Consider the following 56,088-nt stretch of genomic DNA (forward strand, 5'->3'; position numbering starts at 1 on the left):
CCAAAAGCGAACGATCGAGGACACGTGGCGACACATCGGCTCTCTCGTCACAACAATCCAACCCGGCGAATGCAGTAACTACTTCGTAAACGCCGGATACGCTTCCGTCAAAACATGAACCGCTCTAGTTCGTCGCCTTGGGGGGCGGCACGTCCGAGCTTGGTTTGCAGCCCGTCAGCCAAACGTCATAGATCGGATGCTCGACAGCGTTCAGACCGGGGCTGTCGGCGAACATCCAGCCGGTGAAGATGCGGCGAATCTTGCGGTCGAGCGTGATCTCGTCCACCTCTATAAAGCCGTCGATCTTCTGTGCTTCCGTGTCGTCGCGCGAATAACAAACCTTTGGCGTCACCTGGAGCGCGCCATACTGCACGGTCTCGTCGACATAAACGTCGAAGGTCGTGATGCGGCCCGTAATCTTGTCGATGCCCTTGAATACGGCCACGGGATTGGAGATCCGCGCGGCAAAAGCCCCCTCTCCCGCAAGAACGGAGACTGCCGCCATCACCACCGTGCCGACGATCAGTTTTCGTGAGGAAAGCTTCATCCGTGTCATTCTGTGTCCCGTCTCGACAACATGTCCGGGTCGACGCCTAAAGCCCGATTATGGCCAAAACAGGTGTCAGTTGCCGGGGGTCCAGGCATCATAGTCGCCTGTCACGCGCGGACGTTCGCCGGTCGCAGCAAGCGAGCCTTTGGGACGATATGCGAGCGGCGTGCCGGTCATGTTCGGCTTATGGGCCTTTTGCCACTCACGCGTCTGGTAGTCTTCCTGCGACGGGGCTATGTCGGTGCGATAGTGCATCCAGCCGTGCCAGCCCGGCGGGATGGCAGAGGCTTCGGCATAGTTCTTGTAGATCACCCAGCGCTTGGGAGGGCCCCAAGACGTCAGCGGACCTTCAAAATAGACGTTGCCGAGTTCGTCTTCACCGACCTTCTTGCCGTGGCGCCAGGTGAAAAACCGTGTACCGATCGTCTGTCCGTTCCACCAGGTGAAGATCTGCAGCAGGAGGTTTTTCATGAATGTTCCGTCGGCTTGGCAAACAGGATAGCTACCACATACATGGCTGATCCGCTTATGCCGCTTGATCTGCGGGATGTCCAGTGATTCCCGTTGTCGCAGGCCTCATTTGAGCTTCATCTTGAAGCCGAAATGGCTCCTGGCGAAGCCGAGACGTTCGTAGAAGCGATGCGCATCCGCACGCGTCACGTTGGAGGTGAGCTGGACGAGCCGGCAATCGCGGCGCTTCGCTTCTTCGATCGCATGGCCGATCATCTGCGCGCCGATGCCTTGGCCGCGCATGTCGCCGCGCGTCTGCACCGCCTCAATGATCATGGAGAGCGATCCCCTGCCTGTCAGGGTGCGGTTGAAGAGGATCTGGAACGTACCAACCACTTCTCCGTCGCGTTCAGCAACGAAAAGCTGCTCGTTCTGAGATGCGTCGATCACATGGAAAGCGCGGAGGTAGTCCTCGAAAGCCGCCTCCTCCGTCGTGTCTCCGTGGCCGCCGATCTCGTCCGCGGCAAAGAGGGCAATGAGCGCGGCGAGGTCCGTTTCCCGTGCTCGCCGGATCAGCAGATTATCCGTCACCTGTTTTCCTTTCAGAAAAGAATCGGCAATGATCGGTGCGGGGACCTTAGAGGGATCGGATGATGGGACAAAGGCTTGCGGCGATTTTATTCTCACTCATGGTGGCCGCCTTCACAGTGACAGACGCTCAGGCCCGCAATGCCATCGCCTTTTCCCAGGCACCGGAAATGAGCAGCGGCACCTGCGTCGGCAAGTCGATCCGCAAGGCGCTCGATTGCGCAAAGAAAAAATGCATCGACGGCGGCGGTACGGCGGAGGATTGTCTCGAAACGACCGCTTGTTTTCCGGCCGGCTGGAGCATCGACATCTTTGTGCAGCAAAAGGACGGGCCGCATTGGCATGAAATTCACTGCGGCTTCGACAGCAAGGAAACCGCACTACAGGCCTCCAAATCCGTCTGTGATCCCAGGCGGCGCAAGGACCTCATCGAGTGCAGCGTCGTGACGATCTACAACGAGGACGGAAAGGCACTCGAACCTCCGGCTGAGTGAACCGGTTCTTCAGACGGACAGGCGTTTTTCCAGGATGACCGCCGGCAAGCCCGAATTGGGAGCTCCCCATTCCTCCATGCGGTCGACTTCGGAAAATCCGAGCCTGTTGTAAAAGGAAATCGCCCGGACATTCTGCAGCGCCACTTCGACGCGCATGATCTCGGCATCAGGAAAACAGGTTTCGAGTTCCGCGAAGATATCGCGCCCAATGCCTTCGTTCTGGCAGGACGGCCTGACGTAAAGCTGGTGCAGCATCGCCGTCTTCGCCATCTTCGGATACACGGCGGCATAACCGAGGCCGCCGATGTTCTTGCCGTTGTCGGCAACCAGAAATTCGCCTTCTCGCTTCAGGATGCGCGACCGAATGGCCGCCAACGAATGCCAGCCATCGATCATCTTCCGCACCCGTTCGGACCCGTAAAACGGGTCGTAGGTCGCATGGAACGTTTCCGCCAACAGGCTGCGGATCTGCTCCACATCCCGTTCTCCAGCGGTGCGTACGAAGTAGACCATGGGTCTATTCTTCTATCCCCAGCTTGGCCTTGACGAGGGCTTGGACGGCCTGCGGGTTGGCCTTGCCACCGGTCGCCTTCATGACCTGGCCCACGAACCAGCCGGCAAGAGTCGGCTTTGCCTGCACCTTGGCAACCTGATCGGGGTTGGCGGCAATGATCTCGTCGACAGCTTTTTCGATCGCGCCGGTATCGGTCACCTGCTTCATGCCGCGGGCTTCGACGATCTCGGCCGGATCCCCACCCTCGTTCCAGACGATCTCGAAGAGGTCCTTGGCGATCTTGCCGGAAATAGTCTCGGCCTTGATGAGGTCGATGATGCCGCCGAGCTGGGCGGGCGAAACCGGAGTCTCTTCAATGTCTTTGCCGGCTTTGTTCAAGGCGCCGAGCAGGTCGTTGATGACCCAGTTCGCGGCAATCTTGCCGTCGCGGCCCTCGGCGACAGCCTCGAAATAATCCGCGATCGCCTTCTCCGAGACCAGGACGGAGGCGTCATAGACCGACAGGCCGAGTTCGCGCACGAAGCGGGCCTTCTTGTCGTCCGGCAGTTCCGGGAGATGCTCTTTCAATTCGGCGACAAAGGCGTCGTCGAATTCGAGCGGCAGCAGGTCGGGATCGGGGAAATAACGGTAATCGTGCGCGTCCTCCTTGGACCGCATGGACCGTGTTTCGCCCTTGCCCGGATCGAAGAGGCGAGTTTCCTGGTCGATCGAACCACCATCCTCGAGGATGGCGATCTGGCGGCGGGCTTCGTATTCGATCGCCTGGCCGATGAAGCGGATCGAGTTGACGTTCTTGATCTCGCAACGGGTGCCGAAATCCGAACCCGGACGACGGACCGAGACGTTGACGTCGGCGCGCATCGAACCCTCATCCATGTTGCCGTCGCAGGTGCCGAGATAACGCACGATCGAGCGCAACTTGGTCACGTAGGCCTTGGCTTCGTCGGACGAGCGCATGTCCGGCTTGGAAACGATTTCCATCAACGCCACGCCGGAGCGGTTCAGGTCCACGTAGGACATGGTCGGATGCTGGTCATGCATCGACTTGCCGGCATCCTGCTCCAGGTGCAGGCGCTCGATGCCGATCTCGATATCTTCGAACTGGCCCTGGCGGTCCGGGCCGAGCGAGATGACGATCTTGCCTTCGCCGACGATCGGGTCCTTGTACTGGGAAATCTGATAACCCTGCGGCAGGTCCGGATAGAAATAGTTCTTGCGGTCGAAGACGGAGCGCTTGTTGATCTGCGCCTTGAGACCGAGGCCCGTGCGTACTGCCTGCTTGACGCATTCCTCGTTGATGACCGGCAGCATGCCAGGCATGGCGGCATCGACCAGCGATACGTTGGAATTGGCAGGCTTGCCGAATTCGGTGGAAGCGCCCGAGAAGAGCTTGGAATTGGACAGCACCTGGGCGTGCACCTCCAGGCCGATGATCACCTCCCAGTCACCGGTGGCACCGGGAATGAGGCGTTTCGGATCAGGCGTGCGGACGTCGACAATGGTCATCTGATGCTCGTGAAATGGTCTCGATTATTTTGTCTGGAGGTAGAGCAAATGACGATGAGGCGCAAGCTTTAGAAGCTCGGTCCGTAGGTCTCCGGCTCTTCGACCACGAGACGCTTGGACAATCCGACCGACTGGACATCCCGGTCGATCTTGGGCGAGTAGGCCACGGTTAGCCAGTTGATGGAATAGCCGTGCTTTTCGAAGAAGCCGACGGCCTCGGCATTGCGGGCGTGGGTTTCGACACGCGCGACCTCAAATCCCTGATGGACGATCTGCGCCTCGATCTCTTCGAGCAGCAGCTTACCGAGCCCCTGCCCCTGGAATGCCGGATCGATCCAGAAATCGGAGATCAGCTCGTCCAGCTTCTCGCGGGCGGCCCAGCCGGCCACGCTACCGCCCTGCTCTACAATCGTAATGGTGAGCCAGGAGGAATGGGTGAAATTCCGGAAGGCGGAAAAGGCGCTCTCGCGCATATCGGTCATCTCACCGATCGAGATCATGGCCTTTTCCCAAGCGCGAAACCCGATCTCCGCAAGAGTATCCACTTCATCTTCACGCGCATTGCGAACGCTGACCATGGCACCCCCTGTTGTCGGGCCAGTAGAACACTGAGTCTCCCCTTTTGCCAGAAGAACATCGGCCGGGCTGTGCAATGCAGCTTGACGCCTGGGGAAAACATGCTAGCAGCGATCTCGTACCGATGGAGTTTTGATGTTCTCTTTCGCAGAGACCTTCTGAGGGGCCGGGCAGCGACGTAAGCCGCGCCGGCCCAGACAAAAACGAGAGCCCCGACGCCAACCAAAGCGCCGGCAACGTTTTTGTGCGCTCGCAAGCGAGCGCCTATCCGGACATCAAAACCAATGGATATTTCCCGCGCAGAACAGCGCATCCTTCACCTGCTCGCCCAGGGCGGCAGGATCGAAATCACCCGCGACGAAAACCGCAAGATCGAGACACTGCAACTCTATACCCGCGAAGGCTGGGTCTTCTCGCGCCTCGATCTGATCACTTTCCGCAAGCTCAAGCAGAAGAAGGCGATCAGATCCAAAGCCGGCAAGCCCTACCGTATCACCGAGCGGGGACTCGTGCTGGTGAGAGCCGAGCAGGACAATAGGTAGTCTTGCCAATCAACCGCCGCGCGTCGTCACCGACGCGCGGCGACGGCCTGCCTCAAAGATGCTTTGAAAGTTCTGCCCGCATCACCGGCCACTCTTCCGCGATCGATCCCGTGCGGGTTTTGCCGGCGCGGCGATACCAGTAGTCGGCATTCCAGTCATCGCCTTCGATGCGATGGCACAGGGCATGACCCCAGTCGAAGAATTGCTCGCCTTCATGATCCTGGCAGATTTGGTGCACGGTCTGCCAATCCGCGCCCATCTTGAAACCACCTGCCGAAAGGCTGTCGAACGCCTCCACCATCTGCGCGAAATTGGATTTTGCCATGAAGCCTCCTCCCTACTCGCTATCTGCGAGCAGCTCCTTCTCAAGATGGACCTTCTCAAGGGGGATACCAAGGCTCAAATCCTGCTCCAGGCCCCGCCAGACGATCGAGAAGCCGGAACGCTGGTAGAGGCCGATCGCTCCGAGATTGGTGGCGCGGGTGTTGATCTTTGCCAACCGGAAACCGTCGGCGGCAATACGACCCAGGAAATGATGGAGGAGCGCCGAACCTGCCCCACGGCCCTGGAAAGCCGGATCGATCCAGATATCGGAGATATGATCCGGCTCGCCCTCCCGGGCGGCCCAGCCGACTATTCGACCATTCAGTTCGGCAACGGCGACGTCGCCTTTGGCCGTAGCCGGATAGTCAAGGAAGGCTATGCGGGCGGCCTCGATAACCTTGGGCTCGTCGAACGCCGCCTCGCCCGAGCCGCTGAATTTCCATGCGGCAAAGCCCACGTCGGCGACCGCCTGATGATCGGCGGCCGTCATTGTCCGGATGGTCGGCTGGCTTACCACCACTTGGCCGGCGTGAACCTCCCGGCCGCCTGTTCGATGACATGCGCCGTCCGGAACAGCGTCTCCTCCTCGAAGGGCTTGCCGATAAGCTGCAGACCGAGCGGCAGCCCCTTGTGGTCCAGACCGGCGGGAACCGCGATGCCCGGCAGACCAGCCATATTCACGGTAACGGTGAAGATGTCGTTGAGGTACATCTTCACCGGATCGGAGGCCAAATCCTCGTCGGCGACGCCGAAGGCGGAGGACGGGGTGGCCGGCGTCAGGATCGCATCGACACCGGCGTCGAAAACGAGTTCGAAGTCGCGCTTGATCAGCGTCCGAACCTTCTGCGCCTGCAGGTAATAGGCATCGTAATAACCGGCGGACAGAACGTAGGTGCCGATCATGATGCGGCGTTTGACTTCCGTGCCGAAGCCGGCGGCGCGGGTCTTCTCGTACATGTCGACGATGTCCTTGCCGTCGACGCGCAGGCCGTAGCGCACGCCGTCGTAACGGGCGAGGTTCGAAGACGCTTCGGCGGGCGCCACGATGTAGTAGGCCGGAAGGGCGTATTTGGTGTGCGGCAGGGTGATATCGACAATCTCGGCACCGGCATCCTTCAACCAGGCGATGCCCTTCTGCCAGAGCGCTTCGATTTCCTCCGGCATGCCGTCGACGCGATATTCCTTCGGTATGCCGATCTTCATGCCCTTCAGGGACTGCCCGAGCGCGGCCTCGTAATCCGGCACCGGCAGATCGACGGAGGTCGTATCCTTGGCGTCGACCGATGCCATCGACTTCAGCATGATCGCCGCATCGCGTACGTCGCGGGCGATCGGACCTGCCTGGTCGAGCGACGAGGCGAAGGCAACGGTGCCCCAACGCGAGCAGCGGCCATAGGTAGGCTTGATGCCGACGGTGCCCGTGAAGGCGGCCGGCTGGCGGATCGAGCCGCCGGTGTCCGTAGCGGTCGCGCCGGCGCAAAGATGCGCAGCAACGGCGGCGGCCGAACCGCCGGAGGAACCGCCCGGCACGAGCTGCTGATTGGAGCCGGCAGCCTTCCATGGGTTGATCACCGCACCGTAGTGCGAGGTCTCGTTGGACGAGCCCATGGCGAATTCGTCCATGTTGAGCTTGCCCAGCATGACGGCGCCATCGTCCCAGAGGTTCTGGGAGACGGTCGATTCATATTTCGGCTTGAAACCGTCGAGGATATGCGAGCAGGCCTGGGTATGGACATCGCGGGTGGCGAAAAGATCCTTGATGCCGAGCGGGATGCCCTCCAGCGCACCGACCTCGCCAGTGGCGCGACGGGCGTCGGAGGCCTTCGCCATTTCAAGCGCTTTTTCCGGGGTCACGGCGACATAGGCATTGAACACCTGGTTGGCGGCATCGATCGCCTTCAGATAGCTTTCGGTCAGCTCGACGGACGTAAATTCCTTGGCCTTCAGCTTTTCGCGGGCTTCGGCAATGGTGAGGCTGGTGAGTTCGGTCATGGTCTCATCAAAATGTTCGAATGCGTGAAAAGGAGAGAAGCGGCGCTATCTGGCGCTCACTCGACGACCTTCGGCACCAGGAAGAAATTGTAGTCGGTGGACGGAGCATTGGCCACGATATCCGCGGCCTTGTCGCCATCGGTGACATTGTCGGTGCGCTTGCGCATGTCCATCGGGGTCACGGAGGTCATCGGCTCGACGCCGGCGACGTCGACTTCGCCAAGCTGTTCGACAAAGCCGAGGATGCCGTTCAGCTCGCCCACCATGCGATTGGCATCTTCCTCGGTGACCGCAATGCGGGCAAGGCGCGCGACGCGCTTCACAGTGGCGAGATCGACGGACATGGCATACTCCGGGCAAGAAAAATCCTCCCCGCTATAATGGCCATGCCCGCCCTTCGCAACAGGATAACGCGTCTCAATTCAACGCGCGGCCTTCCCCGGTGGGCCAAGCATCAGTAGCTGAGGCTGCCGCCCACGGACGGCGTTTCCACGCGGGTACGGGTGCCTTCCATGCCTTTCACGAACTTTTCCGGCGTCTGGTCGATAATCGGAAAGCTGGCGTAGTGGCAGGGAATGGCGTGCTTGAAATCGAAGAAGCGCTGGCAGGCAAGCGCGGCAACGGCTCCGCCCATGGTGAACCGGTCTCCGATCGGCACGATGCCGATATCCGGCTGGTGCAGTTCGTTGATCAGCCCCATATCGGTGAATATGTCGGTATCGCCCATATGCAGTACGGACGGCTCGTCGTCGAAATGCAGCATCAGTCCGTTTGCATTGCCGAGACTATGGGAAACGCCGTCTTCGGTGATCTGCGCAGACGAATGATGCGCCTGGGTGAAGGTCGCGGTAAAGCCGTCAAAGGCTACCGTCCCACCGGTATTGCCCATTTCCAGCTTCTCGACGCCCTTGCTGCCGAGCCATGCGGCAAGGTCGGCATTGGCCAGAACCGTCGCGCCGGTTTCCTTGGCAATCCGGATGGCGTCGCCGACGTGATCGCCATGACCGTGGGTCAGCAGGATATGGGTCACCCCCTCGGCTGCGGCCTTTGCATCCTGCCCGCTGAAGGCAGGGTTCCCGGTGAAGAACGGGTCGATCAATATCTTTGCCTTCGCAGTTTCGAGGCGAAAGGCGGAATGGCCGAGCCAGGTCAGCTTCATGAAATTACTCCTGCTATAGGGGTCAACATGGTAACGACAGATAGCCGATATGGAGCTAAAGGAAAGGGGCGGCGGCAGGAACCGGCCGCAGCTCCACCACGAGGAACGGACAGCAGATGGCAGTGATGACGATCGAGGAATTGGCCGAAGCCCTCCAGCCCGCACAGGCTATCGCCGGCATCGACCTCGGCACGAAGACGATCGGGCTTGCCATGTCGGATATCGGTCGGCGCTTTGCCTCTCCCCGTCCTGTTATCAAGCGGGTGAAATTCACCAAGGACGCCGAGCTGATGCTGAACTTTGCGGCGAAGGAAAAGGTGGCGGCTTTCATTATCGGCCTGCCGGTGAACATGGATGGCTCGTCCGGCCCGCGCGTTCAGGCAACCCGGGCTTTCGTGCGCTCCATGAGCGAGAAGACCCCTATTCCCTTTATCTTCTGGGACGAACGGCTTTCCACGGTCGCGGCCGAACGGGCGCTTCTGGAAATGGATGTTTCCCGGGCAAAACGGGCCGAGCGGATCGACTCCGCCGCGGCAAGCTTCATTCTTCAGGGAGCCCTCGACAGGCTTTCGTCGCTCGCGAGAGAAACCTCGTCAAACCTGGAAAGCTGACGCTTGCGCCACCAGGCGGCAATCTGACGGCGTTTGCGGAATGCGACAATGGCGAGCACGATCAGGCTGTCGAAGGCGATCGCCCGGGCTACCAGCGGCGGAATGGTTTCCGGCGGAATACCCAGGACATTGCCGTAGATCTGGAAGACCAGATCATGCGTATGGCGCGTCAGCATGAAAAAGCCGAAGCTCATGTCGTAGTAGGAGAGCCCGTACCAGCTGGTCAGCAGCAGGACAGGCCCCGCCCACAAAATCAGGAACCACTTCATGCGGTTTTCCCCCTCGGCTCTACCGGATACATCTCCGGCACCATGAGCCATCTCGTTAGAGCCATGACACTCAGAACGACGGCCGGAACGGCAATATTCAGTGCCAGCATGGCGAAGATCGCGGTCATGGCGACCAGCAATGCCTTACCCCTGACTGCAGTTCCCATGTCGTCCGCGTCCAGATCATTCTTGGTTAATGATGCGTTAACGTCAAACTTAAAGGGCCAGAGATTTACCGCAACGGAAACCGCGCCGCATGGTTAATTCGGAAGGCGGGACTGTGGAAAAGTCGATTAGCCGTAGATGGCGCGGACCAGGCGGCAGATGGCGCTGGCAACCTTGTCCCAGTCCTTGTTGGTGCGCAGCGCGACGCCGGCGAACTGCCCGCTCACTGCAGCTGAAATCACAAGATGCTGGATTGCCGCGAACAGGATTGCGTTTGTCGTCGCCGCGTCGACGCCTTTCGGCGGCGTCAGCGAACCCCGCATCCGATCAAGCCATTTGCCGAGCGCCTTGGTGCGGGCCTCGGAGAGACGGCGGACCTGAGGCGTGTCCTGCGAGACCTCCCAGGCGACAATCTTGCAGACGAGCGGATCGTCGCGCAGCGCTTCCATGAAGTAGATCGCAAGCTTCTCCATCAGGTCGCCATAGGTCAGCAGGAACATGCCGCCCGTGTCTTCCGGGATGCGATCCTTGACCCATGTGCCGAGATCGGCCCCGATTGCCTCGATGAGTCCATCGAGGCCGCCGTAGTAGCGATAAATAAGCTGCTTGTCGCAGCCAGCACGGCGGGCCACCGCGTTAATGCCGAAGCGCTGGAACCCCTCTTCCGCCAGAAGGCCACGCGCTGCAAGGAAAATGGCCCGCTCGGTACTGGCGCGGTTGCGCACCTTCGCAATCGAACCTTCTTGCGCCGTGACTTCGGGGATCTGGAGCATTTTGTCTGTACCGGTTGGTCTTGTTACCGCGATAATGCGCGGCTCCAAGCACTGCAAGCCGTGTGGAGGGCCAATGCACAAGATAGCGGGGGCGCCTGAAATGTCTCTGCGCATCTGTGTGATTGCACAAGGGCCTGCAAGAGACTAACGAGAGGAAAATCTCCTCGATTCATTTGCTGGCAAATGCTCCTGATCTTTGAAAGTATCCTGCCGATCTTCCTTTTGGTACTACTCGGTGCGGCCCTAAAGCGAAGCTCCTTCATCAATGCGACGCTTTGGGACGGCCTTGAGCAACTAGGCTATTACGTCCTGTTTCCGGCCCTGCTTTTCTACACGCTCGCAACGGCAGACTTCATGAAAATCGACATAGGATTGATCGGCGCGGTATCGAACGGCGCCGTGATACTGATGGGCGTTTTCGTTCTGGCGCTCTGGCCCGGCCTTCGGCGCGCCGGTGTCGGCGCATCGGCCTTCAGTTCACTCTTCCAGTGCTCGACCCGCTGGAATGCCTTCGTCGCTCTCGCAATCGGCCAAAAAGCTTTCGGAGCAGATGGCATCGCGATAATCGCCATCATAATGGCGGCCATCATCGTGCCGATCAACCTGCTCAACGTCTCGGTGCTGCTCTGGTTTTCCGGTCGATGGCAGGGATATCGGATATTTGCCGTTCGCATCATGACCAATCCTTTGATTTTCAGCAGCGTTGCCGGCATCGTCGTCAATCTTCTGCACGTCCCGATCTATCAGCCCCTGATGGTGACGGTCGGACTCGTCTCACAGGCTTCGCTAAGCCTTGGTCTGATCGCTGTCGGCGCTGGTCTGCGGATCGCCGATGCGCTCAGGCCAAGTGCCATGGTGGTGCTCGGCACCGTATTGAAGCTTCTAGTGTTCCCGATGGTTATGGTCGGCCTGGCGATCGTGTTTGGTATTCGCGGCCAGACGCTCGTGCTACTCGCCTTGAGTGCCAGCGTACCGACCGCTATGAACGGATATCTGCTCGCCAAGAAGATGGGAGGCGACGCGGATCTTTATGCCGCAACCGCGACTGTCCAGACGGTCGCCTCATTCTTCATCATTCCGCTGGTGATGATCGTCGCCGATCAGCTGGCCGCGGGGTAAAGAAGGTCGATGATATAGCGCGCGTCGAATCTCGCATCGAGCATGCCGTAGGTCGAACGCCAGCCGCCTGCCAAACGGGTTTCAAGGAAAGCATCGGCGATCTTGCCAGCGCCGAGGCGGACGAGTTCGGATGCACCGGCTGCGAGCGCCAACTGCTCGACCAGAAGGCGTGCGGCGCCCTCGTCGGTTTCGCAGAGCGCCATGGCGGCGCGGAGCACCTCCACCGTCTTTCTGCCGGACGCACCGAGATCGCGTTCGAAACCGGCAAGCACCGTATCGAACAGATCCTTTCCGCGCGACAACACACGCAACACGTCGAGCGCCATCACGTTGCCGGAACCTTCCCAGATCGCATTGACCGGGGCCTCGCGGTAGTGCCGAGCGATCGGCCGCTCCTCGACATAGCCGTTGCCACCCAGGCACTCCATGGCCTCGTAGATGAGCGAAGGCGCTATCTTGCAATTCCAGTATTTGACCACCGGGGTCATGACACGGGCAAAGGCGGCGTCCGCCGGATCGGAGGCGGCACGGTCGAAGGCATCGGCCAGCCTGAAGCCAAGCGCCGTCGCCGCCGCGACATCCAGGGCCATGTCGGCCAATACGCGCGTCATCAAGGGCTGATCGATCAGCTTCTTGCCAAAGACGTTACGGCCCCGGCAATGATGCACCGCCTCGGACAGCGAAGCGCGCATGATCCCGGCGGATGCCAGCGCACAATCGAGTCGCGTCAGCGTCACCATGTCGAGGATGGTGCGGATGCCGGCACCCGGGTCGCCGAGGAGATAACCGAAAGCATCGGTGAACTCGACTTCCGACGATGCGTTCGAGCGGTTGCCGAGCTTGTCTTTGAGCCGCTGGAACTGCAGGCCGTTGGCCGATCCGTCCTCCAGAAGACGCGGGACAAGGAAGCAGCCGATGCCCTCGTTCGTCTTGGCCAGCATGATGAAACCGTCGCTCATCGGCGCGGACATGAACCACTTGTGGCCGGAAAGACGGTAGATGCCCTCGCCTACCCGCTCGGCGGTCGAACGATTGGCGCGCACATCCGTGCCGCCCTGTTTTTCCGTCATGCCCATGCCAAGCGTGACGGCCGTCTTCTGCAGCGCAGGGCGATTCGTCGAATCGTATTTGCGCGACAGGATCTTCGGCGCCCATTCCTTCTGGACGCGTGGAGAAGCCATCAGCGCGGCGATGGAGGCGCTCGTCATCGTCAGCGGGCAAAGATGGCCACATTCGAGCTGCGCCGTCAGGTAGAACCGGGTCGCGCGAGCCTTGTGCTCATGGCCCTTGGCTTCCGCTATGCTTTCCCAGACGGAGGAATGCAGCCCCGTCTGCATCGACCGGCGCATCAGCGCGTGCCAGGCCGGATGGAACTCCACCGTATCGAGCCGCTCGCCACGCGGACCGTGGCTTCTGAGCTTCGGTGGGTTTTCGTTCGCCATGCGCGCAAGTTCCTGCGCCTCCGGCGAGGTCACGTAACGGCCCAGCTGGTCGTATTCCTCGCGAACCGTGCGATGCAGGCCACTCGTCAGATCGACCACCAACGGATCGGATCGATATGCATTGATTCCCGACCAGGGTTTCGGCTGGTTCAGTTCGGCAAATTTTTCTTCGGCGCGCGATGTCTGGTTCATGAGGCGGTTCTAGCGGAAGTTACAGGGTCTGGAAACGGCAGCCTTTAACGATTTCAGCCGTTCTGCACAAATGGCCGCCGCGCCGGTAACGGGAGACTTGCCGCGGCGGCTCGAACAAGCAGCAAGATAACCCTTTCTTCCGCTTGCGACCTTCACCGTCAGACCTTATAGACCGCCGAACGCAAGCGGAGACATGATCTTATGGTCTTCTTCCCCCATCGCCATCTCCTTGGCATCAAGGGCCTCACCGAACAGGACATCACCTTTCTTCTCGACAAGGCCGACGAGGCCGTGAAGATTTCCCGCCAGCGGGAAAAGAAGACGTCCACCTTACGCGGCCTTACCCAGATCAACCTCTTCTTCGAGGCTTCTACCCGCACCCAGTCCTCCTTCGAACTCGCCGGCAAGCGGCTGGGCGCCGATGTGATGAATATGTCGGTGGGCAATTCGTCGGTGAAAAAAGGCGAGACCCTGATCGACACGGCGATGACGCTCAACGCGATGCGTCCTGACGTACTGGTGCTGCGCCATTCCTCGGCGGGCGCAGCCGCGCTGCTTGCCCAGAAGGTGGCTTGCTCGGTCGTCAACGCAGGTGACGGCCAGCACGAGCACCCGACCCAGGCGCTGCTCGACGCGCTGACGATTCGTCGCGCCAAAGGAAAGCTGTCACGCATCATCGTGGCGATCTGCGGCGACGTGTTGCACTCGCGTGTCGCCCGCTCGAATATCCTTTTGCTCAACGCGATGGGCGCTCGGGTTCGGGTGGTCGCACCGTCCACGCTATTGCCCTCCGGCATCCGGGAGATGGGTGTGGAGGTCTTCCACTCGATGGAGGAAGGTCTGAAGGATGCGGATGTGGTGATGATGCTGCGCCTGCAGCGCGAACGCATGGCCGGCGCATTCGTGCCTTCCGTGCGCGAGTATTTCCGCTTCTACGGTCTCGATGCGGAAAAACTCAAAGCGGCCAAAGAGGACGCACTCGTCATGCATCCGGGCCCGATGAACCGCGGCGTGGAGATTGCCTCCGAGGTTGCCGATGGGCCGCAAAGCGTCATCGAGCAACAGGTGGAAATGGGGGTCGCGGTCCGCATGGCTGTGATGGAGGCTCTGCTCGTCTCTCATAACCAGGGAGAGCGCGCATGACCGCGACAGTTCTGAAGAACCTCCGCCTCATCGACCCCTCGCGCAATCTTGATGAGACCGGCACGATCATCATCGGCGACGACGGCCGTATCCTCGCCGCCGGCAAGGGTGCCCAGAACCAGGGCGCGCCTGACGGCGCAACGATCAAGGACTGCACGGGTCTCGTCGCGACGCCGGGCTTGGTGGACGCCCGCGTCTATGTGGGCGAACCCGGCGCCGAACACACCGAGACGATCGAATCAGCAAGCCGGGCGGCAGCCGCCGGAGGCGTCACCTCCTTCATCATGATGCCGGACACGGATCCGGTGCTGGATGATATTGCGCTGATCGAGTTCGTGCAGAAGACGGCGCGAGACAAGGCACTGGTCAACGTTCATCCGGCCGCGGCGCTGACCAAGGGCCTCGCCGGCCAAGAGATGACAGAGATCGGCCTATTGCAGCAATCCGGTGCCGTCGCCTTCACCAACGGTCGCCACGGTCTTTCCGACAGCCTGCTTCTTCGCCGCGCCATGACCTATGCGCGCGAGTTCGATGCGGTCATAGCGCTCGAATTACGCGAGAGATATCTCGGCAACGGGGTCATGAACGAGGGCCTCTTCGCGAGCTGGCTCGGTCTGTCGGGTGTTCCGAAGGAAGCGGAGATCATCCCGCTCGAACGGGATTTGCGGATCGCCGGTCTGACCGGTGCCAAGTATCACGCGGCCAAGATCTCGGTAGCGGAATCGGCCGAGGCGGTTCGTGTCGCCCGCTCGCGCGGCGCGAACGTCACCTGCGGCGTATCGATCAATCATCTGTCGCTCAACGAGAACGACATCGGCGAGTACCGTACGTTCTTCAAACTTTCGCCGCCACTGCGCTCCGAAGACGATCGTGTCGCAATGGCCGATGCGATTGCCGACGGCACGATCGACATCATCGTTTCGTCGCACGATCCGCAGGACGTCGACACCAAGCGCCTTCCCTTTGCCGACGCCGCCGACGGCGCGATCGGGCTAGAGACGATGCTCGCCGCAGCACTCCGCCTGCATCACGACGGCCGCGTGCCCTTGATGCGCCTGATCGACGCCATGTCGACCCGACCCGCGCAGATTTTCGGTCTCGACGCCGGTACGCTGAAACCGGGGGCCAAGGCGGATATCACGCTGATCGACCTCGACGAGCCTTGGATCGTGTCGAAGGATATGCTTTTGTCCCGTTCGAAGAATACGCCTTTCGAGGACGCGCGGTTCTCAGGTCGCGCTGTGACAACTTATATTAACGGTAGAGCGGTGTTTAGTCTCTGAGGAGAATACTTTGGCAGTAGACGATCTTGGCGTGATCGATATTGAGGTACCCTATGAAAACGGCGATCTCAGGATGGTTATCATCGATGGGCTCGCGTGGACGAATGATGAAGTGATAACGGATCACCTCAATGCTCTTCTCCGAAAGATAAAATTCTACCTCGATATCGCCGAAAGCGATACATTCCGGCAGAAATACCCAAACACGACTTTAGAAAATATCACAATCGAGATCGTTCTACGCTACCCGCCTCCCCTGGGAGTGGAAGATTTTCTGAAACAATACGCCGGCACGCTGGCCCCCGACGGCATTACTCTTGTTTACAATGTTCATGCCGGTTAGACCTTAACAATGTGAGGGATCTTGGATACGCTTCTTAACTGGCAGATCACCATGCCCATAGCGCTGGCCGCTCTGGTCTGCGGCTACCTGCTCGGTTCCATTCCTTTCGGCCTCATTCTCACCCGGGCGGCGGGTCTTGGCGATATTCGTTCGATCGGTTCCGGCAATATCGGCGCGACGAACGTCCTGCGCACCGGCAACAAGAAGCTCGCGGCTGCAACCCTTCTGCTCGATGCGCTGAAAGCCACTGCCGCGGCGTTGATCGGCTGGTACTTCTTTGGTGACGAAGCGGGATTGCTGGCAGGCTTTGCAGCTTTCCTGGGACATCTCTTCCCCGTCTGGCTCGGCTTCAAGGGCGGTAAGGGCGTCGCGACCTATATCGGCACGCTGCTCGGCGTTGCGCCGTTGATGGTTCTCGTCTTCGCTGGGATCTGGCTCGCAACCGCCAAACTCAGCAAATATTCCTCGCTGTCCGCTCTGGTTGCAACTCTTGTCATACCGGTTGTGCTGTGGTTCATAGGTGAGCCAAAGATTGCACTGATCATGGCGATCATGACCGTCATCTCCTGGTGGAAGCACGAAACCAATATCAAGCGGCTAATCGCCGGCACCGAAAGCAAGATCGGCCAAAAGGGATAGGCGAATGGACGGCAGCGCGAGGCGGATTGGGATTGCGCTGACGGAAAGACAGAGAATCGCCTGGCTCAGGCTGATCCGCTCCGACAATGTCGGCCCCGCGACCTTTCGCGACCTCATCAACCATTGCGGCTCGGCTGAAAACGCCCTCGCCATGCTGCCGGAACTTTCCCGACGCGGCGGCGCGGCGAGAGCGATCCGCATTGCCACGGTCGCAGAAGCAGAAAGCGAGCTCGAAGCCGCCCGTCGCCACGGCGCACGCTTTGTCGGCATCGGCGAGCCGGACTACCCGCCGGCGCTTCGCCAGATCGATGGCGCCCCACCGCTACTGGCAGTCAAGGGCCATCTCTCGGCAGCAACGCGCCCTTCGGTCGGCATCGTGGGATCGCGCAATGCCTCGATTGCCGGCTCCAAGTTCGCGGCAATGATTGCCCGTGATTGCGGCCGTGCCGGCTATACGGTGACGTCCGGCCTTGCGCGCGGGATCGATACGGCGGCCCATCGTGCGAGCCTGGATACCGGGACGATCGCCGTGCTTGCCGGGGGGCTCGATCACCCTTACCCGCCGGAAAACATTCCGCTTCTCGAGGAGATCACCGACGGCGCTGGGCTGGCGGTCAGCGAAATGCCCTTCGGCTGGGAGCCTCGTGCCCGGGATTTTCCCCGCCGCAATCGATTGATCGCCGGCATCTCGCTCGGTGTCGTCGTGGTGGAAGCGGCGGAGCGCTCCGGCTCACTCATTACTGCGCGAATTGCCACCGATTTCGGCCGACTGGTCTTTGCCGTTCCCGGCTCTCCGCTCGACCCCAGGTGCCACGGCACCAATGGCCTGCTCAAACAGGGCGCCACGGTGACCACCGGCTCGGCCGACGTCATCGAGGCACTGGCGCCACTTTCGCAGCTTGACCTTTTCGGCGGATCGGTCGTGGAAGAACCGGAAAAGACGAGCGGCAACATGCTGCCGCCCGATGACGACGATCGCGCAAGGATCGTTTCTGCGCTCGGGCCGACGCCGGTTGAGGTGGACGACATCATCCGGCATACAGGGCTGCCTGCCTCATCCGTATATCTGATCCTGCTGGAACTCGATCTGGCCGGCCGCCTACACAGACATGTTGGGGGACTTGTCTCGCTCGCGATGGAGGAGTGACCGGGGACGGCGTCCCGCCTGAACATCACCGGCTTCGACATAAGCCATCTCGATCAGGTAGCAGAGCATATCCGCCCCCTCCCCCAGAGCAACCTGCCTCAGTTCTCCAAGCATCTGCCGGATATAGGCAATGTTCTCTCTGGTATTCTCGTCACGCCGGCCGTTCATCTCATTTTGAGGGACCATCTTCCATTCCTGTCGAACAACGCGGCGGGTTGGATGCCACGCATAGCAGCATATGCAACCGACCATATAGGATTTATTTAAGATTGCAACTAATTGAAAATCTTCTTCAGGTTGCATTCCGTTGTATCCCGATTTTGACGATCGCCTCTTGACCGCGGGGCAAACGCCCTCCATGTCGGGAGGTCAAGATTTCCGCCTGGCCGCGAACGCTGCCGGGTGAAGCCTCTATTCAGAGAAAAAAGATGAATGTTGTTGTTGTAGAATCTCCAGCCAAAGCCAAGACGATCAATAAGTATCTCGGTTCAGGCTACAAGGTTCTCGCCTCTTTCGGCCACGTGCGCGATCTTCCAGCCAAGGACGGTTCGGTGCTTCCCGACCAGGATTTCGAAATGTCCTGGGAAGTCGATAGCGCGTCTCAGAAGCGCATGAAGGATATCGCAGACGCAGTGAAGGGTTCGGACGGACTGTTCCTGGCGACCGACCCGGATCGCGAGGGTGAAGCCATCTCCTGGCATGTGCTCGATCTTCTGACGAAAAAACGGGTGATCGGCGACAAGCCGGTCAAGCGGGTGGTCTTCAACGCCATCACCAAGAAGGCCGTGCTCGACGCCATGGCCAATCCGCGCGATATCGACGTGCCTCTGGTCGACGCTTATCTCGCCCGCCGTGCGCTCGATTATCTGGTAGGCTTCAATCTTTCGCCGGTTCTCTGGCGCAAGCTGCCCGGCGCGCGCTCGGCAGGCCGTGTTCAGTCGGTCGCGCTGCGGCTCGTCTGCGATCGCGAATCGGAAATCGAACGGTTCGTTTCGGAAGAGTACTGGAACCTGTCCGCCCTGCTGCGCACCCCGCGCGGCGACGAATTCGAGGCGCGCCTCGTTTCTGCCGACGGGAAACGCCTGCAGAACCGCTCCATCAAGAATGGCGAGGACGCCAATCGACTGAAGGCGCTTCTCGATGGCGCTGCCTATACCGTTGACACGGTCGAGGCAAAGCCCGTCAAACGCAATCCTGGCCCGCCCTTCACCACCTCGACCCTGCAACAGGCTGCGTCCTCCAATCTCGGCTTCAATGCCTCGCGCACCATGCAGGTTGCGCAGAAGCTCTATGAAGGCGTCGACATAGGTGGTGAAACAGTCGGTCTCATCACCTATATGCGTACTGACGGCGTGCAGATGGCTCCGGAAGCGATCGAGGGCGCCCGTCTCGCCATCGCTGACCAATTCGGAAACCGGTATCTGCCTGAAAAGCCACGCTTCTATTCCACCAAGGCGAAGAACGCGCAGGAAGCCCACGAAGCCATTCGTCCGACCGATTTCAACCGCTCGCCGGACACGGTGCGCCGCTACCTCGATGCCGATCAGGCCCGGCTCTACGAATTGATCTGGAAGCGCGGGATCGCGAGCCAGATGGCATCCGCCGAAATCGAGCGCACCACAGTCGAGATCCTTGCGGATAACAACGGCCAGCGGGCCGGTCTCAGAGCGGTAGGCTCCGTCATCCGGTTCGACGGCTTCCTTGGCGCCTATATGGATCAGCGCGAAGACGGTGAAAAAGGCGACGACGATGAAGACGACGGCCGGCTCCCCGAAATCAATGCACGCGAAAAGCTCGACAAGAGCAAGGTGAATGCCAGCCAACACTTCACCGAGCCGCCGCCGCGTTATTCGGAAGCATCGCTGATCAAGAAGATGGAAGAGCTCGGCATCGGCCGGCCCTCCACCTATGCGGCAACGCTGAAGACCCTGAGCGACCGCGAATATGTCACGATCGACAAACGCAAGCTCGTACCCGAGGCGAAGGGCCGTCTCGTAACCGCCTTCCTCGAGAGCTTCTTCACCAAATACGTGGAATATGACTTTACCGCCGACCTTGAAGAGAAGCTCGACAAGATTTCGGCCGGTGAACTCGATTGGAAACAGGTCCTGCGCGAATTCTGGCAGGATTTCTTCGCCCAGATCGAGGACACCAAGGAGCTGCGTGTCACCAACGTGCTGGATGCGCTGAACGAGGCTTTGGCCCCGCTCGTCTTCCCGAAACGGGAGGACGGCAGCGACCCGCGCGTCTGTCAGGTCTGCGGCACCGGCCAGCTATCGCTGAAACTCGGCAAATACGGCGCCTTCGTCGGCTGCTCGAATTACCCCGAATGCAACTATACGCGCCAGCTTTCCTCGGAAGGCGGCGCTGAGGCGGAAGCGAACGGGCTGAACGAACCCAAGGCGCTGGGCGCCGACCCTCATACCGGCGAGCAGCTGACGCTGCGTTCCGGTCGGTTCGGCCCCTATATCCAACGCGGCGAAGGCAAGGATGCCAAACGGTCCTCCCTGCCCAAGGGCTGGAAGCCGGAGGAGATCGATCACGAGAAGGCGCTCGCTCTGATCGGCTTGCCGCGCGACGTGGGCAAACATCCCGAATCCGGCAAGATGATCTCGACGGGCATCGGCCGCTACGGCCCGTTCGTGCTGCATGATGGCACCTACGCGAACCTGGAATCGGTCGAGGACGTCTTCACCATCGGGCTGAACCGAGCTGTGACCGTGCTTGCGGACAAGCAGAGCAAGGGTGCCGCGGGTGGACGAACCCGAGGCACGCCTGCGGCTCTGAAGGAACTCGGAGACCATCCCGATGGCGGACCGATCACCGTACGTGATGGCCGCTACGGTCCTTACGTGAACTGGAGCAAGGTGAATGCCACACTGCCGAAGGGTATGGACCCGCAAGGAGTAACCCTGGAGCAGGCGATCGCGCTGATTGTTGAAAAGGGTGGCAAGGCGCCTTCGGGCAAGGCCAAGCCCAAGAAGGCAGCCGCCAAGGCGGGCGCTGACACCAAGAAGGCTGCGCCGAAAGCAAAGGCAAAAGCGCCAGCCAAAAAGGCGGCGCCCAAGGCGAAGAAGACGGGCACGTGAGAGAACCGCGCGACAGATCGAGACACCACGGCAAGCGGCAGGACAGAGCTGCCGGCGGTGCAACCTCTTCTGCCGGCGACAAGCCCGTGATCATTCATGGCGCGGTGCCTCCCAGGGAGGCCCTGCTCGAATTCATCGCCGAAAACCCCGACAAGGCCTCGAAGCGAGAGATTGCCAAAGCCTTCGGCCTCAAGGGGGAAACGCGTGTCGAGCTGAAGGATCTTCTGCGGACGCTGGAGGAGGAAGGTCTTCTCACCAAGAACCGCAAGTCGCTGACGCGTCCCGGCGCATTGCCGCCGGTGACGGTGCTCGACATCACCACCCGCGACAAGGATGGCGAATTGATCGGCCGTCCCGCCGAATGGCCGGAAGAACAGGGCGCGGCGCCCGCTGTCCTCATCCGGCAATCTTCGGAAAACCGTGGCAAGGGCAAGACGCCGGCCGCAGGCCTCAACGACCGGGTGCTGGCAAAAATCTTCCCGAACAAGGATCGTTCCGGCCCAGCCTATACCGCCCGCGTTATCAAGATTATCGACAAGCGCCGCGGTGCCTCGCTCGGCGTCGTCAAAAAACTCGCCGATGGCGAACTGCGCCTGCTGCCGACCGACCGGCGGGGCGAGGAAATGGTAATCGAGAGCGCCGATATTGGCGAAGCCAAGGACGGAGACCTGGTCGAGACCGAAGTCGTCCGTTCAGGCCGTTTCGGCCTTCCCCGCGCCCGCGTGCTTTCCGTGATCGGCTCCGTCGGGTCGGAAAAGGCGATCTCGATGATCGCCATTTACTCTCATGGCATTCCGCATATTTTTCCCCAGGCGGTTCTCAATGAAGCCGAGGCCGCCAAGCCTGCAACCATGTCCCGCCGGGAAGACTGGCGCGATCTTCCGCTCATCACCATCGACCCGGCCGATGCCAAGGACCACGACGACGCGGTCTATGCCGAACCGGACCCCTCTCCGGACAATCCGGACGGCGTGATCGTCACGGTCGCGATTGCCGATGTTTCCTGGTATGTCCGCACCGGTTCGCCGCTGGACCGGGAAGCGCTGAAGCGCGGCAATTCCGTTTATTTTCCGGACCGCGTCGTGCCGATGCTGCCGGAGCGCATCTCGAACGACCTCTGCTCGCTGCGCGAAGGCGAGGATCGGCCCGCACTTGCCGTGCGCATGGTTTTCTCCAAGGAAGGCCGCAAGGCCGGCCACACGTTCCACCGCGTGATGATGAAGAGCGCCGCCAAGCTCTCATATCAACAGGCGCAAGCGGCGATTGACGGCAAGCCCGACGACAAGGCGGGGCCGCTGCTGGAGCCGGTCCTCAAGCCTCTCTGGCACGCCTACCGCATCCTGAAACGCGGCCGGGACCGCCGTCAGCCTCTCGAACTGGACATGCCGGAACGCAAGATCATCCTGAAACCCGACGGCACGGTCGATCGGGTTCATGTGCCGGAACGCCTCGACGCGCACAAGCTGATCGAAGAGATGATGATCCAGGCAAACGTCGCCGCTGCCGAGACCCTCGAAAAGAAGCGTCAGCCGCTGGTCTACCGCGTTCACGACACGCCGGCGCTCTCCAAACAGGAGGCCCTGAGGGAGTTTCTGGCGACGATCGGCATTTCGATGGCCCAAGGCGGTCAATTGCGGGCCAATTCCTTCAACGGCATCCTCGCACGCGCGCTCGATACGCCGCATCAGACCATGGTCAACGAGATGGTGCTGCGCTCCCAGAGCCAGGCGATCTACAGTCCCGAGAATATCGGCCATTTCGGCCTCAACCTGATGAAATACGCGCATTTCACCTCCCCGATCCGCCGTTATGCGGATCTGATCGTGCATCGCGCGCTCGTTGGCTCCCTGGGGCTCGGCGAAGGGGGAATCACGCCGGACGAAGAGGCGCAGCTCGACGATATCGCCGCCGAAATTTCGACCTTCGAGCGCCGTGCCATGGCGGCCGAACGTGACACGATCAACCGGCTGATTGCTCATCATCTCAGCGAACGGATCGGCGAGGAATTCGAAGGTCGCGTTTCCGGCGTCACGAAGGCGGGACTATTTGTCTCGCTTCCGACCTATGGCGCCGACGGTTTCATCCCTATATCCACCCTCGGCAACGACTACTTCATCTACGACGAGGCGCATCAGGCGCTGTCTGGCGAGAAGACGGGAGTAGGTTATCAGCTCGGCGATACTGTCGACGTGAAACTTGTGCAAGCAATCCCGCTTGCCGGTTCGCTACAGTTCGAAATGCTGAGCGAAGGCAAAAAGCTGCCGACAGCGACCCGCTCCTTCCACAAGTCGGGGCGGCGCGACCGATCCACCGGCCGGGCCAAGCCCGGTACGCGGCCGCCACGCAGCGGCCGGAGGAGATAGAATGGAAAGACTGGACGAGCAGACGGTCCGATACGGAAGCGCCGGAGAGGCCGGAAGGCCCCTGGGACGCTCGGTAAAACGGGGTATGCTGAACCGCTGTCCCAATTGCGGGACCGGCCGTCTTTTCCGGGCCTTCCTGAAACCGGTGGATGCCTGCGCCGTCTGTGGCGAAGACATTTCCCACCACCGCGCCGACGATCTGCCGGCTTATCTGGTCATCGTCGTTGTCGGGCACGTTCTGCTTACGGGTTATATGCTGACCGACATGGTCTTCCTCGTTTCCCCGTGGGTGCACCTGGCGATCTGGGTGCCGCTTGCCGTTCTCGCCGCGCTGGTGACCATCCAGCCGATCAAAGGCGGCGTCATCGGGCTGCAATGGGCGCTGAAGATGCACGGCTTCGGCGGTGAGGACAACGAGGTGGCCGATCCCGGCCGCGGCGGGCCGATCGCATGATTTCCTCTGCCGAGGAACAGATGCCGTCGGCAATGGACGCACTGAAGCATGCGCACGTTGCCGGGGTGAGGCCGAAAGATGCAGCGTCGCTCATCCTGATTGATCGCTCCGCAGGCGGTGCCCGAGTGCTGGTGGGCCGGCGTGGCAGCGGCCATGTCTTCATGCCGGATGTTTACGTCTTTCCCGGCGGGCGGCGGGACGCCCGGGATCATGCACTCCCCTTCAGTGCCGATCTCGATACCCTCGTTCTCGAAAAGCTCCTCGTTGGCGCATCGTCCGGCCTCACCCGAAATCGCGCACGGGCGCTCGCGCTTGCCGCCCTGCGGGAACTCCATGAGGAGACGGGAATCGCCAGCAGAACGGCACCAGACCTTTCGCGTCTGCGTTATGTCGCACGCGCGATAACTCCCCCCGGTAACCTGCGGCGCTACGACACGCGCTTCTTCCTCGCCTTTTCCGACGAGACTCCCTTCGACATGAGCCGTTTGGGAGATTCAAGCGAACTTCAGGACGTGCGCTGGCTTGACATCGCCGACCTTTCCGGTCTGAAACTCCCGGCCATTACGAAGTCGGTCTTGGAGGACGTGAAAAATCTCATGACAGCCGATCCCTCTTTGTCGTTCGGAAATCCGGTGTCCTTCTACTTCATGCGTCATGGACGATTCGTCCGCAGCCGACTGTAAGGAATATCGAATGCCCCAGCCGACGACCGACGCCAACGGCCATGTCGAGCGAATCCACTGGCCTTCGCTTGTAGCTGCGATTGCCGCCATCAGTGCAGTCGGAATTGCAATCGGGCTGGGTCTGCCTCTTCTCAGCATCATTCTGGAAAAACGGGGAATTCCCTCGACGCTGATCGGCCTCAATGCGGCCATGGCCGGCGTCGCTTCAATGCTTGCCGCGCCCGTCACGACCAAACTCGCGCATGACTACGGTGTCGCCAGGACCATGATATTCGCCGTCGTGGTGGCGGCACTGAGCGCTATCGGCTTCTATTACGCTGACGCCTTCTGGATGTGGTTCCCGCTCCGGTTCACGTTCCACGGCGCGACGACCACGCTCTTCATCCTGTCGGAATTCTGGATCAACGAGGCCGCACCTCCGCGGCGACGCGGGCTGGTGCTGGGGATCTACGCAACCGTTCTGGCCATAGGCTTTGCGAGCGGCCCCCTGCTCTTCTCGGCACTCGGCAGCGATGGCATCCTGCCCTTCCTGGTGGGTGCCGGCATCATCATGCTCGCTGTGATCCCGATCTTCATCGCCCGGCACGAAAGTCCGGTGCTCGACACCAAACCGGACCGGCATTTCTTCCACTATATTTTTCTGGTGCCAACGGCGACCGCAGCCGTCTTCGCATTCGGAGCCGTTTCGGCAGGCGGCTTGTCTCTTTTCCCGATCTACGCGCTTCGTGAGCAATTGAGCGAGCAGCAGGCCGCGGTGCTTCTGACCGTGATGGGAATCGGCAACATGGCGTTCCAGATCCCACTCGGCCTGATTTCCGACAAATTGCGCGACCGGCGCCCCCTTCTGACAGCCATGGCAGCGTTGGGAGTCGCCGGCTCGCTCGTGCTGCCCTTGTTGATCGAGAACTGGATCCTGATGGCCGTGGTCCTGTTTTTCTGGGGCGGCTGTGTGTCCGGGCTCTATACGGTGGGTCTGGCGCATCTCGGGGCAAGGCTAAGCGGTCCGGATCTTGCAGCCGCCAATGCCGCATTTATCTTCTGCTATGCGGTCGGTACAGTCGCTGGACCACAGAGCATCGGGGCCGCGATGGACATCGGTGGTAACGACGGTTTTGCCTGGGCACTTGCCGCTTTCTTCGGCTTCTATGTGGTGGTTTCGGGCTTCCGCTTACTTTTCCGGTCAAAACGAGGTTGACTTTTCGGGCGCGATTTGTAATTTCGCGCCAGATTTTGCCGTGGAGCTCACCCGCGTCCACGGCTTCATTTTTTTAGAGGCAGAACGACCATGGCGAAAGCTACGACCATCAAGATCAAGCTGCTGTCGACGGCTGACACCGGATTCTTCTACGTCACGACGAAGAACAGCCGTACGATGACGGACAAGATGACAAAGACCAAGTACGACCCGGTTGCCAAGAAGCACGTTGAATTCAAGGAAACCAAGATCAAGTAAGACTTGATCCAAGGGTTGCCAGGAGGCGCCGACCGCCAGGTCAGGCGCCTTTTATTTTGGCCTGTGCTCAGCCTTCTCGGCTCAAATCAATGTGACAAACAACGCGCAAAAGAAAAGCGCCGCCTCCCATGACATTGGAAGCGGCGCTTTTAAATGGGGGTCGACCAGCTTGCAATCACGGCACGAGGAACCGCTTTGGTATGCCTGCCAGTCGACCGACCCCACGACCCAGGAGATGCGGCGGACCTGAGCATCATGGGGTATGACGATCCCCTTAGGGAAGCCATAGTTTCGGTTGCGGCCAAAATTGCTCAAAACGAAAAGAAAATCAACAGAATCTTAACTCGTCGTGCAATCCAGATGTGTTGTTGGTTAAAATTCGCGGCGAGACATCTCCGCACCACCTAATTCCTTAAAGAAAACCGATAGTTATTGCCGAAAATCAGTATTTTCTACTTTAATAGTTTTCAACAACCCATCCACCTTTTCCAAGAATAGACCTTGGCAATCGACCGATTTCCTCAACCATACGGAAATCTTGAGGCGAGGTGAGCCTGTTATTTTGGCTCAACTCGGCAAATGGGATTTGCCGATACAGCTTAAGACTTCTGGAAGCCCTCTAACCAGAAGATTTCTGGCCGCTGCCCGCTGGATCTTTCTATATTAAATTCCACCCGTAAAAACCTTGTGCGAATGAGAAATAATGGGGGATGAACAGCGGCGATTGCCGGATTTCCGAAATCCGTAGCAGTCCGCACACGTATTTTAGAATCAGGTGATTCTCTTAAGCGGCCGCGGCAACCACTCGATTGCGCCCGCCATTCTTGGCCTCGTAGAGCGCCCGATCGGCCTGCTTCAACAGTTGCTCGGGGGTTTCGGCCCCGTATGTGTTGCACGCAATCCCGAGCGACGCGGTGACGTTAAGGACAGCGCCCGCACCCTGCAGCGTGAATGGCTGGCTTTCGATGATGCTGCGCAGGCGTTCGGCTATGGCGGTGGCGGCCACGGCGTCGGTATCGGGCATGACGACCACGAATTCCTCGCCGCCGTAACGGCAGGCAAGATCGGCTCCCCTGACGGTGGAGCGTATGCGCGCTGCAAACTCTCTCAGCACCTCGTCCCCGGCATCATGCCCATAGGTATCGTTGACCGACTTGAAGCGATCGATATCGGTGATGCAGACAGAGAGCGGCCGGCCCCGCGCCGCGGCGCGGTTGAACAGCACCTTCAGATGGTTGTCGAGATAGCGGCGATTGTTGAGGCCGGTCAGCCCGTCGGTTACAGCAAGCTCGATGGTCTGGCGGACGCTCATCCTCAGGCGGTCGTTGTAGCGCTTGCGCTTGATCTGCGTGAGGACCCGGGCGATGAGCTCGTTCGGGTCGAGCGGCCGGACGATATAATCATTGACGCCGAGATCCAGCGCCCGAACGATCAGGTCGTCGGCCCCCATCTCCGTCACCAGCAGCAGCGGGAGGAAGCGGGTACGCTCCAGCGAACGGAGCTGCGAGCAGAGACGCAATGGGTCGTATTCGTCGAAATTGGCGTTGACGATGACCAAGTCGACCGGATTTTCCGCGGCCTCGAAGAGCGCGGCCTGCGGATCGGACATGGCAATGACGTCGGCGACCGGCTTCAATGCCCTGACGATCCGTTCCTGCGAGCTTGCGCGGCTGTCGACCAGCAGAACCTGGGCGGCCTCCTCGCGACCGTCCACGCCCTTCAATACGTCTTCGAGCACAATGTTGTGGGCCGTGTCCGCGCGGATGCGCAACTCGTCCGTCAGCGCTTTCAACCTTACAAGGCTCTTTACGCGGGAAACGAGCTGCAAGTCATTGACCGGCTTGGTGAGGAAGTCATCGGCGCCGGCTTTGAGGCCGCGGACCCTGTCGGAAGGTTGGTCGAGTGCGGTGACCATGACGACCGGAATATGGGCAGTGCGCGGATTGGCCTTCAGCCGCTCGCAGACCTCGAAACCATCGATGCCGGGCATCATGATGTCGAGCAAGATCAGGTCGACATGGGTGCTTTCACAGATCGCGAGCGCCTTGTATCCGTCATCGGCGGTCAGCACATCGAAATACTCGGCGAGCAGCCGAGCTTCGAGCAGCTTCACATTTGCCGGAATATCGTCGACTACCAACAGGCGTGCGGTCATGCCATCCGATCCGATTTCACGCGTCACCCAGATAGGTTTTGATCGTCTCTATGAATTTCGGGACCGAAATAGGCTTCGAGACATAGGCTTCGCAACCACCCTGACGAATCCGTTCCTCGTCTCCCTTCATGGCAAAGGCGGTCACGGCGATCACCGGGATGATGTGAAGCTCGTCATCTTCCTTGAGCCATTTGGTGACTTCCAGGCCCGAGACTTCCGGCAGCTGAATATCCATGAGAATGAGGTCAGGCCGATGCTTGCGGGCGAGGTCGAGCGCCTCCATGCCGTTGCGGGTCTGGATGGTATCGTATCCCGATGCTTCGATCAGGTCGCGGAAGAGCTTCATGTTCAGCTCGTTGTCCTCGACGATCATGACCCGTTTGGGCATAGCGATCCGTTCCTTAAGCGTGCCTTCTGTATATAAGCTCTGCCGACGGTCGATTCCACAGGCCTTATTCTAGGCATGGTATGACGATTTGGTTGAAGAAAAGGTAACCTTGAAACGATGCGGCGCGAACCGACAAAAACCAATACCAGCGCGGCCAACGCGGAGGAAACGGCTGCGGCCGTGCTCGGCTGGCTCGCCAACGAGCCGGAGATGCTCGGGCGCTTTCTGGCTCTATCAGGCCTGCAAGCCAATCAAATGCGTAACGCCGTCAACGATCCAGGCTTTCTCGCGGGCATGATCGACTTCCTGATGGGTCACGAGCCCACATTGCTCGCGTTCTGCGAGGCGACGGATATCAAGCCGGAAACCGTGGCGGCGGCCTGGCAATACTATGCCGGACCTCAGCCCGGTTCCGGCGATTACTAGATGACCGAGGTCCTCGACATCTTCCCTGACCTATCGCATGTGCGCCTCGGCGACAGACCGCTTGTCGTCTGCGATGTGGACGACGTGGTGCTGCATTTCGCGGCTCCTTTCCAGGACTTTCTACGAGGGGAAGGCCATGAACTCCTCCCTCGCTCCTTTCGACTTACCGGCAACATCGTCACCGTCGAATCACAAGTCACCCTCGAACACGCGGATGTCCGCCGGCTGATCGAGGCCTTTTTCGAGGCGCAGGAAAGCTGGCAATTCCCCTTGGACCTCGTCGTCCAGACGCTTGAAGCGCTCTCCAAGGATGCCGACGTCGTTTTTCTGACCGCGATGCCGCCGCGCTACCGAGAACAGCGCCGCCGCCTTCTCGACCGGCTGGGATTGCTCTTCCCGTTGATCGCCACCGAGGAACCAAAAGGCCCGCTCATGCAGCGGCTGCATGCGCAACGCCCTCTCCCATCGGTCTTCATCGACGACATGCCGCACAACCTCCATTCCGTGCGGGATCACGTTCCCGCATGCCTCCTCCTTCATATGATGCCCGACTCACCGCTACATCTCCTCGCTCCGAAACCCGCTGAAGGTATCGTGCGGGCGATCGACTGGCCTCATGCAGCAGAACTCATCCAGGCGCATATCCGTTCCGAGGTCACCTGATATCAGAGCTCAAGCCGCATCAGAGGGCGGCCATCCTTGCGGCGGGCAACTTCCGAAAACCCAGCGGCCGCAAAAACCGTCATCGAGCCGACATAGAGACCGGGCGATTTCGATGTTTTCGCCTGTTCCATGGGACAGGCTTCGAGGATGCGCGCTCCGCTCTCCCGGGCAAAGCGGATCGCGACATCCACCATCCGATGACTGTTGCCCTTGCCGCGATGGCGGTTGCCGATGAAGAAACAGCTCACCGCCCAGACCGACAGGTCTTGCGCCTCCGCAGCCTCCAGCGGCCGTGACACGGTGCGAGGCGAGTTCCATTGCGGAACGTCGGCACGCGGTCCCACCTGTACCCAGGCGGCGGGCTGGCCGCCGACATACCCGAGCATGCCGGGTGGCGGTCCGGTCTCGATCCGGCGGCGGCTGAATTCCTTCTTGGCCGCACCGTCAAGCAGTTTTCGTTCCGCTGCCGGCATTCGAAAATAGGTACACCAGCAACCATAACAGGCGCCGCTCGGCCCGAAGAGCGCCACGAAATCGTCCCATCGCTCAGGCGTCAGTGGATAGGCTGCGAAGAGTTCCATGCCGTCTCGCATATCCCTTGAGACTCATAAGCGTAAGGCTTATGGTCGCAATGTTCAATCTTTGTTCCAGCCATGACATCTGCACCAGACACGACACCCGGCTTTTGTCGCGACTGCCTTGCGGAGCAGAAGGGGGAAGCACGCCGGTGCCGCGGTTGCGGCAGTCCCCGCCTCGTCTATCACAAGGAACTCTATGGGCTGACGCTGGCGCATATCGATTGCGACGCCTTCTACGCCACTGTCGAAAAACGCGACAATCCGGATCTTGCGGACAAGCCGGTGATCATCGGCGGCGGCAAGCGGGGCGTTGTTTCGACTGCCTGCTATATTGCGCGCATCAACGGCGTTCGCTCCGCCATGCCGATGTTCAAGGCGCTCGAACTCTGCCCGGACGCGGTCGTCATCCGGCCGAACATGGAGAAATATGTACAGGTGGGGCGTCAGGTGCGGCAGATGATGATGGATCTGACGCCATTGGTTCAGCCACTTTCCATCGATGAAGCCTTTCTCGAGCTGGCCGGAACGCAGCGGCTGCATAACGACCCGCCGGCGCGCACGCTTGCCAGGCTCGCTGCGCGGGTGCAGAGCGAACTCGGCATTACGATCTCGATCGGCCTTTCCTACTGCAAGTTCCTCGCCAAGGTTGCTTCCGATCTCAACAAGCCACGCGGGTTTTCCGTCATTGGCCGCGAGGAGGCCCTGGAATTCCTCAAAACCCGTCCGGTGACGACCATTTGGGGAGTGGGCAAGGCCTTCAACGCCACGCTCGAAGCTGACGGCATCCGCACCATCGGTCAGCTTCAGACGATGGAGGAGAGCGACTTGATGCGCCGCTACGGGAGCATGGGTCAGCGCCTTTATCGCCTGGCGCGAGGCATGGACGACCGTGAGGTACATCCGAACGAGGCGGCAAAGAGCGTCTCTGCCGAGACGACGTTCTTCGACGATATTTCGAGCCACGATGAACTGGTGCCGATTCTGCGCCGGCTTTCCGAAAAGGTCTCTGCTCGACTGAAGAAACATGGGATCGCCGGGCAAACCGTCGTCCTTAAGATGAAGACCGCAGACTTCAAAAGCCGGACACGCAACCGGCGGCTCGAGGATCCGACGCAGCTTGCAGACCGGATCTTCCGCACCGGCCTCTCCTTGATGGAACGGGAAACCGACGGCACCAAATTTCGCCTGATCGGAATCGGCGTCACCGATCTTAGCGATCCGGCCCTTGCCGATCCGCCGGACCTTGTCGACCGCCAGTCCGGCCGTCGCGCCGCGGCGGAAGCGGCGATGGACAAGCTGCGCAACAAGTTTGGCAAGGCGGCGGTGGAGACCGGCTATACCTTCGGGGACCGCCGTCGGGATCAATGAAATGTGATCCGTTTTCAACCATCACATTCGAACTTTTCGCCCCACGGAAAATCTTCGTTAAACCTCGTTAGCTAATATGCCGCCTGTGTATTGCGTATAGGGTCGGGACATGCTGCGTCGTATTGCGTTCGGAATTGGGCTCTTGTCGGCGACCGTGCTGTCGCATCCGGCTTTGGCGGAAGGCGCCCGCACACTTCAGATCATCGTTTCCAAGGACAAGCAGCAGCTGGTCGTCTATGACGGAGACGAGGTCGTGACCACCTCGAAAGTGTCGACAGGCAAGGCCGGCCACGCGACACCGAGCGGCATCTTTTCGATCCTCGAAAAGCGCAAATACCACGAATCGAATATCTATTCGAATGCGCCGATGCCCTGGATGCAGCGGCTGACATGGTCGGGTATAGCGCTCCACGAATCCAACAGCGTACCCAACTATCCGGCGTCGCACGGCTGCGTTCGCATGCCCGGCGCATTTGCAAAATCCCTCTTCCAGATGACCGAGCAAGGCGCGCATGTGATCATTACCGACGCGCCGGTCGAGCCCGAGCGGATCGACCATGCCGGTCTGTTTCGCCCCCGCAAACCGCTTCCGACCGGGCCTTTGATGTCCGACGTCGAGTTGCGAGCCTCCGCAATCCGCGCGGGCGACAAGCCCATCGAAGTAGCCATGAATGTCGTGCCGGGCAATCCTGCTGCCGTGCATCCGGTCCCCGCCCCCGCAATAGCCGCAGCAGACCCTGACGCTGCCCCGCTACGGATCCTGATCACCCGTCGAGGTGAACGGGAGACACTGATGGATGCCCAGTTGCTGCTTCAGGATTTGGGTTTCGAGACCGGCGGATCGGACGGATATTCAGGGCCGCTCACCCGACAAGCCATTGCCGGCTTCAAGCGCTGGAAAGGGCTTTCCCAAAAGGGGCCGCTGCTGACACCCGAATTTCTGGCGTCACTTTACGAAACAGCCGGCAAACCCCAGCCCCCTGCAGGGCAGATCATGGTGCGGCGGAGTTTCGAGCCGCTGTTCGAAGCACCGATCGGCATCAAGAATCCGGAAATCGCGCTCGGCACCCATTTCTTTACCGTGGACAAGGTGGAGCGTAACGCCGAAACCGCCGAATGGATCGCTCTGACGCTGCCGAATCAACTCGGCGAAGCAACCGAGCAGCGGCTTGGCATCACCGCCACCGAAGATCGCTCCGCGCCGGCAACCGCTGCCAGCGCTCTCGACCGGATCGAGATCCCAGCCGATATCCGCGACCGGATCGAGACGCTCATGACCGACGGCACATCGGTGACGATCAACGACCAGGGTATCGGGCCTGAGACCGGCAAGGGGACGGATTTCGTCACTGTCACCCATCCGCAGCGCCAAGCGGCGGTCCAGGCATCCGTTGCAAAGGTCCGCCCGGTGCGTCAAACGTCCGCCGCTTCGAAACTCCGCGGAATCGGGCTGTATTGAAGGCCTAAACCAGTTCCACGTCGAGAACGCCCGGTGCAGTCCTGAGTGCTGCGGCTATCTCTGGGGAAATGCGGTATTTCTCCGTCAACTCCACCTCGATCTCCCGCTTGCCGTCATCCTTGATGACGACGAAGGAGACGAGCCCGTCGCCCCTTGCGTTGAGATGCCGTGCAACCGCCTTCAACGGTCCGGAATCCCGAACGTAGACGCGCAGCGCCTTCTGCATCTGCACCGATTTCTCTTCCAGCGACTGGGCGGTCTGAATCCGCAGACCAATGCCTTCCGGCCGCTCTTCTGCCTGCACGGTAATCACCAGCGATTTGCCCGGCTCGAGGAGATCGCGATACTGCGCCAATCCCTCCGAAAACAGCACCGCTTCGAACTGACCGGACGAATCTGAAAACGCGACAATGCCCATCTTGTTGCCGGTGCGGGTTTTGCGTTCCTGCTTGCTCGTTACCGTTCCAGCCAGGCGGCCGGCCGTCGCGCCCTGCTTCACGGCAGCGGAGAAATCCGCAAACGTCTGAACGCGCATCTTGGCGAGCACGGCGGCATAGGAATCGAGAGGATGGGCCGATAGATAGAAGCCCAGGACCTGATACTCGCGCATCAGCTTTTCCGATGGAGTCCAGGGATTGAACTGCGGCAGGACAAGCTTTTCCGGACCGGCACTTGCTGAGGATCCGAAGAAATTCGACTGGCCGCTGACCTTCTCTTCCTGAGCGCGCTGCGCATAACCGATGATGCGGTCGAGGCCCCCGATGAGCTCTGCGCGGTCTATTCCGAAGCAGTCGAACGCGCCGGCCGAAATCAGGCTTTCCATCACGCGACGATTGATCTGCTTGGGGTCGATACGAAGGCAGAAGTCCTCAATGCTCTTGAAAGGCCGCTCGCCGCGCACCTGGGTGATGTGCTCAACGGCCGATTCACCCACGCCCTTGAGAGCCGCGAGCGCGTAGTAGATCTTGTTTTCACCCGTCTCGAAATGCCGGAAGGAGGTCTGGACGGACGGCGGAATGACGGCAATACCGAGACGACCAGCATCCTGGCGGAAGTCGTTCAGCTTTTCGCTGTTTGCCATATCGTAGGTCATGGATGCGGCAAGGAATTCGACCGGGTAGTGCGCCTTCATATAGGCCGTCTGGTAAGAGACGATCGCGTAAGCGGCGGCGTGCGATTTGTTGAAACCGTAGTTGGCGAACTTGGCAAGCAGTTCGAAGATGTTGTTGGCCTGCGGCTTGGAGACGCCGTTCTTGATGGCGCCATCGACAAAGCGTTCGCTCTGCTGGTCCATCTCCGCCTTGATCTTCTTGCCCATGGCGCGGCGCAGCAGGTCGGCCTCGCCGAGCGAATAGCCCGACAGGACCTGGGCGATCTGCATGACCTGCTCCTGGTAGACGATGACCCCTTGGGTCTCCTTCAAGAGATGGTCGATCATCGGATGGATCGACTCGATCTCCTCCTCGCCGTGCTTGCGGGCGTTGTAGGTCGGGATGTTTTCCATCGGGCCCGGACGGTAAAGGGCCACCAGCGCGATAATGTCCTCGATGCAGTCCGGCCGCATGCCGATCAGCGCCTTGCGCATGCCGGCACTTTCCACCTGGAACACGCCGACCGTCTCGCCGCGCGAGAGCATCTCGTAGGTCTTGGTATCGTCCAGCGGGATCTTGGCCAGATCGACCTCGATGCCACGCTTGCGGCAGAAATCGACCGCGGTCTTCAGGACCGTCAGCGTCTTCAGACCGAGGAAGTCGAACTTCACCAGGCCCGCCTGCTCCACCCATTTCATGTTGAACTGGGTGACCGGCATGTCGGAACGCGGGTCCCGGTACATCGGCACGAGCTTCGACAGTGGCCGGTCGCCGATGACGATACCGGCAGCGTGGGTCGAGGCGTGACGGTAAAGACCTTCGATCTTCTGGGCGATATCGAGGAGGCGGGCGACGACGGGCTCCTTGTCGGCCTCCTCCTGCAGCTTCGGCTCTTCCTCGATCGCCTTTGAAAGCGGCGTCGGGTTCGCCGGGTTGTTCGGCACCAGTTTGCAGATCTTGTCGACCTGACCATACGGCATTTCCAGCACGCGACCGACGTCGCGAAGCGCGGCGCGCGCCTGCAACGAACCAAAGGTAATGATCTGCGCAACCTGCTCGCGGCCGTATTTCTGCTGCACGTAGCGGATCACCTCTTCGCGGCGATCCTGGCAGAAGTCGATGTCGAAGTCCGGCATCGAGACGCGGTCCGGATTGAGGAAGCGCTCGAACAGAAGCGAGAAGCGCAGCGGATCGACGTCGGTAATGGTCAGCGCATAAGCGACCAGCGAGCCCGCCCCCGAACCACGGCCCGGACCGACCGGAATGCCCTGCTGCTTGGCCCATTTGATGAAGTCGGCAACGATCAGGAAGTAGCCCGGGAATTTCATCTTCTCGATGACGCTGAGCTCGAAATCCAGCCGTTCGCGATAATCCTCTTCGGTATAGCCGCGCGTCATGCCGAGGGTAGCGATGCGCTCTTCCAGACCCTCGATCGATTGGCGACGAAGTTCGTCCGCCTCGGCGCGCTCGGCTTCGGCCGGATCGTCCGTCGCGCCGGTGAACCTCGGCAAAATCGGATTGCGGGTCTTCAGGATGAAGGAGCAGCGCCTGGCGATCTCGACGGTGTTTTCCAGCGCCTCCGGCAGATCGGCGAAGAGGGCGGCCATTTCGGCCCGGCTTTTCAGATAGTGGTCCGGCGTCAGACGAAAGCGGCTGTCGTCGGAAACGATAGCATTGTGGGCAACTGCCATCAGCGCGTCATGGGCGTCGTAGTCAGCCTTGGACGGAAAGAAAGCCTCGTTGGTGGCGACCAGCGGTAGATCATGGTCGTAGGCGAGCGTCACCATCTTGTGCTCGTGGCGCCGGTCGTAGGAGCCGTGGCGCTGCAGTTCGACATACAGCCGATCGCCGAACATCTCCTTCAGCTTGAGCAGTCTTGCCTCGGCAAGCGTGGCATTGCCTTCCTTGAGGACCACGTCGACCGGACCGGTGCCGGCGCCGGTCAGCGCGATCAGGCCCTCGGTGCCGCCCTCTTCCAGCCAGGAGCGGCAGATATGGGTGGAGTGATGTCCCTCGCCGCCAAGATAGGCGCGGCTGATGAGGTCAACGAGCCGCTCGTAGCCGACGGCATTGGCCGCCAGCACGACGATCGCCGGCAGCTTGGCGAGCTGCTGGTGGCTGTTGCGCCGTTCGTCCGACTGGTCTTCCATGTCGATCGACAGCTGGCAGCCGATGATCGGTTGCAAGCCATCGCCGATCGCCTTCTGGGCGAATTCCAGTGCGACGAAGAGATTGTTGGTATCGGTGATGGCGATCGCGGGCTGATTGTCCGCCACCGCCTTGGAAAGAATCTTCTTGAGAGGCAGCGCCCCTTCAAGCAGCGAATAGGCAGAATGAACCCGGAGATGGACGAATTGCGGGGAAGCCGCCTGCTCTTCGGCTCCCGTGCTTGTCTGCGTCAAATCTGCCATGTCCGCGCCATACCCATTTCATGAATCGGGTCATTTTCCAGTGCGGCGTCCAGAGAGTCCAGTTCGGATTTCCTTGCTCAACGTCTTTCGGAGATGCGCTCCGAAATCACATTGCCATGACGATCATGGAAAGGCTGGCCACGAAGGTGGCGATGGAAGCAAATGCGGCAATGTCACGAAGAAGGTCAGTCATCGTCGTCTCCCTTGTTCCTTTATGTTTTCAATTTGTTCTCATTTTGTTTGAGAGTCAACAGCGGAACAAAACAGGAATTGGAGATTCTGCATTATGGTTAAGGTGGGCTCCTTTTCCTCCAGCATGAAACGCTTGATCAGGCGTCTGTAGATGGTTTCGCCGAGATGAAGCGGCGAGCGATCATCCAGCAACCGACGGCCCATGTAGCGCCGCCGCACCAGCCGCCCAAGACATCCGTGGGATAATGGACACCTAGATAAATCCGGCTGAATCCGATCAAGAGCGTGAGGAATATTGCGGCCGCGATCAGGAAAATACGCGTGGACCGATATGGCTGTGCTCGCGACAAAAGTGCGCCAAGCGTCAGATAGGTGACGGCAGAAAGCATCGCGTGTCCGCTTGGAAAACTGAGATCGTAGACCTCGATCAGATGCGGCACGATATCCGGCCTCGGCCTGGCGACGCCGAGCTTCAAGGCATTGCTGACCAGCCACCCGCCGAGGATCGATAGGAACATAAAGATGGCTATCGCCCTCTGCCGAGCCAAGAGAAGATAAATGGTTCCCATGACAGTCATCAGCGACAGGACGGTGGTGCCGCCGAGAGCCGTAATGTCATCGAGAGCGTGGCTAAGCCAATAGGGTCCCACCGGTGTCGACAGGTCAGCCGTCGTTCTCAGAGCAAGCAGAACGCGCTCGTCAAACGCACGTGTATCGCCTTCAACGACCTCACTTGTCAGGTTGAAGAAGAGGAACAGGCCTCCCGCCAGAAATGCGAACATCATCAGACCGATCGGCTCGAAGGTCATGAACCTTTCGACGATCCTCTGCCTCATCCGAGAGTGGAAGACCATGTTCTCCTTCCTGTCGTTCTTTGCTGGTCTCAGACCGTTAGCGCGTGCCGCGCCTCAGAAAGCGTCGGCGGGGCGATATTCCTGAAGCGCGCCTCGATCAGGCCATAGGCACCAAAGGCAAAAAGGCCAAGAGCAACCAGAGCATATAGAATGGAACCGAACGGCAGCTGGCGTATCCAGGCGAGCGCCTCCGCCGAACTCCCTGCTTGCGACGGATCGACCGCGACCGCCGCATAAATGAAGAAACCGCCGAAGATCAGAAAGACCGCGCCGCGCGCCACCAGCCCGTACATGCAAATGCCGTTCAGGACAGATCTCCGTTTCCAGTCGGGGTTAAAATATTTCAGGTAGCTTTTCTTCATTCCCTTGACGATCTGCGCCACTCCGGCTGCGATGATGGCAATGCCCACCACCCCCACCAGATAGGGACCGAAGGGCTGTTGCATCAACCATGCCGCCCAACTTTTTTCACCGCCCGCCTGGCTGCCGCCAAGCCCCACATCCAGTGCCTGCTCCATGGCATAAAGCGCCAGACCGGCATAAGTGGCGGCACTGACGAAAAGTGCAGCCCTTACCGCGTAGCCTTTGGCGTCGGGGGCGTGCCTGTCGGTGTTGAAGATTGCCTGCACCACCCGCCACAGGACAAAACCGATCAGCCCGACGCCGATCAGCCCCAGCCAGGTCGCTCCAAGCGGCTGCTCCAGGACGAGCTGCAGGGCCGATTTGGTGTCAGGTTCTCCGCCACCAAAACTGGTCAACAGCGCCATGCCTCCAATGAGGATATAAACGACACCGCGCGCAGCATAACCAAAGCGCGCCAGCCGTTCGAACTTCGCTTCCTTCAGCATCCGGCTCCTCCCATGAGGCAGGTGCAACGCATGTCTGCGGTCCCTGTTCCACCGGACGTTCAGGAGCGATCCGGAGAGGGTCTGGCGAGGCGAGCGAACTAAAGCCTCATGCCTTTGGCCTTGCCAGAGGCTCGTTACATCTCGACGACCTTGCCGCCTTCGATCGTTACGCGGCGGTCCATGCGCTGGGCAAGGTCATGATTGTGGGTGGCGATGAGGGCGGCAAGGCCCGATTGGCGAACCAGGGCTTCCAGGGCTTCGAAGACATAAGATGCCGTCTTCGGATCGAGATTGCCAGTCGGCTCGTCGGCCAGAAGCACGCGCGGCGCGTTCGCGACGGCTCGGGCGATCGCCACGCGCTGCTGCTCGCCGCCGGAAAGCTCCGCCGGGCGGTGATCGGCCCGGTGGCCGATGCGCATGTAGTCGAGGAGCTGGCTTGCGCGTTCCTTGGCTTCGGTCTTTGGAAGACCCGCGATGAGTTGCGGCATCATGATGTTTTCCAACGCCGAGAACTCAGGCAGGAGATGATGGAACTGGTAGACAAAGCCAATCTGGCTGCGCCGGATGGCCGTGCGCTCGTCGTCGCTCAGGTCGTTGCAGGGCTGACCGCCGATAAAAACTTCGCCGCCATCCGGATGTTCAAGCAAACCAGCCAGATGCAGCAGCGTCGACTTGCCGGTACCGGACGGGGCGACCAGTGCGACCGTCTCTCCACTTCTGAGTTCGAAGTCGGCTCCCTTGAGGATTGAAAGCGTGGTCTCGCCCTGGCCGTAAATGCGTTCGACACCAGAGAGTTGCAGGACGGATTTACGTGACAAGGATGCGGGTCCTATTCGTACCGAAGGGCCTGGACGGGATCGAGCTTCGAAGCCCGCCATGCAGGAAAGATCGTCGCGATGAACGAAAGCGCCAGCGCCATGATTACCACCGACAACGTTTCACTCAAGGTCATCTCGGCCGGCAATTGGCTCAGGAAATAAAGTTCCGGATCGAAGAGCACGGTGCCCGACAACCAGGAAAAGAACTGCCGGATGGACTCGATGTTGAGGCACACGAGGACACCCAACACCACGCCCGCGATCGTGCCGACAATGCCGATCGCCGCCCCGGTCATGAAGAAAATCCGCATGATCGCGCCGGCGCCTGCACCCATGGTGCGCAGGATCGCGATGTCGCTGCCCTTGTCTTTCACGAGCATGATGAGACCGGAAATGATATTGAGCGCTGCCACGAGCACGATCAGCGTCAGGATCATGAACATCACGTTCCGCTCCACCTGAAGCGCAGAGAAGAAGGTCTGATTGCGCTGGCGCCAGTCGGTGATGAATATCTGCCGCCCGGCGGCGGCTTCCACGAGCGGGCGTAAGGCATCGACATTGTCGGGGTTGTCGATAAAGAGCTCGATCGACTGCACGATGCCATCGGCATTGAAATAGAGCTGCGATTCCTCGAGTGGCATATAGATGATCGTCGCATCGTATTCCGACATTCCAATCTCGAAGATGCCGGATACCGGATAGGATTTCACACGCGGATTGACGCCCATCGGCGTCACGTCGCCCTCAGGGGAAATGAGTGTGATCTGATCCCCCGCACTCAGGCCCAGCTGCGCGGCAAGCCTTGAGCCGACAAGCACGCCCTGCCCCGAGGCAAAACCCACCATGTCGCCGGATTTCACATTTCCGGCGACCTCGGTCAGCTTTTCGAGATCTTCCGGACGGACGCCGCGGACCAGTGCTCCCGACCCCGCACCGCCGCGACCCGAAGCCAGCGTCTGACCTTCCACCAAGGGCAAAGCCATCTTTACCCCCGGGACGGCAGCGAATTTTCGCGTCAGTTCGGCGTAATCGTTGAAAGGACCGTCGATCGGCTGGACGATCATATGGCCATTGATGCCAAGGATGCGGGAAATGAGTTCGGTGCGGAAGCCGTTCATCACGGCCATGACGATGATGAGCGTCGCAACACCGAGCATGATGCCGACGAAGGAGAACCCAGCAATTACGGATATGAACGCTTCGCGCCGCCGAGAGCGGAGGTAACGCCAGGCGACCATGCGCTCGAAGGCCGAAAAAGGACCCGCCGAGGCGGAGCGGCCCGCCTTTTCCGTTTCACCATTCGTCGCGACGCTCGCCATTCAGTCTCCTCAACCTGCCCAGTCTCTGTCTTTCGCAGCTCCAGAGACAAGATCTGGAACTGCTCCGGCAAATCGCCGTATCAGGCTCCGGCGAGCTTGTTCATGGCCGCTTCGAGAGTGAGCACTTCGCGCTCGCCCGTCTTGCGGTCCTTGAGCTCCACCTCGCCGTTGGCGGCGGAGCGCGGGCCGACAATCACCTGGAACGGCACACCGATCAGATCGGCCGTGGCGAACTTGGTTCCGGCGCGCTCATCCGTATCGTCATAGAGCACGTCCTTGCCAATCGTCGTGAGCCCGCTATGGACGGTCTCGGAAAGGCGGTCGCAGGCTTCGTCGCCGGGCTTCATGTTGATCACCACGACGTCGAAAGGCGCCACCGATGCCGGCCAGATGATTCCGTTCTCGTCATGCGATGCTTCGATGATGGCGGGAACAAGGCGGGTTGGTCCGATACCATAGGACCCCATGTGGACAAGATGTTCCTTGCCATCCGGGCCTTGCACCTTGGCGCCCATGGGCTCGGAATATTTGGTGCCGAAATAGAAGATATGGCCAACCTCGATGCCCCGGGCAGAAAGCCGGTCCCCTTCCGGGATGGCGTCAAACGCGGCCTCGTCATGCATTTCTGATGTCGCCGCATAAACGGACGTCCACTTGTCGAAGATGGCCTGGAGGCCTGCAACATCATCAAAATCGGTTTCTGCGCTCGGAATTTCGAAATTCACGAAATCCTTGTGGGAAAATACTTCCGACTCGCCGGTATCGGCCAGGATGATGAACTCATGGGAAAGGTTGCCGCCGATCGGGCCGGTATCGGCGCGCATGGGGATGGCGCGCAGCCCCAGCCGCGCGAAGGTGCGCAGGTAAGCGGCGAACATCTTGCGATAGGAATGTTCGGCAGCTTCCTTCGTCAGGTCGAAGGAATAGGCATCCTTCATCAGGAATTCACGGGACCGCATGGTGCCGAAGCGCGGACGGATCTCGTCGCGGAACTTCAACTGGATGTGGTAGAGATTGAGCGGCAGGTTCTTGTAGGATTTGACGTAGGACCGGAAGATGTCCGTGATCATTTCCTCGTTGGTGGGACCATAAAGCATCGGACGGTCCTGGCGGTCCTTGATGCGCAGCATTTCCTTGCCGTAGGCATCGTACCGACCGCTTTCCTGCCAGAGCTCGGCGGACTGCAGCGTCGGCATCAAAAGCTCGGTCGCGCCGGCGCGGTTCTGCTCCTCGCGAATAATGGCGTTGACCTTGTCCAGAACCCTCTTGCCGAGCGGCAGCCATGAATAGATGCCCTGGCTCTGCTGGCGGATCATGCCCGCACGCAGCATCAGCCGGTGGGACACGATTTCCGCTTCCTTGGGGTTTTCCTTCAGAATGGGCATGAAATAGCGGGAAAGGCGCATCGAGATTTCCGAGGTTGCCGGGCCTACTTCTCGGTCGAGGATTCGGCCATTTTTTGAGGATATTCGCGCCGGTACATAGCGGTTTCAGGGGACGATGGGAACCCGCCCCTGCGGGAATCGCGTGAAAGCCAGCGATTCGGCGCTGGGACTGAAGATCGCGAAAAAGCGGAGATTTCGTGGCAAGTCAGGGACATTTGTGTCAACGGAAAAATTTTATTGGAGTGTGTCAAAAATACAAAAAAATCGAGTGACAAAGCCCAACCGTTGGGCTAGGTTCAGCTCACAAAAGAGGCAAGGAGTTCAAATTCTTGCCAATTCGCGGTCAAGTCTTGGGAGGATCAGATCTTAGGCGCGCTTGTTCGCTGCCCCGGCAACGGTTAAGGATCACGCGAAACTAGAAACAAGGCTTAACCGCCTTGTTTTTTTTTGCCTTGAAATCAGAGCTGCTTGCCTGATTGGACGTGCCCGCTATGCATCGGAAGCGTAACAAGAATATGACACGCTCCGCGAGCTGATCGTCTATTCGAAGTTTGGCACGATGTTCGGAATGTCGGTAATCCCGAAGCCGAACCAGGTCGAAGCAAGATGATAGGCAGCGTAAAGCGCAGCCGAGATCAGGGTCGTGAGTATCACGACACGGCCGCCACGGAATTTCGTAGGAGCGCTCTCGACCGTTCCGAGTGTCACCTCGCCGTCTTCCTGCTGGCTGCGATAGCCGAGCGGCAGGACCATGAAGAGCACGGTCCACCAAAGAATGAAATAGATGGCCGCGACCGTCAGCAGGGACATGATCTCTTTTCCGGGTTGAAGAAACAGGCGGCGTTATAGGACGAAAGCCGCTGAAGCTCAAACGGCGACGTCGGACGGGATGTCGCAGCCTGCCATCGTGAATCCGGCTCGGCACCGAACGCGCGGAAACCATTGTGTTTTCCGCAGTCTTCGGACTGGTTCAGACCTCTTCGAGCTCGACCAGCGTACCGTTAAAATCCTTGGGATGCAGGAAGATGACCGGTTTTCCGTGGGCGCCGGTTTTCGGGTTGCCGTCACCCAGCACGCGCGCGCCGCCGGCCTTCAGCCGGTCGCGCGCAGCCAGGATATCCTCCACTTCGTAACAGATGTGGTGCATGCCACCTGCCGGGTTCTTCTCCAGGAAAGCTGCGATGGGCGAGCCCGCGCCAAGCGGCTCGAGAAGCTCGACCTTGGTATTTTCAAGCTCCACGAAGACCACCGTGACGCCGTGTTCCGGAAGAGCCTGGGCTTGGGAGACGCGCGCACCCAAAGCGTCGCGATAGGTCGCGGTGGCAGCGGACAGGTCCGGCACCGCGATGGCTATGTGATTGACGCGTCCGAGCATGACCTCTTCCTTCCGGTCTCTCCGTTCACAGTCGCGTCACGAATACCGTCACGACCGGTTTCTTGCCCCATGTCTCGTTGGCGGCGGCGCGCACCGCCCGGCGGACCGCCTCGCGCAGCAGGTCGAGATCCTTGCGGCGCGCGCGAGGAATGCTTTCGATGGCCCCGAGCACGGCATCGTAGAGAGCATCCTCCATGTCCTCCCCCTCGTCATCGAATTCCGGCAAGCCAAACGATACCAGATCGGGATCCGTCAGGAACTCGTAGCGGTTGTCGAGAAGCACATTCACCGCGACATGACCGACATAGGAGAGCTTGCGCCGATCGCCGATGCCCATTTCTTCAAAATCGCCGATGAGCTTGCCGTCCTTGAATATACGGCCATGCGGTGCCTCGTCGACGACTTCAGCCGGTCCTGGCGCAAGGCGGAGTATATCGCCATTGCGCACCCGCGGTATGGTCTTGATGCCGGCCGATGCGGCAAGTTCGGCTTGCGCCGTCAGGTGTGCCGCCTCGCCATGCACGGGCACCAGGATCTGCGGTCGCGTCCATTCGTACATCTTGAGGAGTTCGTTGCGGCGCGGATGACCCGAGACATGCACCAGCGCGTCTGAATCGGTGACAACCTTGACGCCCTGTTCGATGAGACCGTTCTTGATTTCTATGATGGCCTTTTCGTTGCCCGGAATGGTACGCGAGGAGAAGACCACCGTGTCTCCGGCCGACAAAGCGACGTTGCGCATCTCGTCGCGCGCGAGCTTGGCAAGCGCTGCGCGCGGCTCGCCCTGGCTGCCGGTGAGGATCACGACGATCTTGTCGCGCGGAATATAGCCGTACTCGTCTTCGGCTATGAATGGCTTCAGGCCTTCCATTATGCCGATGTCGCGGGCGACATCGACGACACGCTTCAAGGAACTTCCGAGCAGCAGCACCTCCCGGCCTGCGGCTTCAGCGGCCTGCGCGATCGAGCGGATGCGGCCGACATTCGATGAAAAGGTGGTGATTGCGACGCGGCCTTCCGCCCCTTCGATCACCTTGCGCAGGCCCTCGGAGACCTCCTCTTCCGAAGGCGACACACCTTCGCGCATCGCATTGGTCGAGTCGCACATCAGAGCCAGTACGCCCTCGTCACCAAGTTGGCGGAACCGCTGCTCATCGGTCAGGGGTCCGAGCGTCGGCGCTGCGTCGATTTTCCAGTCGCCGGTATGTATGACATTGCCGAGCGGCGTGCGGATGACGAGCGACATCGGTTCAGGGATCGAATGATTGACCCCTACCGCTTCGATTTCGAAGGGGCCGATGCTGATGCGGTCACCCGCATTGAAGATCGTGACCGGAATATCGGCGCGGGAGCCCTCATAGTTTCGCTTCGCTTCCAGCATGCCCGCCGTGAACGGCGAGGCATAGACCGGCACGTTGAGACCCGGCCACAGATCGTTCATCGCACCATAGTGGTCCTCGTGGGCATGTGTGATGATCATGGCCTTGAGGTTATTGCGCTGTCCGGCGAGATAGCGGATGTCGGGGAGAACCAGATCGACACCCGGCAGGTCGAGTCCCGGGAAGGTGACCCCGCAATCGACCATGATCCACTGGCGCTTCTCCGGCGAACCATAGCCGTAGAGGGCGAGGTTCATGCCGATCTCGCCCACGCCGCCGAGCGGCAGAAACACCAGTTCTTCCTGTTTTGCCATTTCTCTCTTATTCCGTTTTGTCGAAAAATACATCACCCGCAGCAATCGGCAAAATCTTGCCGTGCCCGGTTTCAAGCATCAGAAAACCCTTGTCATCGATACCTGCGAATGTGCCCACAAGCGAGCGGTCGGACAGGTTTACGGTGATTTTTTCGCCGATGCCGCAGGCGACGGCACGCCAGCGACTGCTGATCTCTGCCATCCCACGCCCCTCATCCCAAACCTTCAGAACTTCAGCCATCTCTCTGAAGAGATGTGCAAAAACCTCCTCCGGAGAAGCACCGAATCCATGATCGGCAAGCCGCGTGACACCATAGGGCACTTCCTGAGGCATATGGCGGATATTGATGCCGATACCGATGACGAGCGCGCGGCGGCCATCCGGCAACCCCTCGCCTTCCAGAAGAATACCGCAGGTCTTCTTGCGGCCGATCAGGATATCATTCGGCCATTTGACTTCGATCGGCTCGCGGCCCGGCGGCAACACGGCGCGGATCGCCGCATGGGCGGCGACAGCGACGGCCAAAGGCAGCGAGGCCAGACGCTCCGGAGGAGCCGGGTCGATCAACAGCAAGGAGGCGTAGAGGTTACCCGGTTCAGAAGTCCAGGCACGCCCGCGCCTGCCACGCCCGGCAAGCTGACGGCCGGCGGTGATCCACAACAAACCGAAATCGCCCGCGCGAGCGCGGGCGAGACATTCGCTGTTTGTGGAACCGACTTCGCTCAGAGCTTCGTGGCGAAACTCATCAAGGGAAAACCGGTTGCCCCGAGCTGTCATCCTCAGAAGAAGGACTTGGCTGCTGCATTTGCAGCAATGCCGATCGGGCCACCGAAGAGTACGTAGGCCGTGACGAAGAGCCCGGAGAGACCGAAGACCAGGCGCAGTTCTCCGGAAATGCGGGCGAACTCACCCTGGGCTTCATCGAACCACATCAGCTTGACGATGCGCAGGTAATAGTAGGCACCCACGACCGAAGAAAGCACGCCGATGATCGACAACGCATAGAGCTTGGCTTCGATCGCTGCCACAAACACGAAATACTTGGCGAAGAAGCCGGCCAGCGGCGGAATACCCGCCATCGAGAACATCAGCGCCGTCAGCACGATCGCCATGAACGGCTTGGTGGACGAAAGCCCGGCGAGATCATCCACGTTTTCGACATTGCCGCCTTCCTTGCGGCGCATCGCCATGATGCAGGCGAAGGTTCCAAGCGTCATGACCATATAGATCGTCATGTAGAGCACGACGCCGGAGACGCCGGTTTCGGAACCTGCAGCGAGGCCTACCAGGGCGTAACCCATGTGGCCGATCGACGAATAGGCCATCAGCCGCTTGATGTTGCGCTGGCCGATCGCGGCGAAGGAGCCGAGCAGCATCGAGGCGATCGATACGAAGACGATGATCTGGCGCCAGTCTGTCAGGATCGGCAGGAAGGCCTCCGACACGATGCGGACGAGGATCGCCATCGCGGCGACCTTCGGACCGGCGGCAAAGAAGGCGGTGACCGGGGTCGGCGCGCCTTCATAAACGTCCGGCGTCCACATGTGGAACGGCACAGCCGAGATCTTGAAGCAAGCACCGGCGAGTATGAAGACCATGCCGAAGATGAGGCCCATGTGCCGGGGCTCGGAGCTCAGTATCCCGGCAATTTCGTCAAAACCGGTATTGCCGGTGAAGCCGTAGACCAGCGACATGCCGTAGAGCATCATGCCGGAGGACAGGGCGCCAAGGACGAAGTACTTGAGGCCCGCCTCAGTCGAACGGATGCTGTCGCGGTTAAAGGCGGCGATCACATAGAGCGCCAGCGACATCAGTTCGAGGCCGAGATAAAGCGCAATAAGGTCATTCGCAGAGATCAGCAGCATCATGCCGAGCGTCGAGAGGACCAGCAGAACCGGAAATTCGAACCGGTCGAGTTGATCCGACTGGGCGCGGCCGACGGACATGACCATGGCGACGATCGAGCCCATCAGAGCGAGGACCTTCATGAACCGGGCGAACGGATCGAGCATGAACGCGCCGCCATAGGCTTCGCCCTCGCCGGGCATGAAGATCAGCCAAAGTCCGGCCACCAGAAGCAGCGCCACCGCAAGACCGGTGACCGTTGGCGTCGACTTGTCGCCGGAGAAAACGCCGATCATCAGGAGAGCCAGCGCGCCCACGGCCAGAATGATCTCCGGCATTGAGAGCTGCAGGCTTAGGGAGAGTATTTCAGCGGTCATGTCCTGTCGTGTCCCGTCTCAGTGCACATTGAGTGCAAGGTCTTTCGCCGCCTGCAGGGCTGCGGAATAATTGTTCACCAGCTGATCTACCGAGGCCGCCGTCGCATCGAAGATCGGAGCCGGATAGAAGCCATAGAAGATGGTGAGCGCGACCAGCGGATAGAGAATGACCTTCTCACGCGCCGAAAGGTCGAGCAGACCTTTGAGGCTTTCCTTCTCCAGCGCGCCGAAGATCACCCGGCGGTAGAGCCAGAGTGCATAGGAGGCCGAGAGAATGACACCCGTGGCAGCGAAAAGCGCAACCCAGGTATTGACCCGGAAGACGCCGATGATCGTCAGGAATTCCCCGACGAAACCAGAGGTGCCCGGCAAGCCGACATTCGCCATCGTGAAGACCATGAAGGCGACGGCGTATTTCGGCATGTTGTTGACAAGCCCGCCATAGGCCGCAATTTCGCGGGTGTGGAGGCGATCATAAACGACGCCGACGCAAAGGAAGAGCGCGCCGGAGACGATGCCGTGCGACAGCATCTGGAAGAGCGCTCCCTGCAGGCCCTGCACGTTGGCCGCAAAGATACCCATCGTGACGTAGCCCATATGAGCCACGGAGGAATAGGCGATCAGCTTCTTGATGTCGTCCTGCATCATCGCGACCAGCGAGGTGTAGATGATCGCAAGCACCGAGAGTGTGAAGACGAAGGGCGCGAAATAATCGGACGCCAAGGGGAACATGGCGAGCGAGAAGCGCACGAAACCATAGCCTCCGAGCTTCAGCATGACGCCGGCCAGGATGACCGAGCCAGCGGTCGGAGCCTGGACGTGCGCGTCCGGAAGCCAGGTATGGACCGGCCACATCGGCATCTTGACCGAGAAGGCCGCGAAACAGGCGAGCCAGAGCCAGGTCTGCATGCCGCCCGGGAAGCCGTACTTCAACAGTTCGGTAATGTCGGTCGTGCCGGTCTGCCAATACATGGCCATGACGGCGAGCATCATCAGCACCGAACCGGTAAGCGTGTAGAGGAAGAACTTGTAGGATGCGTAGACCCGGTCCTTGCCGCCCCAAACCCCGATGATAACGAACATCGGAATAAGCGTCGCTTCGAAGAAGACGTAGAAAAGTACGATGTCCAGCGAAACGAAGACGCCGACCATGACCACTTCCAGGAGGAGGAAGGCGATCATGTATTCCTTCAGGCGCTTGCCCACGGAGTCCCAGCTGGCAAGCACGCAGAAGGGCATCAGGAAGGTTGTGAGGATGACGAACAGCATGGATATGCCGTCGACGCCCAGATGATAGGAGATGCCGGTGCCGAGCCAAGCATGCTTCTCGACCATCTGGAAGCCGGGATTGGAATTGTCGAAACCGATCCAGATGAACAACGATACCACGAAGGTGAAGGTCGTCGTGAACAGGGAGACATTCAGGATGTTGCGGCGACCGTAGGTGCCCTCCTCCCGCGTGAGCAGCAGAAGCAGGACGCCGACCAGCGGCAGGAAGGTGACCGTCGAGAGAATTGGCCAGTCGGTCATTAGATTGAGCTCCCGAGCATCATCCAGGTGACGAGGGCGGCGATGCCGATCAGCATCGCGAACGCATAGTGATAAAGGTAACCGGACTGCAGCTTGACCACCCGGTTGGTGACGTCGACGACACGGGCGGCAACGCCGTTCGGGCCGTAGGTATCGATGACACCGATGTCACCCTTCTTCCACAGGAACCGGCCAAGCGCCTTGGCGGAACGGACGAAGAGGAAGTCGTAGAGTTCGTCGAAGTACCATTTGTTCAGCAGGAACTCGTAGAGAACCTTTTGCGACTGCGCCAGACGACGCGGCATCGAAGGCGACTTGATATACATGTACCAGGCCGTCACGAAGCCGAGCGCCATCGCTATGAACGGGCTCCACTTCACGAGCCCCGGCACGTGATGGAATTCTTCAAGAATTTCGTTTTCCGGCAGCGTGAACAGGGCGCCTTTCCAGAACTGCGCATATTCGTGGCCGAAGAAATGACCTTCGAAGAGAACACCGGCCAGAACGGCACCTATTGCGAGAAGGTAGAGCGGCACGAGCATGACCATCGGCGATTCATGCACATGGTGCATCACGTCGGCGGAGGCGCGTGGCTTGCCGAAGAAGGTCAGGAAGGCCAGGCGCCAGGAATAGAAGCTGGTGAAAAGCGCTGCGATCACCAGGAGCGTGAAAGCGATACCGGATACTGCCGAATGGGAAGCATAGGCGGACTCGATGATCACGTCCTTGGAGAAGAAACCGGCGAAGCCGAACATCGTGCCGGGGATGCCGACGCCGGTGAGCGCAAGCGTGCCGATCGTCATCATCCAGAAGGTGATCGGGATATGCTTCCTCAAGCCACCCATGTAGCGCATGTCCTGCTCGCCATCGACGGCATGGATGACCGAGCCGGCACCTAGGAACAGCAGAGCCTTGAAGAACGCGTGCGTGAAGAGGTGGAAGATCGCCGCGCCATAGGCACCGACCCCCAACGCCACGAACATATAACCGAGCTGCGAGCAGGTCGAATAGGCGATGACGCGCTTGATGTCGTTCTGCACCAGGCCGACTGTCGCTGCGAAGAATGCGGTGATCGCCCCGATAAACGTCACGACGGTGAGCGCGTCATGCGACAGTTCGAAGATCGGCGACATACGGGCGACAAGGAAAACCCCGGCCGTGACCATGGTTGCGGCATGGATGAGCGCCGACACCGGTGTCGGGCCTTCCATGGCATCCGGCAGCCAGGTGTGCAGCAGGAACTGCGCCGACTTGCCCATGGCGCCCATGAAGAGCAGCAGGCAGACAACGGTTATCGCGTTGGCCTTGTCGAGCGTCATGCCGAAGATGTTGATGATCGCCTGTCCAGCCTCCGGCGAGCCTTCGGCCGGCAGGTAGCTGGCGGCTGCAGCAAAGATCGTCTCGAAGCTGATCGAGCCAAATAGGACGAACACACCGGCGATGCCGAGTACGAATCCGAAGTCGCCGACGCGGTTGACGATGAAGGCTTTCATGGCCGCGGCCGAAGCCGACGGCTTCTTGTACCAGAAGCCGATCAACAGATAGGACGCGAGACCGACGCCTTCCCAACCGAAGAACATCTGGGCGAGGTTGTCGGCGGTCACCAGCATCAACATGGCGAAGGTGAAGAGCGACAGATAGGCGAAGAAACGCGGCCGATGCGGATCGTGGTGCATGTAGCCGATCGAATAGATGTGCACCAGCGACGACACGGTATTGACGACGACGAACATGACTGCCGTCAGCGTATCGACGCGGAAAGCCCATTCGACGTCGATGCCGCCGGACTGGATCCAGCGCATCACTTCGACCTTGATGACCTCATGGCCGTCGCCATGGGCAAGTGCGATATTGAAGAAGACGATCCAGGACAGGATTGCCGCGATCACCATGAAGCCGCTGGTGACGTATTCGGACGCCTTGGCACCGATCGAGCGGCCGAACAGGCCGGCGATCAGGAAGCCGATCAGGGGAAGGAAGACGATTGCCTTGTAGATCATGACCTGATCAGCCCTTCATCATATTGACGTCTTCGACGGCGATCGAACCACGGTTGCGATAGAAGACGACGAGAATTGCAAGACCGATGGCCGCTTCCGCAGCAGCAACGGTCAGAATGAACAATGCGAAGACCTGGCCGACGATGTCGTTCAGGAAGGAGGAGAAGGCCACCATGTTGAGGTTGACCGAAAGCAGGATCAGTTCGACCGACATCAGGATGATGATGACGTTCTTGCGGTTCAGGAAGATGCCGAACACGCCGAGAATGAACAGGATGGCGCTGACCGTGAGATAATGGGAAAGTCCGATTTCCATTTCTTTTTCCTTTTTCCGCCTCAGACGCCCTGACCCGGCTTGACCTTGACCACCTCGACGGCGGTCGCGGGCGTACGGGCCACCTGCTTGGAAATATCCTGGCGCTTGATGTTGGTGCGGTGACGCAGCGTCAGCACGATCGCGCCGATCATCGCCACCAGCAGAACAAGGCCGGCGATCTGGAAGAAATACACATAATTCGTATAGAGCACGTCGCCGAGGGCGGCAGTGTTGGTGCGCTCCGCCGGGTTAGGGATCGGCATGGTTATCGACCGAGCCGCATCAGGGGTCAGGACGCTGCCGCCGATGACGACGATCAATTCCGCCGCGACGATCAACCCGATGAGTATCCCGACCGGCGCGTATTGCAAAACGCCCGAGCGCAGTTCTGCGAAGTCGATATCGAGCATCATGACCACGAAGAGGAAGAGAACCGCGACCGCGCCGATATAGACGACCAGCAGGATCATCGCCAGGAACTCGGCACCCGTCAGCAGGAAGAGCCCGGCCGCGTTGAAAAAGACGAGGATGAGGAAGAGCACCGAGTGAACGGGGTTTTTGGCCGAAATGACCATAAACGCCGACGCCACCGCGATGAACGCGAAGAGATAGAAGAAGATAGCCTGCAGACCCATCGTGGTGCCTTTTCGTCCCTCACCGGGACCGGAGCGAATGCTCCTTCCCGTCGAAACCCGGTCGCGTCCTACGCACCGGGCACTTTATCCAGAAATCATCGGCGCACTGCCCGCAAATGCGGCGGCACCGACAGATGCGTCCCGCTCTTAGCGATAGGGCGCATCCAGAGCGATATTGCGGGCGATCTCCCGCTCCCAGCGGTCGCCGTTCTCGAGAAGCCGCGCCTTGTCGAAGTAAAGTTCTTCGCGGGTCTCGGTCGAGAATTCGAAGTTCGGTCCCTCGACGATCGCGTCGACCGGGCATGCCTCCTGGCAGAAACCGCAATAGATGCACTTCACCATATCGATGTCGTAGCGCACGGTGCGGCGGGTGCCATCGTTGCGGCGCGGACCTGCTTCGATGGTGATGGCTTGAGCAGGACAGATCGCCTCGCAGAGCTTGCAGGCGATGCAGCGCTCTTCACCGTTCGGATAACGACGAAGCGCGTGCTCGCCGCGGAAGCGTGGCGAATAATACATCTTTTCGAACGGGTAGTTGATCGTTGCCTTCTGCTTGAAGAAGTAGCGCATCGATAGGAAGAACGCGCCTACAAACTCCTTGAGGAACAACGAATTAATGGCTTGGCCGAGACTTGCCATCCTTATTCTCCAATGATGCCGGAAGCCAACATGGCCATGGTCATGCCCATCCTGTCAGCTTCAGCACGAATGCGGTGATGATGACCATTGCAAGCGACAGCGGCAGGAACACCTTCCAGCCAAGGCGCATGAGTTGGTCGTAGCGGTAGCGAGGCACGAAAGCCTTCACCATTGCAAAGAGGAAGAAGACGAACGATCCCTTCAGCACGAACCAGATAATGCCGGGGACCCAGTTGAGCACGGCGATATCGAGCGGCGGCAGCCAGCCACCCAGGAAAAGGATCGTCGTCAGCGAGCAGATGAGCAGGATGGCGGCATATTCGCCGAGCATCAGCATCATGTACGGAGCGGAGGAATATTCCACCATGTAGCCCGCAACCAGTTCCGATTCCGCTTCCGGAAGATCGAATGGCGGGCGATTGGTTTCCGCCAATCCCGAGATGAAGAAGATCACGAACATCGGGAACAGCGACAGCCAGTGCCAGTCGAGGAAGGAATTCGGCAGGCCCACCATGGTGCCGAGACCGTCCTTCTGGGCATAAACGATGTCTGAGAGGTTCAGCGAACCCACGCAGAGAAGAACCGTCACGATCACAAAGCCGATCGATACTTCGTAAGACACCATCTGTGCCGCAGAACGCAAAGCGCCGAGGAATGGATACTTCGAGTTCGAGGCCCAGCCCGACATGATGATGCCGTAGACTTCAAGCGAGGAGATCGCGAAGACATAGAGGATGCCGACGTTGATGTTGGCAATCACCCAGTTCTCATTGAGCGGGATGACCGCCCAGGTCGCAAGCGCCAGTGTCACGGACACGAGCGGAGCCAGAAGGAAGACGCTCTTGTTGGCGCCAGCCGGAATGATCGGCTCCTTGAAGACGAACTTCAAAAGATCGGCGAAGGACTGGAACAGGCCGAAGGGGCCGACGACGTTCGGACCGCGGCGCAACTGGACGGCAGCCCAGATCTTGCGGTCGGCAAGCAGGATATAGGCGATAAAGACGAGCAGGCAGACCAGCAGCAGCAGCGACTGTGCGACCATAATCAGGCCCGGCCAGACATAGATGGAAAAGAACGAGTCCATGTTCAAAATTACTCCGCCGCAGCCTGGAAATTGTTGCGGGCCAATGCCGAGCACTCGGCCATCACTGCCGAAGCTCGTGCAATCGGGTTCGTCAAATAGAAGTCTTTGATCGGCGACGCAAACCCGGACTTCGTCATCCCACCGGGTTTTTGACCAAGTGCGGCAATTTCGTTCACCGAACCCGCTGCGATCTCGTCCAGGGCGGCAAAATGCGGGTAGTCCGCATAAAGTTTCGCACGCAGAGCCGGCAACGAATCGAACGGCAGCTTATTTCCGAGCACATCCGAAAGAGCGCGCAGAATTGCCCAATCTTCACGAGCGTCGCCCGGCGCAAAGCCCGCGCGCGTGCTCATCTGGACCCGGCCTTCGGTATTGACCCAGGTACCGGACTTTTCCGTATAGGCCGCACCGGGCAGGATGACGTCGGCATTGTGCGCACCGGCATCCCCGTGGCTGCCGATATAGACGGTAAACTTGGCACCCTTCTTCGAAAAATCGAGCTCATCGGCGCCGAGCAGGAAGAGCACGTCCGTGTCGCCCAGCATTTGTGCAGCAGTGCCGCCCTTGGTTCCCGGTACGAAGCCGAGATCGAGGCCGCCGACGCGGGCGGCAGCCGTGTGCAGCACCGCAAAGCCGTTCCAGTCTTCCGTCAATGCGCCGACCGAGCCTGCGAGCTGGGCGGCGGCGGCAAGAACCGCAGCACCATCCGGACGCGCGAGAGCTCCCTGCCCTACGATGATCATCGGGTTCTTGGCATTGCGCAGCTTGTCCACAAAGCTGTTCGCACCGGAGGCAAGCTCGGAAAGCGTTTCCGGGCCGGCGCCGAGATAGTCGTAGACGTACCGCAATTCGCTAACTTCGCCGATCACGCCGATCGGGAAGTTGCCTCTGCGGAAACGCTTGCGAATGCGGGCGTTGAGAACGGCGGCTTCGAGGCGCGGATTGGCGCCGATGAGAAGCAGCGCTCCCGCCTGTTCAATGCCTTCAATCGTCGGATTGAAGATGTAGCTTGCACGGCCGAGCGACGGATCAAGCGCCGTCCCGTCCTGCCGACAGTCGAGGTTTTCCGATCCGAGCGAACGGATCAGCTCCTTCAAGGCATACATTTCTTCGACGGATGCCAGGTCGCCGGCAATCGCGCCGATCCTGTCGGCAGAGGCCGAGGAAACCGCAGCCTTGATGGTGCCGAAGGCTTCGCCCCAGGATGCAGCCTGAAGGCGGCCATTCCTTCGAACATAGGGGCGGTCGAGACGCTGGGTCTTCAGACCATCCCAGATGAAGCGCGTCTTGTCGGAGATCCACTCTTCGTTCACCTGCTCATTGACGCGCGGCATGATGCGCATCACTTCGCGGCCGCGGGTGTCAACACGGATGGCCGATCCGACCGCATCCATGACGTCGATCGATTCCGTCTTGCCTAGCTCCCAGGGACGCGCGGTGAAGGCGAAGGGGCGCGAGGTCAGCGCTCCAACCGGGCAAAGGTCGATGACGTTGCCCTGCAGCTCGGAAGTCATGGCATGTTCGAGATAGGTGGTGATTTCGGCATCTTCGCCGCGGCCGATGAGACCCAGTTCGGAAATGCCGCCGACTTCCGTCGTGAAGCGGACGCAACGCGTGCAGTGAATGCAGCGGTTCATCACCGTCTTGACGAGCGGGCCGATATACTTGTCTTCGACGGCGCGCTTGTTTTCCGTATAGCGCGAGCTGTCGATGCCGAAGGCCATCGCCTGGTCCTGTAGATCGCATTCGCCGCCCTGGTCGCAGATCGGGCAATCCAGCGGATGGTTGATCAGCAGGAATTCCATCACGCCTTCGCGGGCCTTCTTGACCATCGGCGTATTGGTGAAGATTTCCGGCAGTTCGCCGTTCGGGCCACCGCGAACGTCGCGCACGCCCATGGCGCAGGACGCCGCCGGCTTCGGCGGTCCGCCCTTCACCTCGATCAGGCACATGCGGCAATTGCCCGCGACCGAAAGACGTTCGTGGAAACAAAAGCGCGGTACCTCGGCGCCGGCTTCCTCGCACGCCTGAAGCAGCGTGAAATGATCCGGAACCTCGATCTCCTTGCCGTCTACCTTCAGCTTTGCCATCGTATCACTTACGTCCCTAGTTCCATCCCTTGAGCCAAAAGCCCGGGACATAATCCTTTATTTCAACAGAGCTTTCGCCTGGCCGACCCAGTCGTCTCGCTTGATGCGCCCTTCGAAACCCAATTCCTTGTCAAAACGGGCGATGTCCGCATCCTTCCAGGCCGCGATCTGAGACACGCTCGTCACGCCGAGCCCCTTCAAGACCGCTTCCAGTTTTGGTCCGATACCGGAAATCCGTTTCAAATCATCGGCGCCGGACACGACTGCCGGCTTTCTTGCAACCGCCTTTTTGGCTTTGGCAACGGTGTTTGCCTCGGCCTTAACTTTAACAGGAGCATCAAGTTGCACGGGCTTTGCGACGACCTTCTTCTCGGTGGCGGGCTTACGGACCGGCTTTGCCTTGGGCTTTTCCGAGGCCGCGCCGGATGTCTTGGCAACGGGAGGCGCCTCGACGGCAGTTGCGGCAACCGGAGTGGTCGCCTCCGGCGTTTCCACAGCCGAGGCTTCGGCCTGCTTCTCAGCACCCCTCTGGCCGGCGGTTTCCATCGCTCCCTGCAGGGCTCCGAAGAAGGCGCTTGCCATCTGGTTCGCCAAACCGAAGCCTATCGCAGTCGCTGCGGCCACGGCGGCTGCCGAGTGGGCAAACAGCGGATTAAGCGACAGTGCCTCGGAAAAATCAGGCGCG

The 56,088-nt window shown here is 60.0% G+C and carries 57 protein-coding genes and 1 pseudogene (1 of these 58 only partly in view); 20 read left to right on the top strand and 38 right to left on the bottom strand.

What is annotated here, in order from left to right:
* Positions 1–118, top strand: a pseudogene (locus C5L13_RS29085) (IS630 family transposase); the annotation flags it as partial.
* A gap of 6 nt (positions 119–124) precedes the next feature.
* Here C5L13_RS29085 and C5L13_RS25085 read toward each other — a convergent pair.
* The 3 genes from C5L13_RS25085 to C5L13_RS25095 all read right to left on the bottom strand — a co-directional run bounded on the left by C5L13_RS25085 (position 125) and on the right by C5L13_RS25095 (position 1,591).
* Positions 125–505, bottom strand: coding sequence for a DUF2155 domain-containing protein (locus C5L13_RS25085; RefSeq protein ID WP_407070475.1), 381 nt, complete (start codon positions 503–505; stop codon positions 125–127).
* 117 nt (positions 506–622) lie between these two features.
* Positions 623–1,021 carry an NADH:ubiquinone oxidoreductase subunit NDUFA12 gene (locus tag C5L13_RS25090; protein WP_105386011.1) on the bottom strand — a complete coding sequence of 133 codons (399 nt, stop codon included), beginning with the start codon at positions 1,019–1,021 and terminating at the stop codon, positions 623–625.
* 105 nt (positions 1,022–1,126) lie between these two features.
* On the bottom strand, positions 1,127–1,591 hold the full coding sequence (locus C5L13_RS25095) for a GNAT family N-acetyltransferase (protein WP_105386012.1): 465 nt from the start codon (positions 1,589–1,591) through the stop codon (positions 1,127–1,129).
* A gap of 116 nt (positions 1,592–1,707) precedes the next feature.
* On the opposite strand from C5L13_RS25095, the gene C5L13_RS25100 reads away from it, so the two are divergent.
* Positions 1,708–2,082: a hypothetical protein gene (locus C5L13_RS25100; protein ID WP_158693524.1), complete on the top strand. Its 375-nt coding sequence runs from the start codon at positions 1,708–1,710 to the stop codon at positions 2,080–2,082.
* Between the two features lie 9 nt (positions 2,083–2,091).
* Here C5L13_RS25100 and C5L13_RS25105 read toward each other — a convergent pair whose 3' ends face one another.
* The 3 genes from C5L13_RS25105 to C5L13_RS25115 form a co-directional block, all read right to left on the bottom strand.
* Positions 2,092–2,595 carry a GNAT family N-acetyltransferase gene (locus tag C5L13_RS25105; RefSeq protein WP_105386014.1) on the bottom strand — a complete coding sequence of 168 codons (504 nt, stop codon included), beginning with the start codon at positions 2,593–2,595 and terminating at the stop codon, positions 2,092–2,094.
* Positions 2,596–2,599: 4 nt separating this feature from the next.
* Complete coding sequence (gene gatB, locus C5L13_RS25110) at positions 2,600–4,102, bottom strand: Asp-tRNA(Asn)/Glu-tRNA(Gln) amidotransferase subunit GatB (RefSeq protein ID WP_105386015.1); 1,503 nt, start codon at positions 4,100–4,102, stop codon at positions 2,600–2,602.
* A gap of 68 nt (positions 4,103–4,170) precedes the next feature.
* Complete coding sequence (locus C5L13_RS25115; RefSeq protein WP_105386016.1) at positions 4,171–4,680, bottom strand: GNAT family N-acetyltransferase; 510 nt, start codon at positions 4,678–4,680, stop codon at positions 4,171–4,173.
* A gap of 282 nt (positions 4,681–4,962) precedes the next feature.
* Between C5L13_RS25115 and C5L13_RS25120 the strand changes: the two genes are divergently transcribed.
* Positions 4,963–5,220, top strand: coding sequence for a YjhX family toxin (locus tag C5L13_RS25120; RefSeq protein WP_105386017.1), 258 nt, complete (start codon positions 4,963–4,965; stop codon positions 5,218–5,220).
* 52 nt (positions 5,221–5,272) lie between these two features.
* Here the strand turns inward: C5L13_RS25120 and C5L13_RS25125 are convergent, their stop codons facing one another.
* The 5 genes from C5L13_RS25125 to C5L13_RS25145 form a co-directional block, all read right to left on the bottom strand.
* On the bottom strand, positions 5,273–5,545 hold the full coding sequence (locus C5L13_RS25125) for a hypothetical protein (RefSeq protein ID WP_105386018.1): 273 nt from the start codon (positions 5,543–5,545) through the stop codon (positions 5,273–5,275).
* A gap of 12 nt (positions 5,546–5,557) precedes the next feature.
* Positions 5,558–6,034 carry a GNAT family N-acetyltransferase gene (locus tag C5L13_RS25130; protein ID WP_105386134.1) on the bottom strand — a complete coding sequence of 159 codons (477 nt, stop codon included), beginning with the start codon at positions 6,032–6,034 and terminating at the stop codon, positions 5,558–5,560.
* Between the two features lie 20 nt (positions 6,035–6,054).
* Positions 6,055–7,536, bottom strand: coding sequence for an Asp-tRNA(Asn)/Glu-tRNA(Gln) amidotransferase subunit GatA (gene gatA, locus C5L13_RS25135; protein ID WP_105386019.1), 1,482 nt, complete (start codon positions 7,534–7,536; stop codon positions 6,055–6,057).
* A gap of 56 nt (positions 7,537–7,592) precedes the next feature.
* Positions 7,593–7,880 carry an Asp-tRNA(Asn)/Glu-tRNA(Gln) amidotransferase subunit GatC gene (gene gatC / locus C5L13_RS25140; protein ID WP_105386020.1) on the bottom strand — a complete coding sequence of 96 codons (288 nt, stop codon included), beginning with the start codon at positions 7,878–7,880 and terminating at the stop codon, positions 7,593–7,595.
* Between the two features lie 110 nt (positions 7,881–7,990).
* Entirely contained in the window at positions 7,991–8,695 is a 705-nt protein-coding gene (locus tag C5L13_RS25145; RefSeq protein ID WP_105386021.1) for a metal-dependent hydrolase, read from the bottom strand.
* 116 nt (positions 8,696–8,811) lie between these two features.
* Between C5L13_RS25145 and ruvX the strand changes: the two genes are divergently transcribed.
* On the top strand, positions 8,812–9,306 hold the full coding sequence (ruvX, locus tag C5L13_RS25150; RefSeq protein ID WP_105386022.1) for a Holliday junction resolvase RuvX: 495 nt from the start codon (positions 8,812–8,814) through the stop codon (positions 9,304–9,306).
* On the opposite strand, the gene C5L13_RS25155 is transcribed toward ruvX, so the two are convergent.
* The 3 genes from C5L13_RS25155 to C5L13_RS25160 form a co-directional block, all read right to left on the bottom strand.
* Positions 9,243–9,575, bottom strand: a complete 333-nt coding sequence (locus C5L13_RS25155) for a DUF6105 family protein (protein WP_105386023.1) — start codon at positions 9,573–9,575, stop codon at positions 9,243–9,245. The two genes, ruvX and C5L13_RS25155, sit on opposite strands and share 64 nt — an antisense overlap.
* Positions 9,572–9,742 carry a hypothetical protein gene (locus C5L13_RS29090; RefSeq protein ID WP_170117326.1) on the bottom strand — a complete coding sequence of 57 codons (171 nt, stop codon included), beginning with the start codon at positions 9,740–9,742 and terminating at the stop codon, positions 9,572–9,574. Before C5L13_RS29090 ends, C5L13_RS25155 begins: the two co-directional genes overlap by 4 nt.
* 126 nt (positions 9,743–9,868) lie before the next feature.
* On the bottom strand, positions 9,869–10,513 hold the full coding sequence (locus C5L13_RS25160) for a TetR/AcrR family transcriptional regulator (protein WP_105386024.1): 645 nt from the start codon (positions 10,511–10,513) through the stop codon (positions 9,869–9,871).
* A 183-nt stretch (positions 10,514–10,696) separates the two neighbouring features.
* On the opposite strand from C5L13_RS25160, the gene C5L13_RS25165 reads away from it, so the two are divergent.
* Positions 10,697–11,632 (top strand): AEC family transporter, encoded by a 936-nt coding sequence (locus C5L13_RS25165; RefSeq protein WP_105386025.1) that lies wholly within the window; start codon positions 10,697–10,699, stop codon positions 11,630–11,632.
* Here C5L13_RS25165 and C5L13_RS25170 read toward each other — a convergent pair.
* Positions 11,614–13,266 carry an acyl-CoA dehydrogenase family protein gene (locus tag C5L13_RS25170; protein WP_105386026.1) on the bottom strand — a complete coding sequence of 551 codons (1,653 nt, stop codon included), beginning with the start codon at positions 13,264–13,266 and terminating at the stop codon, positions 11,614–11,616. The genes C5L13_RS25165 and C5L13_RS25170 overlap by 19 nt on opposite strands.
* Before the next feature lie 201 nt (positions 13,267–13,467).
* Here C5L13_RS25170 and C5L13_RS25175 point away from each other — a divergent pair, with 201 nt between their 5' ends.
* From C5L13_RS25175 to dprA, 5 genes are read left to right on the top strand one after another with little or no spacing between them, the layout of a single operon-like run.
* Positions 13,468–14,409, top strand: coding sequence for an aspartate carbamoyltransferase catalytic subunit (locus C5L13_RS25175; protein ID WP_105386027.1), 942 nt, complete (start codon positions 13,468–13,470; stop codon positions 14,407–14,409).
* Entirely contained in the window at positions 14,406–15,692 is a 1,287-nt protein-coding gene (locus tag C5L13_RS25180) for a dihydroorotase (RefSeq protein WP_105386028.1), read from the top strand. Before C5L13_RS25175 ends, C5L13_RS25180 begins: the two co-directional genes overlap by 4 nt.
* A gap of 10 nt (positions 15,693–15,702) precedes the next feature.
* The gene (locus tag C5L13_RS25185) at positions 15,703–16,035 is read left to right on the top strand and encodes a DUF6572 domain-containing protein (RefSeq protein WP_105386029.1); all 333 of its coding nucleotides are present in this window, start codon (positions 15,703–15,705) and stop codon (positions 16,033–16,035) included.
* 51 nt (positions 16,036–16,086) lie between these two features.
* Positions 16,087–16,674 (top strand): glycerol-3-phosphate 1-O-acyltransferase PlsY, encoded by a 588-nt coding sequence (plsY, locus tag C5L13_RS25190; RefSeq protein WP_407070476.1) that lies wholly within the window; start codon positions 16,087–16,089, stop codon positions 16,672–16,674.
* Between the two features lie 4 nt (positions 16,675–16,678).
* Positions 16,679–17,821 (top strand): DNA-processing protein DprA, encoded by a 1,143-nt coding sequence (gene dprA, locus C5L13_RS25195; RefSeq protein WP_105386031.1) that lies wholly within the window; start codon positions 16,679–16,681, stop codon positions 17,819–17,821.
* Here dprA and C5L13_RS25200 read toward each other — a convergent pair.
* Positions 17,774–18,007, bottom strand: coding sequence for a hypothetical protein (locus C5L13_RS25200; protein ID WP_105386032.1), 234 nt, complete (start codon positions 18,005–18,007; stop codon positions 17,774–17,776). The two genes, dprA and C5L13_RS25200, sit on opposite strands and share 48 nt — an antisense overlap.
* 242 nt (positions 18,008–18,249) lie before the next feature.
* On the opposite strand from C5L13_RS25200, the gene topA reads away from it, so the two are divergent.
* From topA to rpmG, 6 genes are all read left to right on the top strand, one after another.
* Positions 18,250–20,910, top strand: a complete 2,661-nt coding sequence (topA, locus tag C5L13_RS25205; RefSeq protein WP_105386033.1) for a type I DNA topoisomerase — start codon at positions 18,250–18,252, stop codon at positions 20,908–20,910.
* A gap of 86 nt (positions 20,911–20,996) precedes the next feature.
* On the top strand, positions 20,997–23,273 hold the full coding sequence (gene rnr, locus C5L13_RS25210) for a ribonuclease R (protein ID WP_245571467.1): 2,277 nt from the start codon (positions 20,997–20,999) through the stop codon (positions 23,271–23,273).
* A gap of 1 nt (position 23,274) precedes the next feature.
* Entirely contained in the window at positions 23,275–23,727 is a 453-nt protein-coding gene (locus tag C5L13_RS25215) for a DUF983 domain-containing protein (RefSeq protein ID WP_105386035.1), read from the top strand.
* Between the two features lie 32 nt (positions 23,728–23,759).
* Positions 23,760–24,410, top strand: coding sequence for an NUDIX hydrolase (locus C5L13_RS25220; protein ID WP_245571468.1), 651 nt, complete (start codon positions 23,760–23,762; stop codon positions 24,408–24,410).
* 10 nt (positions 24,411–24,420) lie between these two features.
* Positions 24,421–25,605: an MFS transporter gene (locus C5L13_RS25225; RefSeq protein WP_105386037.1), complete on the top strand. Its 1,185-nt coding sequence runs from the start codon at positions 24,421–24,423 to the stop codon at positions 25,603–25,605.
* 90 nt (positions 25,606–25,695) lie between these two features.
* Positions 25,696–25,863 carry a 50S ribosomal protein L33 gene (gene rpmG, locus C5L13_RS25230; protein WP_003547442.1) on the top strand — a complete coding sequence of 56 codons (168 nt, stop codon included), beginning with the start codon at positions 25,696–25,698 and terminating at the stop codon, positions 25,861–25,863.
* 784 nt (positions 25,864–26,647) lie between these two features.
* Here the strand turns inward: rpmG and C5L13_RS25240 are convergent.
* Both C5L13_RS25240 and C5L13_RS25245 read right to left on the bottom strand, forming a co-directional pair.
* A complete protein-coding gene (locus C5L13_RS25240) occupies positions 26,648–28,018 on the bottom strand; it encodes a PleD family two-component system response regulator (RefSeq protein WP_105386135.1) in 1,371 nt (456 codons plus the stop codon).
* Positions 28,019–28,034: 16 nt separating this feature from the next.
* Entirely contained in the window at positions 28,035–28,406 is a 372-nt protein-coding gene (locus C5L13_RS25245) for a response regulator (RefSeq protein WP_085423079.1), read from the bottom strand.
* 117 nt (positions 28,407–28,523) lie between these two features.
* Here C5L13_RS25245 and C5L13_RS25250 point away from each other — a divergent pair, with 117 nt between their 5' ends.
* Both C5L13_RS25250 and C5L13_RS25255 read left to right on the top strand, forming a co-directional pair.
* Entirely contained in the window at positions 28,524–28,832 is a 309-nt protein-coding gene (locus tag C5L13_RS25250; protein ID WP_105386039.1) for a DUF3572 domain-containing protein, read from the top strand.
* On the top strand, positions 28,833–29,495 hold the full coding sequence (locus C5L13_RS25255) for a hypothetical protein (RefSeq protein WP_105386040.1): 663 nt from the start codon (positions 28,833–28,835) through the stop codon (positions 29,493–29,495).
* 2 nt (positions 29,496–29,497) lie between these two features.
* On the opposite strand, the gene C5L13_RS25260 is transcribed toward C5L13_RS25255, so the two are convergent.
* On the bottom strand, positions 29,498–30,076 hold the full coding sequence (locus C5L13_RS25260) for a GNAT family N-acetyltransferase (protein ID WP_170117327.1): 579 nt from the start codon (positions 30,074–30,076) through the stop codon (positions 29,498–29,500).
* A gap of 72 nt (positions 30,077–30,148) precedes the next feature.
* On the opposite strand from C5L13_RS25260, the gene C5L13_RS25265 reads away from it, so the two are divergent.
* Entirely contained in the window at positions 30,149–31,441 is a 1,293-nt protein-coding gene (locus C5L13_RS25265) for a DNA polymerase IV (protein ID WP_105386042.1), read from the top strand.
* Between the two features lie 109 nt (positions 31,442–31,550).
* Positions 31,551–32,900 (top strand): L,D-transpeptidase family protein, encoded by a 1,350-nt coding sequence (locus tag C5L13_RS25270; RefSeq protein ID WP_105386043.1) that lies wholly within the window; start codon positions 31,551–31,553, stop codon positions 32,898–32,900.
* Between the two features lie 4 nt (positions 32,901–32,904).
* Here the strand turns inward: C5L13_RS25270 and dnaE are convergent, their stop codons facing one another.
* From dnaE to C5L13_RS25365, 19 genes are all read right to left on the bottom strand, one after another.
* Positions 32,905–36,402: a DNA polymerase III subunit alpha gene (gene dnaE / locus C5L13_RS25275; RefSeq protein ID WP_105386044.1), complete on the bottom strand. Its 3,498-nt coding sequence runs from the start codon at positions 36,400–36,402 to the stop codon at positions 32,905–32,907.
* 329 nt (positions 36,403–36,731) lie between these two features.
* Complete coding sequence (locus C5L13_RS25280; protein WP_105386045.1) at positions 36,732–37,448, bottom strand: phosphatase PAP2 family protein; 717 nt, start codon at positions 37,446–37,448, stop codon at positions 36,732–36,734.
* Positions 37,449–37,477: 29 nt separating this feature from the next.
* Positions 37,478–38,296, bottom strand: a complete 819-nt coding sequence (locus C5L13_RS25285) for a DUF1206 domain-containing protein (protein WP_105386046.1) — start codon at positions 38,294–38,296, stop codon at positions 37,478–37,480.
* A 134-nt stretch (positions 38,297–38,430) separates the two neighbouring features.
* Positions 38,431–39,114: an ABC transporter ATP-binding protein gene (locus tag C5L13_RS25290; protein ID WP_105386047.1), complete on the bottom strand. Its 684-nt coding sequence runs from the start codon at positions 39,112–39,114 to the stop codon at positions 38,431–38,433.
* 11 nt (positions 39,115–39,125) lie between these two features.
* Positions 39,126–40,433: a lipoprotein-releasing ABC transporter permease subunit gene (locus C5L13_RS25295; RefSeq protein WP_105386048.1), complete on the bottom strand. Its 1,308-nt coding sequence runs from the start codon at positions 40,431–40,433 to the stop codon at positions 39,126–39,128.
* Between the two features lie 80 nt (positions 40,434–40,513).
* Positions 40,514–41,839, bottom strand: coding sequence for a proline--tRNA ligase (gene proS / locus C5L13_RS25300; protein ID WP_105386049.1), 1,326 nt, complete (start codon positions 41,837–41,839; stop codon positions 40,514–40,516).
* 519 nt (positions 41,840–42,358) lie between these two features.
* Positions 42,359–42,628: a DUF1467 family protein gene (locus tag C5L13_RS25305; protein ID WP_105386050.1), complete on the bottom strand. Its 270-nt coding sequence runs from the start codon at positions 42,626–42,628 to the stop codon at positions 42,359–42,361.
* A 160-nt stretch (positions 42,629–42,788) separates the two neighbouring features.
* Positions 42,789–43,193 (bottom strand): methylmalonyl-CoA epimerase, encoded by a 405-nt coding sequence (mce, locus tag C5L13_RS25310; protein ID WP_105386051.1) that lies wholly within the window; start codon positions 43,191–43,193, stop codon positions 42,789–42,791.
* A 25-nt stretch (positions 43,194–43,218) separates the two neighbouring features.
* A complete protein-coding gene (locus tag C5L13_RS25315) occupies positions 43,219–44,886 on the bottom strand; it encodes a ribonuclease J (RefSeq protein WP_105386052.1) in 1,668 nt (555 codons plus the stop codon).
* A 7-nt stretch (positions 44,887–44,893) separates the two neighbouring features.
* Positions 44,894–45,664, bottom strand: a complete 771-nt coding sequence (locus C5L13_RS25320; protein ID WP_105386053.1) for a biotin--[acetyl-CoA-carboxylase] ligase — start codon at positions 45,662–45,664, stop codon at positions 44,894–44,896.
* Positions 45,665–45,666: 2 nt separating this feature from the next.
* Positions 45,667–47,109: an NADH-quinone oxidoreductase subunit NuoN gene (nuoN, locus tag C5L13_RS25325; protein ID WP_105386054.1), complete on the bottom strand. Its 1,443-nt coding sequence runs from the start codon at positions 47,107–47,109 to the stop codon at positions 45,667–45,669.
* Positions 47,110–47,127: 18 nt separating this feature from the next.
* Positions 47,128–48,639 carry an NADH-quinone oxidoreductase subunit M gene (locus C5L13_RS25330; RefSeq protein WP_105386055.1) on the bottom strand — a complete coding sequence of 504 codons (1,512 nt, stop codon included), beginning with the start codon at positions 48,637–48,639 and terminating at the stop codon, positions 47,128–47,130.
* Positions 48,639–50,639 (bottom strand): NADH-quinone oxidoreductase subunit L, encoded by a 2,001-nt coding sequence (nuoL, locus tag C5L13_RS25335; protein ID WP_105386056.1) that lies wholly within the window; start codon positions 50,637–50,639, stop codon positions 48,639–48,641. The genes C5L13_RS25330 and nuoL overlap by 1 nt, the downstream gene beginning before the upstream one ends.
* A 7-nt stretch (positions 50,640–50,646) precedes the next feature.
* Positions 50,647–50,955 (bottom strand): NADH-quinone oxidoreductase subunit NuoK, encoded by a 309-nt coding sequence (nuoK, locus tag C5L13_RS25340; protein ID WP_085423062.1) that lies wholly within the window; start codon positions 50,953–50,955, stop codon positions 50,647–50,649.
* Positions 50,956–50,975: 20 nt separating this feature from the next.
* Complete coding sequence (locus tag C5L13_RS25345) at positions 50,976–51,590, bottom strand: NADH-quinone oxidoreductase subunit J (RefSeq protein ID WP_105386057.1); 615 nt, start codon at positions 51,588–51,590, stop codon at positions 50,976–50,978.
* Between the two features lie 147 nt (positions 51,591–51,737).
* Complete coding sequence (gene nuoI / locus C5L13_RS25350) at positions 51,738–52,229, bottom strand: NADH-quinone oxidoreductase subunit NuoI (protein WP_105386058.1); 492 nt, start codon at positions 52,227–52,229, stop codon at positions 51,738–51,740.
* A gap of 40 nt (positions 52,230–52,269) precedes the next feature.
* Positions 52,270–53,313: an NADH-quinone oxidoreductase subunit NuoH gene (nuoH, locus tag C5L13_RS25355; protein WP_105386136.1), complete on the bottom strand. Its 1,044-nt coding sequence runs from the start codon at positions 53,311–53,313 to the stop codon at positions 52,270–52,272.
* Between the two features lie 8 nt (positions 53,314–53,321).
* Positions 53,322–55,403 carry an NADH-quinone oxidoreductase subunit NuoG gene (nuoG, locus tag C5L13_RS25360; protein ID WP_105386059.1) on the bottom strand — a complete coding sequence of 694 codons (2,082 nt, stop codon included), beginning with the start codon at positions 55,401–55,403 and terminating at the stop codon, positions 53,322–53,324.
* 57 nt (positions 55,404–55,460) lie between these two features.
* Positions 55,461–56,088 carry the 3' portion of a 5' DNA nuclease gene (locus C5L13_RS25365; RefSeq protein WP_245571464.1) on the bottom strand. Its footprint extends 65 nt past the window's final position, so the window shows 628 of its 693 coding nt (coding positions 66–693); its start codon lies beyond the right edge, outside the window; it ends in the stop codon at positions 55,461–55,463.

The sequence above is a fragment of the Neorhizobium alkalisoli genome (assembly GCF_002968635.1).
Classification (GTDB): Bacteria; Pseudomonadota; Alphaproteobacteria; order Rhizobiales; family Rhizobiaceae; genus Neorhizobium; species Neorhizobium alkalisoli.

Coding starts and splice junctions, on each gene's coding strand:
- C5L13_RS25085 (WP_407070475.1), bottom strand. CDS start 505: ATGGCGGCAGTCTCCGTTCTTGCGGGAGAGGGGGCTTTTGCCGCGCGG.
- C5L13_RS25090 (WP_105386011.1), bottom strand. CDS start 1,021: ATGAAAAACCTCCTGCTGCAGATCTTCACCTGGTGGAACGGACAGACG.
- C5L13_RS25105 (WP_105386014.1), bottom strand. CDS start 2,595: ATGGTCTACTTCGTACGCACCGCTGGAGAACGGGATGTGGAGCAGATC.
- gatB (WP_105386015.1), bottom strand. CDS start 4,102: ATGACCATTGTCGACGTCCGCACGCCTGATCCGAAACGCCTCATTCCC.
- C5L13_RS25115 (WP_105386016.1), bottom strand. CDS start 4,680: ATGGTCAGCGTTCGCAATGCGCGTGAAGATGAAGTGGATACTCTTGCG.
- C5L13_RS25120 (WP_105386017.1), top strand. CDS start 4,963: ATGGATATTTCCCGCGCAGAACAGCGCATCCTTCACCTGCTCGCCCAG.
- C5L13_RS25125 (WP_105386018.1), bottom strand. CDS start 5,545: ATGGCAAAATCCAATTTCGCGCAGATGGTGGAGGCGTTCGACAGCCTT.
- C5L13_RS25130 (WP_105386134.1), bottom strand. CDS start 6,034: ATGACGGCCGCCGATCATCAGGCGGTCGCCGACGTGGGCTTTGCCGCA.
- gatA (WP_105386019.1), bottom strand. CDS start 7,536: ATGACCGAACTCACCAGCCTCACCATTGCCGAAGCCCGCGAAAAGCTG.
- gatC (WP_105386020.1), bottom strand. CDS start 7,880: ATGTCCGTCGATCTCGCCACTGTGAAGCGCGTCGCGCGCCTTGCCCGC.
- C5L13_RS25145 (WP_105386021.1), bottom strand. CDS start 8,695: ATGAAGCTGACCTGGCTCGGCCATTCCGCCTTTCGCCTCGAAACTGCG.
- ruvX (WP_105386022.1), top strand. CDS start 8,812: ATGGCAGTGATGACGATCGAGGAATTGGCCGAAGCCCTCCAGCCCGCA.
- C5L13_RS25155 (WP_105386023.1), bottom strand. CDS start 9,575: ATGAAGTGGTTCCTGATTTTGTGGGCGGGGCCTGTCCTGCTGCTGACC.
- C5L13_RS29090 (WP_170117326.1), bottom strand. CDS start 9,742: ATGGGAACTGCAGTCAGGGGTAAGGCATTGCTGGTCGCCATGACCGCG.
- C5L13_RS25160 (WP_105386024.1), bottom strand. CDS start 10,513: ATGCTCCAGATCCCCGAAGTCACGGCGCAAGAAGGTTCGATTGCGAAG.
- C5L13_RS25165 (WP_105386025.1), top strand. CDS start 10,697: ATGCTCCTGATCTTTGAAAGTATCCTGCCGATCTTCCTTTTGGTACTA.
- C5L13_RS25170 (WP_105386026.1), bottom strand. CDS start 13,266: ATGAACCAGACATCGCGCGCCGAAGAAAAATTTGCCGAACTGAACCAG.
- C5L13_RS25175 (WP_105386027.1), top strand. CDS start 13,468: ATGGTCTTCTTCCCCCATCGCCATCTCCTTGGCATCAAGGGCCTCACC.
- C5L13_RS25180 (WP_105386028.1), top strand. CDS start 14,406: ATGACCGCGACAGTTCTGAAGAACCTCCGCCTCATCGACCCCTCGCGC.
- plsY (WP_407070476.1), top strand. CDS start 16,087: ATGCCCATAGCGCTGGCCGCTCTGGTCTGCGGCTACCTGCTCGGTTCC.
- dprA (WP_105386031.1), top strand. CDS start 16,679: ATGGACGGCAGCGCGAGGCGGATTGGGATTGCGCTGACGGAAAGACAG.
- C5L13_RS25200 (WP_105386032.1), bottom strand. CDS start 18,007: ATGGTCCCTCAAAATGAGATGAACGGCCGGCGTGACGAGAATACCAGA.
- topA (WP_105386033.1), top strand. CDS start 18,250: ATGAATGTTGTTGTTGTAGAATCTCCAGCCAAAGCCAAGACGATCAAT.
- C5L13_RS25215 (WP_105386035.1), top strand. CDS start 23,275: ATGGAAAGACTGGACGAGCAGACGGTCCGATACGGAAGCGCCGGAGAG.
- C5L13_RS25220 (WP_245571468.1), top strand. CDS start 23,760: ATGGACGCACTGAAGCATGCGCACGTTGCCGGGGTGAGGCCGAAAGAT.
- C5L13_RS25225 (WP_105386037.1), top strand. CDS start 24,421: ATGCCCCAGCCGACGACCGACGCCAACGGCCATGTCGAGCGAATCCAC.
- rpmG (WP_003547442.1), top strand. CDS start 25,696: ATGGCGAAAGCTACGACCATCAAGATCAAGCTGCTGTCGACGGCTGAC.
- C5L13_RS25240 (WP_105386135.1), bottom strand. CDS start 28,018: ATGACCGCACGCCTGTTGGTAGTCGACGATATTCCGGCAAATGTGAAG.
- C5L13_RS25245 (WP_085423079.1), bottom strand. CDS start 28,406: ATGCCCAAACGGGTCATGATCGTCGAGGACAACGAGCTGAACATGAAG.
- C5L13_RS25250 (WP_105386039.1), top strand. CDS start 28,524: ATGCGGCGCGAACCGACAAAAACCAATACCAGCGCGGCCAACGCGGAG.
- C5L13_RS25255 (WP_105386040.1), top strand. CDS start 28,833: ATGACCGAGGTCCTCGACATCTTCCCTGACCTATCGCATGTGCGCCTC.
- C5L13_RS25260 (WP_170117327.1), bottom strand. CDS start 30,076: ATGGAACTCTTCGCAGCCTATCCACTGACGCCTGAGCGATGGGACGAT.
- C5L13_RS25265 (WP_105386042.1), top strand. CDS start 30,149: ATGACATCTGCACCAGACACGACACCCGGCTTTTGTCGCGACTGCCTT.
- C5L13_RS25270 (WP_105386043.1), top strand. CDS start 31,551: ATGCTGCGTCGTATTGCGTTCGGAATTGGGCTCTTGTCGGCGACCGTG.
- dnaE (WP_105386044.1), bottom strand. CDS start 36,402: ATGGCAGATTTGACGCAGACAAGCACGGGAGCCGAAGAGCAGGCGGCT.
- C5L13_RS25280 (WP_105386045.1), bottom strand. CDS start 37,448: ATGGTCTTCCACTCTCGGATGAGGCAGAGGATCGTCGAAAGGTTCATG.
- C5L13_RS25285 (WP_105386046.1), bottom strand. CDS start 38,296: ATGCTGAAGGAAGCGAAGTTCGAACGGCTGGCGCGCTTTGGTTATGCT.
- C5L13_RS25295 (WP_105386048.1), bottom strand. CDS start 40,433: ATGGCGAGCGTCGCGACGAATGGTGAAACGGAAAAGGCGGGCCGCTCC.
- proS (WP_105386049.1), bottom strand. CDS start 41,839: ATGCGCCTTTCCCGCTATTTCATGCCCATTCTGAAGGAAAACCCCAAG.
- C5L13_RS25305 (WP_105386050.1), bottom strand. CDS start 42,628: ATGTCCCTGCTGACGGTCGCGGCCATCTATTTCATTCTTTGGTGGACC.
- mce (WP_105386051.1), bottom strand. CDS start 43,193: ATGCTCGGACGCGTCAATCACATAGCCATCGCGGTGCCGGACCTGTCC.
- C5L13_RS25315 (WP_105386052.1), bottom strand. CDS start 44,886: ATGGCAAAACAGGAAGAACTGGTGTTTCTGCCGCTCGGCGGCGTGGGC.
- C5L13_RS25320 (WP_105386053.1), bottom strand. CDS start 45,664: ATGACAGCTCGGGGCAACCGGTTTTCCCTTGATGAGTTTCGCCACGAA.
- nuoN (WP_105386054.1), bottom strand. CDS start 47,109: ATGACCGCTGAAATACTCTCCCTAAGCCTGCAGCTCTCAATGCCGGAG.
- C5L13_RS25330 (WP_105386055.1), bottom strand. CDS start 48,639: ATGACCGACTGGCCAATTCTCTCGACGGTCACCTTCCTGCCGCTGGTC.
- nuoL (WP_105386056.1), bottom strand. CDS start 50,639: ATGATCTACAAGGCAATCGTCTTCCTTCCCCTGATCGGCTTCCTGATC.
- nuoK (WP_085423062.1), bottom strand. CDS start 50,955: ATGGAAATCGGACTTTCCCATTATCTCACGGTCAGCGCCATCCTGTTC.
- C5L13_RS25345 (WP_105386057.1), bottom strand. CDS start 51,590: ATGGGTCTGCAGGCTATCTTCTTCTATCTCTTCGCGTTCATCGCGGTG.
- nuoI (WP_105386058.1), bottom strand. CDS start 52,229: ATGGCAAGTCTCGGCCAAGCCATTAATTCGTTGTTCCTCAAGGAGTTT.
- nuoH (WP_105386136.1), bottom strand. CDS start 53,313: ATGGACTCGTTCTTTTCCATCTATGTCTGGCCGGGCCTGATTATGGTC.
- nuoG (WP_105386059.1), bottom strand. CDS start 55,403: ATGGCAAAGCTGAAGGTAGACGGCAAGGAGATCGAGGTTCCGGATCAT.